Annotated in this window: 56 protein-coding genes and 5 pseudogenes; 21 read left to right on the top strand and 40 right to left on the bottom strand. The window is 70.0% G+C overall.

All coding sequences use genetic code 11. The features are described 5' to 3' along the window. The first annotated feature begins 133 nt into the window (after nucleotides 1-133). A complete protein-coding gene (locus FE633_RS37665; RefSeq protein WP_138049657.1) occupies nucleotides 134-1,927 on the top strand; it encodes a thiamine pyrophosphate-requiring protein in 1,794 nt (597 codons plus the stop codon). 78 nt (nucleotides 1,928-2,005) lie between these two features. On the opposite strand, the pseudogene FE633_RS37660 reads toward FE633_RS37665, so the two are convergent. From FE633_RS37660 to FE633_RS37650, 3 genes and pseudogenes are all read right to left on the bottom strand, one after another. Further along, nucleotides 2,006-2,194 (bottom strand): annotated as a pseudogene (locus tag FE633_RS37660) (cupredoxin domain-containing protein); the annotation flags it as partial. Nucleotides 2,195-2,239: 45 nt separating this feature from the next. Then, a complete protein-coding gene (locus tag FE633_RS37655) occupies nucleotides 2,240-2,491 on the bottom strand; it encodes a DUF2933 domain-containing protein (protein WP_138049655.1) in 252 nt (83 codons plus the stop codon). 51 nt (nucleotides 2,492-2,542) lie between these two features. Further along, a complete protein-coding gene (locus FE633_RS37650; protein ID WP_138049654.1) occupies nucleotides 2,543-2,824 on the bottom strand; it encodes an SHOCT domain-containing protein in 282 nt (93 codons plus the stop codon). A gap of 223 nt (nucleotides 2,825-3,047) precedes the next feature. On the opposite strand from FE633_RS37650, the gene FE633_RS37645 reads away from it, so the two are divergent. After that, nucleotides 3,048-5,864, top strand: coding sequence for a heavy metal translocating P-type ATPase (locus tag FE633_RS37645; RefSeq protein ID WP_138049653.1), 2,817 nt, complete (start codon nucleotides 3,048-3,050; stop codon nucleotides 5,862-5,864). Between the two features lie 145 nt (nucleotides 5,865-6,009). Here the strand turns inward: FE633_RS37645 and pspAA are convergent, their stop codons facing one another. The 3 genes from pspAA to FE633_RS37630 all read right to left on the bottom strand — a co-directional run bounded on the left by pspAA (nucleotide 6,010) and on the right by FE633_RS37630 (nucleotide 8,301). Then, nucleotides 6,010-6,288, bottom strand: a complete 279-nt coding sequence (pspAA, locus tag FE633_RS37640) for a PspA-associated protein PspAA (protein WP_138049652.1) — start codon at nucleotides 6,286-6,288, stop codon at nucleotides 6,010-6,012. Beyond that, the gene (locus FE633_RS37635) at nucleotides 6,285-7,061 is read right to left on the bottom strand and encodes a PspA/IM30 family protein (protein WP_138049651.1); all 777 of its coding nucleotides are present in this window, start codon (nucleotides 7,059-7,061) and stop codon (nucleotides 6,285-6,287) included. The genes pspAA and FE633_RS37635 overlap by 4 nt, the downstream gene beginning before the upstream one ends. 250 nt (nucleotides 7,062-7,311) lie before the next feature. Then, entirely contained in the window at nucleotides 7,312-8,301 is a 990-nt protein-coding gene (locus FE633_RS37630) for an Acg family FMN-binding oxidoreductase (RefSeq protein WP_138049650.1), read from the bottom strand. 248 nt (nucleotides 8,302-8,549) lie between these two features. On the opposite strand from FE633_RS37630, the gene FE633_RS37625 reads away from it, so the two are divergent. The 5 genes from FE633_RS37625 to FE633_RS37605 all read left to right on the top strand — a co-directional run bounded on the left by FE633_RS37625 (nucleotide 8,550) and on the right by FE633_RS37605 (nucleotide 12,592). After that, a complete protein-coding gene (locus tag FE633_RS37625; RefSeq protein ID WP_138049649.1) occupies nucleotides 8,550-9,101 on the top strand; it encodes a hypothetical protein in 552 nt (183 codons plus the stop codon). A gap of 26 nt (nucleotides 9,102-9,127) precedes the next feature. Further along, nucleotides 9,128-9,502, top strand: a complete 375-nt coding sequence (locus FE633_RS37620) for a hypothetical protein (protein WP_138049648.1) — start codon at nucleotides 9,128-9,130, stop codon at nucleotides 9,500-9,502. A 688-nt stretch (nucleotides 9,503-10,190) separates the two neighbouring features. Continuing rightward, nucleotides 10,191-11,636, top strand: a complete 1,446-nt coding sequence (locus FE633_RS37615; protein WP_212747329.1) for a wax ester/triacylglycerol synthase family O-acyltransferase — start codon at nucleotides 10,191-10,193, stop codon at nucleotides 11,634-11,636. A 134-nt stretch (nucleotides 11,637-11,770) separates the two neighbouring features. Further along, a complete protein-coding gene (locus tag FE633_RS37610; RefSeq protein ID WP_138049647.1) occupies nucleotides 11,771-12,214 on the top strand; it encodes a hypothetical protein in 444 nt (147 codons plus the stop codon). A gap of 45 nt (nucleotides 12,215-12,259) precedes the next feature. Beyond that, nucleotides 12,260-12,592 (top strand): hypothetical protein, encoded by a 333-nt coding sequence (locus tag FE633_RS37605; RefSeq protein WP_138049646.1) that lies wholly within the window; start codon nucleotides 12,260-12,262, stop codon nucleotides 12,590-12,592. On the opposite strand, the gene FE633_RS37600 is transcribed toward FE633_RS37605, so the two are convergent. Further along, nucleotides 12,589-13,059: a peptidoglycan-binding domain-containing protein gene (locus tag FE633_RS37600; RefSeq protein WP_246114010.1), complete on the bottom strand. Its 471-nt coding sequence runs from the start codon at nucleotides 13,057-13,059 to the stop codon at nucleotides 12,589-12,591. The two genes, FE633_RS37605 and FE633_RS37600, sit on opposite strands and share 4 nt — an antisense overlap. 324 nt (nucleotides 13,060-13,383) lie before the next feature. Between FE633_RS37600 and FE633_RS37595 the strand changes: the two genes are divergently transcribed. Then, on the top strand, nucleotides 13,384-14,352 hold the full coding sequence (locus FE633_RS37595) for an AraC-like ligand-binding domain-containing protein (RefSeq protein WP_138049644.1): 969 nt from the start codon (nucleotides 13,384-13,386) through the stop codon (nucleotides 14,350-14,352). A gap of 222 nt (nucleotides 14,353-14,574) precedes the next feature. On the opposite strand, the pseudogene FE633_RS37590 reads toward FE633_RS37595, so the two are convergent. The 9 genes and pseudogenes from FE633_RS37590 to FE633_RS37550 all read right to left on the bottom strand — a co-directional run. Further along, nucleotides 14,575-15,602, bottom strand: a pseudogene (locus FE633_RS37590) (IS630 family transposase); the annotation flags it as partial. Nucleotides 15,603-15,616: 14 nt separating this feature from the next. Then, on the bottom strand, nucleotides 15,617-16,252 hold the full coding sequence (locus FE633_RS37585; RefSeq protein WP_138049643.1) for a hypothetical protein: 636 nt from the start codon (nucleotides 16,250-16,252) through the stop codon (nucleotides 15,617-15,619). A gap of 23 nt (nucleotides 16,253-16,275) precedes the next feature. Further along, nucleotides 16,276-16,941, bottom strand: a complete 666-nt coding sequence (locus FE633_RS37580) for a hypothetical protein (protein WP_138049642.1) — start codon at nucleotides 16,939-16,941, stop codon at nucleotides 16,276-16,278. A gap of 28 nt (nucleotides 16,942-16,969) precedes the next feature. Beyond that, nucleotides 16,970-17,717, bottom strand: a pseudogene (locus tag FE633_RS37575) (SDR family oxidoreductase). Nucleotides 17,718-17,843: 126 nt separating this feature from the next. Next, nucleotides 17,844-18,263, bottom strand: coding sequence for a CBS domain-containing protein (locus FE633_RS37570; protein WP_138049641.1), 420 nt, complete (start codon nucleotides 18,261-18,263; stop codon nucleotides 17,844-17,846). Nucleotides 18,264-18,358: 95 nt separating this feature from the next. Then, entirely contained in the window at nucleotides 18,359-21,115 is a 2,757-nt protein-coding gene (locus FE633_RS37565) for a cation-translocating P-type ATPase (RefSeq protein WP_246114009.1), read from the bottom strand. Nucleotides 21,116-21,159: 44 nt separating this feature from the next. Then, a complete protein-coding gene (locus FE633_RS37560; RefSeq protein WP_138049640.1) occupies nucleotides 21,160-22,038 on the bottom strand; it encodes a potassium channel family protein in 879 nt (292 codons plus the stop codon). A 152-nt stretch (nucleotides 22,039-22,190) separates the two neighbouring features. Continuing rightward, the gene (locus FE633_RS37555) at nucleotides 22,191-24,590 is read right to left on the bottom strand and encodes a glycoside hydrolase family 65 protein (RefSeq protein ID WP_138049639.1); all 2,400 of its coding nucleotides are present in this window, start codon (nucleotides 24,588-24,590) and stop codon (nucleotides 22,191-22,193) included. A gap of 41 nt (nucleotides 24,591-24,631) precedes the next feature. Further along, nucleotides 24,632-25,504: a universal stress protein gene (locus FE633_RS37550; RefSeq protein WP_138049638.1), complete on the bottom strand. Its 873-nt coding sequence runs from the start codon at nucleotides 25,502-25,504 to the stop codon at nucleotides 24,632-24,634. A gap of 314 nt (nucleotides 25,505-25,818) precedes the next feature. On the opposite strand from FE633_RS37550, the gene FE633_RS37545 reads away from it, so the two are divergent. Together FE633_RS37545 and FE633_RS37540 are read left to right on the top strand one after the other, a co-directional pair. Further along, nucleotides 25,819-26,274: a Crp/Fnr family transcriptional regulator gene (locus tag FE633_RS37545; protein WP_171060287.1), complete on the top strand. Its 456-nt coding sequence runs from the start codon at nucleotides 25,819-25,821 to the stop codon at nucleotides 26,272-26,274. A 24-nt stretch (nucleotides 26,275-26,298) separates the two neighbouring features. After that, complete coding sequence (locus tag FE633_RS37540) at nucleotides 26,299-26,976, top strand: CBS domain-containing protein (protein ID WP_138049637.1); 678 nt, start codon at nucleotides 26,299-26,301, stop codon at nucleotides 26,974-26,976. 48 nt (nucleotides 26,977-27,024) lie between these two features. Here FE633_RS37540 and FE633_RS37535 read toward each other — a convergent pair whose 3' ends face one another. Beyond that, entirely contained in the window at nucleotides 27,025-27,954 is a 930-nt protein-coding gene (locus FE633_RS37535) for a pyridoxamine 5'-phosphate oxidase family protein (RefSeq protein ID WP_138049636.1), read from the bottom strand. 139 nt (nucleotides 27,955-28,093) lie between these two features. Here FE633_RS37535 and FE633_RS37530 point away from each other — a divergent pair, with 139 nt between their 5' ends. Beyond that, nucleotides 28,094-28,768, top strand: coding sequence for a CBS domain-containing protein (locus FE633_RS37530; protein ID WP_138049635.1), 675 nt, complete (start codon nucleotides 28,094-28,096; stop codon nucleotides 28,766-28,768). Nucleotides 28,769-28,780: 12 nt separating this feature from the next. Here FE633_RS37530 and FE633_RS37525 read toward each other — a convergent pair whose 3' ends face one another. The 5 genes from FE633_RS37525 to FE633_RS37505 form a co-directional block, all read right to left on the bottom strand. Continuing rightward, complete coding sequence (locus FE633_RS37525; protein WP_138049634.1) at nucleotides 28,781-29,239, bottom strand: Hsp20/alpha crystallin family protein; 459 nt, start codon at nucleotides 29,237-29,239, stop codon at nucleotides 28,781-28,783. A gap of 3 nt (nucleotides 29,240-29,242) precedes the next feature. Next, on the bottom strand, nucleotides 29,243-29,554 hold the full coding sequence (locus FE633_RS37520; protein WP_138049633.1) for a DUF1876 domain-containing protein: 312 nt from the start codon (nucleotides 29,552-29,554) through the stop codon (nucleotides 29,243-29,245). 11 nt (nucleotides 29,555-29,565) lie between these two features. Further along, entirely contained in the window at nucleotides 29,566-30,966 is a 1,401-nt protein-coding gene (locus FE633_RS37515; RefSeq protein WP_138049632.1) for a nicotinate phosphoribosyltransferase, read from the bottom strand. Between the two features lie 40 nt (nucleotides 30,967-31,006). Continuing rightward, a complete protein-coding gene (locus FE633_RS37510) occupies nucleotides 31,007-31,624 on the bottom strand; it encodes an Rv1733c family protein (protein ID WP_138049631.1) in 618 nt (205 codons plus the stop codon). 137 nt (nucleotides 31,625-31,761) lie between these two features. After that, nucleotides 31,762-32,580: a universal stress protein gene (locus FE633_RS37505; RefSeq protein WP_138049630.1), complete on the bottom strand. Its 819-nt coding sequence runs from the start codon at nucleotides 32,578-32,580 to the stop codon at nucleotides 31,762-31,764. A gap of 207 nt (nucleotides 32,581-32,787) precedes the next feature. On the opposite strand from FE633_RS37505, the pseudogene FE633_RS37500 reads away from it, so the two are divergent. Together FE633_RS37500 and FE633_RS37495 are read left to right on the top strand one after the other, a co-directional pair. Further along, nucleotides 32,788-33,042 (top strand): annotated as a pseudogene (locus FE633_RS37500) (universal stress protein); the annotation flags it as partial. Between the two features lie 167 nt (nucleotides 33,043-33,209). Continuing rightward, nucleotides 33,210-34,238, top strand: coding sequence for an alcohol dehydrogenase catalytic domain-containing protein (locus FE633_RS37495; protein WP_138049664.1), 1,029 nt, complete (start codon nucleotides 33,210-33,212; stop codon nucleotides 34,236-34,238). A gap of 189 nt (nucleotides 34,239-34,427) precedes the next feature. Here FE633_RS37495 and FE633_RS37490 read toward each other — a convergent pair whose 3' ends face one another. Further along, complete coding sequence (locus tag FE633_RS37490; RefSeq protein ID WP_138049629.1) at nucleotides 34,428-34,706, bottom strand: hypothetical protein; 279 nt, start codon at nucleotides 34,704-34,706, stop codon at nucleotides 34,428-34,430. Between the two features lie 231 nt (nucleotides 34,707-34,937). Further along, nucleotides 34,938-35,069 carry a hypothetical protein gene (locus FE633_RS49365; protein ID WP_281291318.1) on the bottom strand — a complete coding sequence of 44 codons (132 nt, stop codon included), beginning with the start codon at nucleotides 35,067-35,069 and terminating at the stop codon, nucleotides 34,938-34,940. A gap of 134 nt (nucleotides 35,070-35,203) precedes the next feature. Here FE633_RS49365 and FE633_RS37485 point away from each other — a divergent pair, with 134 nt between their 5' ends. The 3 genes from FE633_RS37485 to FE633_RS37475 all read left to right on the top strand — a co-directional run bounded on the left by FE633_RS37485 (nucleotide 35,204) and on the right by FE633_RS37475 (nucleotide 36,754). Next, nucleotides 35,204-35,614: a DUF2795 domain-containing protein gene (locus FE633_RS37485; RefSeq protein ID WP_138049628.1), complete on the top strand. Its 411-nt coding sequence runs from the start codon at nucleotides 35,204-35,206 to the stop codon at nucleotides 35,612-35,614. 117 nt (nucleotides 35,615-35,731) lie between these two features. Beyond that, the gene (locus FE633_RS37480) at nucleotides 35,732-36,172 is read left to right on the top strand and encodes a CBS domain-containing protein (protein ID WP_138049627.1); all 441 of its coding nucleotides are present in this window, start codon (nucleotides 35,732-35,734) and stop codon (nucleotides 36,170-36,172) included. A gap of 39 nt (nucleotides 36,173-36,211) precedes the next feature. After that, on the top strand, nucleotides 36,212-36,754 hold the full coding sequence (locus FE633_RS37475) for a type 1 glutamine amidotransferase domain-containing protein (RefSeq protein WP_138049626.1): 543 nt from the start codon (nucleotides 36,212-36,214) through the stop codon (nucleotides 36,752-36,754). Nucleotides 36,755-36,957: 203 nt separating this feature from the next. Here the strand turns inward: FE633_RS37475 and FE633_RS37470 are convergent, their stop codons facing one another. Continuing rightward, nucleotides 36,958-37,194 (bottom strand): DUF6158 family protein, encoded by a 237-nt coding sequence (locus FE633_RS37470; protein ID WP_246114008.1) that lies wholly within the window; start codon nucleotides 37,192-37,194, stop codon nucleotides 36,958-36,960. Between the two features lie 88 nt (nucleotides 37,195-37,282). Here FE633_RS37470 and FE633_RS37465 point away from each other — a divergent pair, with 88 nt between their 5' ends. Next, nucleotides 37,283-38,392, top strand: coding sequence for a baeRF2 domain-containing protein (locus FE633_RS37465; protein ID WP_138049625.1), 1,110 nt, complete (start codon nucleotides 37,283-37,285; stop codon nucleotides 38,390-38,392). Nucleotides 38,393-38,500: 108 nt separating this feature from the next. Here the strand turns inward: FE633_RS37465 and FE633_RS37460 are convergent, their stop codons facing one another. Continuing rightward, nucleotides 38,501-40,120 carry an ABC-F family ATP-binding cassette domain-containing protein gene (locus FE633_RS37460; RefSeq protein ID WP_138049624.1) on the bottom strand — a complete coding sequence of 540 codons (1,620 nt, stop codon included), beginning with the start codon at nucleotides 40,118-40,120 and terminating at the stop codon, nucleotides 38,501-38,503. 82 nt (nucleotides 40,121-40,202) lie between these two features. Between FE633_RS37460 and FE633_RS37455 the strand changes: the two genes are divergently transcribed. The 3 genes from FE633_RS37455 to FE633_RS37445 all read left to right on the top strand — a co-directional run bounded on the left by FE633_RS37455 (nucleotide 40,203) and on the right by FE633_RS37445 (nucleotide 42,878). Continuing rightward, nucleotides 40,203-41,693 carry a bifunctional phosphatase PAP2/diacylglycerol kinase family protein gene (locus FE633_RS37455; protein ID WP_138049623.1) on the top strand — a complete coding sequence of 497 codons (1,491 nt, stop codon included), beginning with the start codon at nucleotides 40,203-40,205 and terminating at the stop codon, nucleotides 41,691-41,693. Between the two features lie 155 nt (nucleotides 41,694-41,848). Then, nucleotides 41,849-42,664, top strand: coding sequence for a methyltransferase domain-containing protein (locus FE633_RS37450; RefSeq protein ID WP_138049622.1), 816 nt, complete (start codon nucleotides 41,849-41,851; stop codon nucleotides 42,662-42,664). A 43-nt stretch (nucleotides 42,665-42,707) separates the two neighbouring features. Continuing rightward, the gene (locus tag FE633_RS37445) at nucleotides 42,708-42,878 is read left to right on the top strand and encodes a hydrophobic protein (protein ID WP_119104979.1); all 171 of its coding nucleotides are present in this window, start codon (nucleotides 42,708-42,710) and stop codon (nucleotides 42,876-42,878) included. A gap of 57 nt (nucleotides 42,879-42,935) precedes the next feature. Here the strand turns inward: FE633_RS37445 and FE633_RS37440 are convergent, their stop codons facing one another. From FE633_RS37440 to FE633_RS37375, 13 genes are all read right to left on the bottom strand, one after another. Then, the gene (locus FE633_RS37440) at nucleotides 42,936-43,199 is read right to left on the bottom strand and encodes a gas vesicle protein K (protein WP_138049662.1); all 264 of its coding nucleotides are present in this window, start codon (nucleotides 43,197-43,199) and stop codon (nucleotides 42,936-42,938) included. 83 nt (nucleotides 43,200-43,282) lie between these two features. Further along, nucleotides 43,283-43,471: a gas vesicle protein gene (locus tag FE633_RS37430; protein WP_119104977.1), complete on the bottom strand. Its 189-nt coding sequence runs from the start codon at nucleotides 43,469-43,471 to the stop codon at nucleotides 43,283-43,285. Next, on the bottom strand, nucleotides 43,468-44,280 hold the full coding sequence (locus FE633_RS37425; protein ID WP_138049621.1) for a GvpL/GvpF family gas vesicle protein: 813 nt from the start codon (nucleotides 44,278-44,280) through the stop codon (nucleotides 43,468-43,470). Before FE633_RS37425 ends, FE633_RS37430 begins: the two co-directional genes overlap by 4 nt. Next, complete coding sequence (locus tag FE633_RS37420) at nucleotides 44,277-44,648, bottom strand: gas vesicle protein (protein WP_138049620.1); 372 nt, start codon at nucleotides 44,646-44,648, stop codon at nucleotides 44,277-44,279. Before FE633_RS37420 ends, FE633_RS37425 begins: the two co-directional genes overlap by 4 nt. Beyond that, nucleotides 44,645-45,748, bottom strand: a complete 1,104-nt coding sequence (locus FE633_RS37415) for an SRPBCC family protein (protein WP_138049619.1) — start codon at nucleotides 45,746-45,748, stop codon at nucleotides 44,645-44,647. The genes FE633_RS37420 and FE633_RS37415 overlap by 4 nt, the downstream gene beginning before the upstream one ends. Then, on the bottom strand, nucleotides 45,741-46,409 hold the full coding sequence (locus FE633_RS37410) for a DNA primase (RefSeq protein WP_138049661.1): 669 nt from the start codon (nucleotides 46,407-46,409) through the stop codon (nucleotides 45,741-45,743). The genes FE633_RS37415 and FE633_RS37410 overlap by 8 nt, the downstream gene beginning before the upstream one ends. Further along, nucleotides 46,409-46,669, bottom strand: coding sequence for a gas vesicle protein GvpG (locus FE633_RS37405; RefSeq protein ID WP_138049618.1), 261 nt, complete (start codon nucleotides 46,667-46,669; stop codon nucleotides 46,409-46,411). Before FE633_RS37405 ends, FE633_RS37410 begins: the two co-directional genes overlap by 1 nt. A gap of 4 nt (nucleotides 46,670-46,673) precedes the next feature. Further along, the gene (locus tag FE633_RS37400; RefSeq protein WP_138049617.1) at nucleotides 46,674-47,453 is read right to left on the bottom strand and encodes a GvpL/GvpF family gas vesicle protein; all 780 of its coding nucleotides are present in this window, start codon (nucleotides 47,451-47,453) and stop codon (nucleotides 46,674-46,676) included. Beyond that, complete coding sequence (locus FE633_RS37395; RefSeq protein WP_138049616.1) at nucleotides 47,450-47,875, bottom strand: gas vesicle structural protein GvpA; 426 nt, start codon at nucleotides 47,873-47,875, stop codon at nucleotides 47,450-47,452. Before FE633_RS37395 ends, FE633_RS37400 begins: the two co-directional genes overlap by 4 nt. A gap of 75 nt (nucleotides 47,876-47,950) precedes the next feature. Beyond that, on the bottom strand, nucleotides 47,951-48,232 hold the full coding sequence (locus tag FE633_RS37390; RefSeq protein ID WP_138049615.1) for a gas vesicle protein GvpO: 282 nt from the start codon (nucleotides 48,230-48,232) through the stop codon (nucleotides 47,951-47,953). Between the two features lie 61 nt (nucleotides 48,233-48,293). Beyond that, complete coding sequence (gene ligD / locus FE633_RS37385) at nucleotides 48,294-49,229, bottom strand: non-homologous end-joining DNA ligase (protein ID WP_171060286.1); 936 nt, start codon at nucleotides 49,227-49,229, stop codon at nucleotides 48,294-48,296. Nucleotides 49,230-49,266: 37 nt separating this feature from the next. Next, on the bottom strand, nucleotides 49,267-51,114 hold the full coding sequence (locus FE633_RS37380) for a transketolase (protein WP_138049613.1): 1,848 nt from the start codon (nucleotides 51,112-51,114) through the stop codon (nucleotides 49,267-49,269). Further along, complete coding sequence (locus tag FE633_RS37375; RefSeq protein ID WP_138049612.1) at nucleotides 51,111-52,451, bottom strand: NAD(P)/FAD-dependent oxidoreductase; 1,341 nt, start codon at nucleotides 52,449-52,451, stop codon at nucleotides 51,111-51,113. The genes FE633_RS37380 and FE633_RS37375 overlap by 4 nt, the downstream gene beginning before the upstream one ends. A 175-nt stretch (nucleotides 52,452-52,626) precedes the next feature. Here FE633_RS37375 and FE633_RS37370 point away from each other — a divergent pair, with 175 nt between their 5' ends. Next, a complete protein-coding gene (locus tag FE633_RS37370; protein WP_138049611.1) occupies nucleotides 52,627-53,625 on the top strand; it encodes an LLM class F420-dependent oxidoreductase in 999 nt (332 codons plus the stop codon). Nucleotides 53,626-54,097: 472 nt separating this feature from the next. On the opposite strand, the pseudogene FE633_RS47530 reads toward FE633_RS37370, so the two are convergent. Then, nucleotides 54,098-54,356: pseudogene (locus FE633_RS47530) on the bottom strand (phage holin family protein); the annotation flags it as partial.

Here is a 54,356-nt window from a genome sequence, read left to right as displayed (position 1 = left end):
CTCCCACGGACGTGCCTCCTGTCCGAAGCACTGAGGTTCGCTTGCCCGACCACTCGCGCGGCAAACACCCCGCAGGTTTTCCAGGACCGGCGTGGGTGACTCGGCCGGTACAGCCCACCCCGGGAGGAACCGCATGAGCACCAAAGTCGCCGATCATGTCCTGCAGCGCCTGCGCGAATGGGGCGTAGAACAGGTGTTCGGGTATCCAGGGGATGGCATCAACGGCCTCCTGGCCGCATGGGGCCGGGCCGAGGACCGTCCCCGCTTCGTCCAGTCACGCCATGAGGAGATGTCCGCGTTCGAGGCGGTCGGCTACGCGAAGTTCTCGGGCCGGATCGGGGTGTGCGTCGCGACCTCGGGGCCCGGCGCGATCCACCTGCTCAACGGCCTGTACGACGCCAAGCTCGACCATGTGCCGGTGCTGGCGATCGTCGGCCAGACGCACCGCAGCGCGATGGGCGGCTCGTACCAGCAGGAGGTCGACCTGCACACGCTGTTCAAGGACGTCGCCTCCGACTTCGTCGAGACGGTGACCGTTCCCGAGCAGTTGCCGAACGTCCTGGACCGGGCGATCCGCACCGCGTACGCGCGCCGCGCCCCCACCGCCGTGATCATCCCCGGAGACGTACAGGACCTCGACTACTCCGCCCCCACCCACGAGTTCAAGATGGTCCCCTCCAGTCTGGACCGCAGCACTTGGACCTCCCTTCCGTCGGAGGAGGCGCTGGAGCGGGCGGCCGAGGTCCTCAACTCCGGTGACAAGGCGGCGATTCTGATCGGCCAGGGCGCGGCCGGAGCACAGCCCGAGGTGGAGCAGATCGCCGAACTGCTCGGCGCGGGCGTCGCCAAGGCGCTGCTCGGCAAGGACGCGCTGAGCGACGAACTCCCCTACGTCACGGGAGCGATCGGCCTCCTCGGCACCCGGCCCTCGTACGAGCTGATGCGCGATTGCGACACGCTGCTGACCATCGGCTCCTCCTTCCCGTACACACAGTTCCTGCCGGAGTTCGGGAAGGCACGCGGCGTACAGATCGACATCGATCCGCATATGGTCGGGATGCGCTATCCGTACGAGGTGAATCTCGTCGGGGACGCGAAGGCGACGCTGGACCGGCTGATCCCGCTGCTGGACAAGGACCGCGGACGCGAGTGGTACGACACCGTGTGCGCGAACGTGGCGCGCTGGCGGGGTGTGATGGAGCGCCGGGCCGAGCTGTCCGCCGACCCGATCAACCCCGAGTACGTGGCGCGGACCCTCGACCCGCTGCTGCCCGGCAACGCGATCATCACGTCCGACTCGGGGTCGTCGGCGAACTGGTACGCGCGCCACCTCACGCACCGCGCCGGTATGCGCTCCTCGCTGTCGGGGACCCTGGCCACGATGGGGTGCGGGGTGCCGTACGCGATCGGCGCGAAGTTCGCGCATCCGAACCGGCCCGCGATCGCGCTCGTCGGTGACGGGGCGATGCAGATGAACGGGCTCACGGAGCTGATCACGGCGGCCAAGTACTACCACCGGTGGGAGGACCCGCGGCTCGTCGTGGGCGTCTGGAACAACCATGACCTCAACCAGGTGACCTGGGAGATGCGCGCCATGGAGGGCGCCCCGTCCTTCCTGCCCTCGCAGGAGATCCCGGACGTCCCGTACGCCGCCTTCGCCCGCTCGCTCGGGCTGACCGGCATCCGTGTGGAGAAGCCGGGAGACGTCGAGGCGGGCTGGCGCGCGGGGCTGGAGGCCGACCGCCCCGCGGTGATCGAGTTCCTGACCGACCCGGCCGTCCCGCCCGTTCCGCCGCACGCCACCTGGAAGCAGCTGGAGGCCACCGCCGCCTCCGTCCTGAAGGGCGACTTCGACCGCACGTCCATGGTCCGGCAGGGCTTGAAGGCCAAGATCCAGGAGTTCCTGCCGGGGCACGACCGCGACTGACGTACGGCTGTTTTCTCTACGGGCTCACAGCGTCGTGGGTCATGGCCCGGGCTCAGCGCCGGGCGCGCCGCTTGAGTGTCAGCCCACGGTGAGGGTGCCCTCCATGTTCGGGTGGATGGTGCAGATGTAGGAGTAGCTGCCGGATGCGGACGGTGCGGTGAAGGTGGCGGTTGAGTCGCCTGCGATGCTGCCGGTGTCGAACATCTTGTCCCCGGTGGCGGTCACGGTGTGCGGGGCGGAGTCGCGGTTCACGACGGTGATCTTCGTTCCCTGGCGGGCGCGGCCGTGCCGTGGACGCCGGTATCCGGCCGGTCAGCGCCGGCCGGATCCGGGGTGTTGGTGCTGGTCATGCTTGTGCAGCGGGTCGTCGTCCCGGTCGTCACGGCTGTGACCGCCGTGCATGTCCTGACCGTGCATGCCCTTCATCATGAAGAACATCATCAGCGGGCAGGCGGCCACGAGGGCGAGCCAGACGAGGCTCCCCAGCGAGGCGCCCACGACCAAGGCTCCGACGACGACGATCGCGGCGGCGAGCGCGTACATGCCGTAGTTGCGCTGGTTCATCACGAGCCTCCTTCAGCGGAGGACAGAGGCCGCAGCCAGTGCGGCCGGCTTTCAGGGTTTGGTGAGAGGGCCGGCGTGCAGGGCGTTCAGGCGGCGCCGGTACTCCTCCTCGTCGATCTCCCCGCGGGCGAACCGCTCCCCGAGGACCTGCTCGGGTGTCTGCGGTGTCTGCGGGGTCTGCGGCGCGGTGGGGGTGTGGGTGTGCTCGTGAGGCCGGTTCACAGCGCGGAAGAGCAGCACGCCCACTGTGATGATCAGCGCCCAGAACAGGATCATGCTGGCGGACATCGCAAACCAGCCCCATCCGCTGACGTCGTGGCCATACCAGAACATCGCCATTCACCTGCTTCGGATCGTTCGGCGATCGGGTGCGGGCCCGGAGGTCCGGCGCCCTGAAGGAGCCTGTGTCCTCATATGCATCGTGCCTCTCCCGGGGAGCGACGCGCTGGGGCCGGCTGGTCCCGACCGAGTGGGACGTTCAGCCCCTACCACGTAGTGGTAGACGGACGGAGGCTTGAGGGAGCGAGCTGGAAGGGGGCGCGCTGCCATGGGTGCCATGGGTGCCACCGATGTCGTCGTTGTCCTGGCCGCCGCCGGACTGATCGCCGCGCTGGGCTGGTTCTTCTTCGGCCCTCGCCGGGCGGGTGCCGCCCGGCTGGAAGGCGGAGTGCAGCGGGTGGAGGTGACAGTGCGGGGCGGCTACAACCCCAGCCTCATCAAGGTCCGCCAGGGCACGCCCGTGGAGCTGGTCTTCGACCGTCAGGAGTCCGGGGAGTGCACCTCCCGGGTGGTCTTCCCTGAACTCAAGGTCGGCGCGGGACTGCCCGCCCACACGCGCACCACGGTGCGACTCGCCCCGGACCGGCCGGGGGCCTTCGGCTTTGCCTGCGGCATGAACATGATCCGCGGCACGCTCCTCGTCGAACCCGCCGGCGGCCCCGCGGCAGCCCCTCCGACCTCCCCCGACGGCTATGACACCACCGCCGCGCCCCCGACTCCGGCGGGCAGCGGGGAAACGGGGTCCGCCGAGGCCGAGGCCGCGGACGCCGCCGAGCGGCAGGCCGAGATCAAGGACCTGACCCTCCGGGTGGCTGTGGGCGCGATGCTCACCGCCCCGGTGCTGTTCGCCGTGATGGCGCACGAACTCTTCGGCGCCGACTGGGTGCCCGATTGGATGCTCAACCACTGGCTGCAGCTGGCGCTGATCACCCCGGTGATGCTTTACACCGGCCGGCCGATCCACGTGACGGGCTGGCTGACCCTGCGCCACCGCGCCGCCGACATGAACAGCCTCATCACCCTCGGCACTTCTGCCGCCTACGGCTACAGTCTCCTGGTCACCCTCGCCCCCGGTCTACTGCCGGAAGACGTACGCGAGGTCTACTACGAAGCCGTCGGCGTCATCCTCACCCTGATCCTGCTCGGCCGGCTGCTGGAAGCCCGAGCGAAGGCCGGCACCGGCGAGGCCATCCGCGCCCTGCTGGGCCTGCAGGCCCGCACCGCCCGCGTCGTGCGTGACGGAACCGAGACCGAGATCCCCGTCGAGGACGTGGCCGTCGGCGACGAGGTAGTCATCCGGCCCGGTGAGAAGATCCCCGTCGACGCCGAGGTACTCTCCGGCTCCTCCGCGGTGGACGAGTCGATGGTCACCGGCGAACCCATGCAGGTCACCAAACACACCGGGGACACGGTCATCGGGGCCACTGTCAACGGCACCGGATCCCTGCGCGTGCGGGCGTCCAAGGTCGGCGCCGACACCATGCTCGCCCAGATCATCCGCCTCGTTCAGCAGGCCCAGGCGTCCAAGGCCCCCATCCAGCGGCTCGCCGACGCGGTCTCCGCGTACTTCGTGCCCGCGGTGATCGCCATCGCCATCGGCACCTTCGCCGTCTGGTTCACCCTCGGCCCCTCCCCCGCACTGACCCTCGCCCTGGTCTCCGCCGTCGCGGTCCTGATCATCGCCTGCCCGTGCGCGCTCGGACTGGCCACCCCCCTGTCGGTGATGGTCGGCACCGGCAAGGGCGCCCAGGCCGGCATCCTGATCCGCTCCGCCGAGGCCCTGGAGACCGCGCACAAGCTGGACACCGTGGTGCTGGACAAGACCGGCACTGTCACCGAAGGCAAACCTGTCCTGACCGACGTGCACCCGGTCGGCGGCATCGACGAAACGCAGCTGCTGCGGCTGGTGGCGGCGGCTGAGGCCGACAGTGAACACCCCTTGGCGCAGGCCATCGTCACCGGCACCCGCGACCGCGGCCTGTCGTGGCATGCCGCGACAGGCTTCGACTCGGTCACCGGCAAAGGCGTCCAGGCCACCGTGGACGGGCACGCCGTCCTGGTCGGCACCGCCCGGCTCCTGGGTGACGTCGGCATCGACACCACCACGCTGGCGTCCGTCGCCTCCGACCTGTCGGCCCAGGGCAAGACCCCTGTCCTGGCCGCCATCGACGGGCGGCCCGCCGGGGTGCTCGCGGTCGCCGACACCGTCAAGGACGACTCCGCCGCAGCCATCACCGCCCTCAAGCGCCTGGGCGTCGAGGTTGTCATCATCACCGGCGACAACGCCCGTACCGCCGCCGCGATCGCCGCCCAGGTCGGCGTCACCCAGGTGCTGGCCGAGGTGCTCCCGGAACACAAGGCGGACGAGATCCGCCGCCTGCAGGGCGAGGGCCGCACCGTGGGCATGGTCGGCGACGGCATCAACGACGCCCCGGCTCTGGCCGCCGCCGATGTCGGCCTGGCGATCGGCACCGGCACCGACGTGGCCATCGAGGCCGCCGACATCACCCTCATCTCCGGTTCCCTGACCGGCGTCGTCACCGCCATCCGGCTGTCGCGGGCCACGATGCGCAACATCCGTCAGAACCTGTTCTTCGCCCTGGTCTACAACGCCGTCGGCGTCCCTCTCGCCGCGGGCGCCCTGTACCCGCTGTGGGGTATCCGTCTCAGCCCGATCATCGCCGCCGCCGCGATGGCACTGTCCTCCCTGTCCGTCGTGACCAACGCCTCCCGCCTGCGCCGCTGGCACACCAGCCCGCTGCCACCCGCCACTCCGGAATCCGTCACACCCCGGGTGGAGTCCGCAGCCAACCGGGTAACGGCCCAGCCCGCTGCGGCCGACGTCGGGCGACTGCCGCGCCACTCGTCTGGGTCCGGCACCGGTCACGAGCACCCGCCAGGCTCGGAAGCGATGGCTGTGGACCCGGTGTGCGGCATGCATCTGGACCGGGCAACAGCCGCCGAACGACGCGACACCGAAACCGGCAGCTTCTTCTTCTGCTCCGCGCACTGCGCGGCCGCCTTCGACGCCGACCCGGGCCGCTACCCCGCATCGGCAGCAGACGGGACAAACGACGGAGGGCAGAACCGATGACCGCCATCCCCGACCACGCCCTCACCGCGGATCCGGTAGCGAACGCCGCCCCTCGCGGCCACGCCGACCACAAGACCGAACACCTGTCCCGGTTGCACCCGGGCAGTGAGCTGCCGGTCGGGCTCGAATCGGCTGCGCATCGCCATCAGCCCGGGATCAGGCCCTCGTCGGAGAGCAGGTCCCGCACCTGCGTGAGGGTGGTGTCCTCGTCGGGCAGGACCAGGTCGGACGGCGTGATCGCCTCGGCCGGCAGAGGTGTGCCGAGACTACGCACCGCGTCCAGCAGGGCCGACAGGGCGGTTGCGAACGCCGTCTCGTCGCCGGCGTCGGCTGCCGACTGCAGGGCGGCGTCCAACTCGTTGAGCCGGTCGAGGTGTTGGTCGGTGATCTCGTACTGGCCCTCGCCGAGAATCCGCATGATCATGAGGTCGCCTCCGGGTCCGGCGGGCCCTGCTCGGCGCTCCTGCCTTCTACGGCGGGCGGGGTGGCGGCCGCGGGGAGCTGGGCTTTCATCCGGGCCAGTTCCTTGTCCACGTCCTGGCCCGCGGTGACGCGCTCGAGTTCGGCCTGGATGTCGTCGCGGCCGGCCGGGAGGGTGGCGTCCTCCAGAGCGCCGGAGGCGAGCAGTTCGTCCAGTGCTCCGGCGCGGGCCTGCAATTGTTCGGTCTTGTCCTCGGCGCGCTGCACGGCCATGCCGACATCGCCCATCTCCTCGCCGATGCCGGTGACGGCCTCGGTGATGCGGGTCTGGGCCTCGGCCGCGGTGTAGCGGGCCTTGATGGTCTCCTTGCTGGTGCGGAAGGTATCCACCTTGGCCTGCAGGCGCTGTGAGGCGAGGGTAAGTTTCTCCTCCTCGGCCTGCAGCGACGCCTGCTGGGGCTGGAGGTCGGTGATCTGGGAGGCCACGGCGGTGCGCCGACTCAGGGCTTCGCGGGCGAGGTCCTCGCGTCCGGCGGCGAGCGCCTGCTGGGCCTGTCCCTCCAGCTTGCCGCTGGACTGCCGCAACTGGTTGATCTGCAGCTCGACGCGCTTGCGGCTGGTGGCGACGTCCGCCACACCACGTCGTACCTTCTGCAGCATTTCCTGCTGCTGGGTATAGGAGTAGTCCAGTACCTCGCGCGGGTCTTCGGCCCGGTCCAGGGCCTTGTTCGCTTTGGTCCGGAACAGGGTGGCTATGCGGTGGGCGATGGTGGTCATAGCGGCCTGCCTCCTCTCGATCGGTGAGGAATCAGCCAGTCCATGCCTCGTCTGCGGGACACCTCCAGGCTCCGGCGGCATGGTCTGGGCCGCAACCTCGCTCCTGGCGTCCCGGTCATTGGCCGCGGCCGGTGACGGCGCGGAACCGCACGCGGGCTCGTGGACAACGACGACCTTGGAGAACCACAGGTCAGGCGTCGGCGTACTGTCCAAGCAGTCGGCAAGTGTGACCCAACCTCCTGCCTCCGCTTCACTCGATGTCGAGCACCTCGTGCACGGGGCGGCGCGGCGTCTCGGGGCCCGAGGGGCCGTAACCGAGCCTGAGCACGATCTGCACGAATCCCATCGCCGAGAGCGGGTCGCGGACGGCCCAGCGAAGTTCTGGCCACTCGAGGGCATGGGAGGTGAGTGAGGTGGACAGCCCGTCCAGCGTGGCCTGAAGCAGGACGCGCTCCAGCGCCTGGCCCGCCTGCAGCCAGTCCCTCGGCCGGTCATCGGCGGTGCCCAGGAGGGCCAGCTGGGGCGCGTTCTCAAACGTGGCAGCGTCACGGCCGGGCACGCGGCGCCTTCCGGCGAAGTCGCGCACCGGGGCCTTGCCGCCACGCTTGCGTGGGCCGAAGGCGTAGTCCGGGATCCCCTCGGTCGCAGTTTCCGCGACATCGGCGCCGACACGGGTCCAGCGCCTGAGCTCCTCGGAGGCGGTGGGGTCCAGGGCGTCGCGCCCCTCCGCGTCGTAGACCAGGTCCAGCAGCGTCTGAACATGCCATGCGTCAGGGAAGATCAGCCGGGCCCCCTCCAGGAGGGCGGCAGCACTCAGGGCGTCCTTGATGGCTTGAGGTATTTCGTCGCCCGTGAACGGGTGACGACTGGTGCGGCGCCGGTGGATCGTCGGGTACAGCGGGACGAGGTCGCTCTCGGGAGATACAGGGGTGGTCAGCCGCACCGTTGCGAGCAGCTGCGGGTCCGCGGCGTCGGGGAGCAGTTCGGTGGCCGGCTCCCAGCCCGCATGAGCCGCGGCGACGCGCAGATTGAACAGGGCGGCGGCACAGCCCAGGTGGAGGGCACGGGTGGTGGGGTCGGCACGCGGCATGGCGCGTTCGAGGTCGGAGCGCACTTGGACGGTGCTGCTGTCGCGGACGAAGCGGAACGTCCACGGCTGCGCGTTGTGCATGGACGGAGCGGCGGTGGCGTCTCGGACGAGCCCCGTCACGGTGTTCGCGTCGATCGCTTCTGCCGCCACGGCCACCCTCCCGGTGGACCCGACCGACCTCCTGCACCGCCTGCGTCGGCGGTCTGCCTCTCACGGTAGCCCCAGCACGCGGCTGCCGCCGCTCAGGCCGTCGGCAGCGGTGTGCCCCGCTCCGGCAGTGACGCGCTGCAGAGCGGAAGCTGCACGGGTGTGCGGTCCGTTGCCGATAGAGTCATTTTGCACCTTTTTCACCTTATTACCGCTTCGTCGAAGCACGGTCGCCTTCGGAGGGCAGGCCCATGGCAGCACTGATCCCGGGCAGTGAACAGACGCTTGCCCTGAGCTTCACCGACCGCGAATGGTGGACCGTCATCCACGGCATGGGACTCGGCGCCGCGTTCCTCCTCGCCTTCGCAGGCGGGCTCGCCGAGTTGTACAGCCTCAAACCCGCGCTGATGACACGCGAAGGCGTGGTGAAGCGGATGCGGCGGGTCAGGATCGGCGTCACCGCGATGGCGGTGGCGGCGTGGGCGACGGTGATCACCGGGACCTGGGTCGTCTACCCCTGGTACCGGGAGAAGATCCCGAGCAGCCCCAGGTCGGAGTTGCTCGCCGACCCCGGCACAGCGGACTGGCACGAGTTCGGCATGGAGTGGAAGGAGCACATCGCCTGGCTCAGCCCGATCCTGGCGACCGCCGTCGTCTTCATCGTCTGGTACTACGGACCGGGCCTGATCCGGCACAACCGGGTCCGGCACACCACCATCGCCCTGTTCGTCCTCGCCTTCGTCTTTGCCGCGATCGCCGGGGCACTCGGCGCGTTCATCACCAAGGTCGCGCCGGTCCAGTAACAACAGGCACGAAGGGAGGCCGAAGAATGGAACCCAGTAACGGAGAGACCCCCTCCGCAGGGAGAGGGCAGGACGAATTCCCCCTCAGCGAAAAGGTGGAGGGACCGATCTCGGCGGCGATCATCGCCGCGGGCATCGGCGCCACCGCGCTCGGTCTGTTGACCACCCTTGCCGAGGCCGACACGAGTGTGCAAGACGCTCTGGAGTGGAGCGCCTCGGTCGGTCCGCTCTCCGGCAAGACCACGCTGACCGTGGTGGTCTGGCTGCTGGCGTGGGCGGTACTGCACATGACGCTGCGCAACAAGCCGTACGAAACCGTGCGTGCCCTCATCATCAGCTCGGTGCTCATCGCCCTGGGGGTACTTGGCACCTTCCCGGAATTCTTCCAGCTCTTCAGCTGAGGCGCGCATATCGGCCGTCCCTCATGGCGCCAAGCCGGCCCTGCGGCTGACCGTTACAGGGGAAACTCGTGATAACGCGTGACGCAGGCCGCGCTCTGGCGTGCCATGCCCTTGTGGTCGGCGGCGCCATCGTCACAGCCCTGCCGCCGGTGTACGCCTGCCGCGCCGCGGTCCGCAGGCCGATCGGGCTGCGCTTCCGGCGCAGGGTGCCGGAGGCCGGGGCGGGGACGACTCCCACCCGGACGTCACCTCGACCGGGACCTGTGCATCGCCTGCGGCCGGTGCTGGGAATGTGCTCTGAGGTACAGGGCACCTTCGCCCCCCACCCTGGTTGGCAGAGGCAGCGACACAGTCGTGGCCCCTCAGCACGCGCCCCCTTGGCCGGGTCGGACGGCGTGGCCTGCGGCGGCGACATCTACCCCACAGGGGCGATCAGCCCGGACCACTCCGCGGGCTCACCTCCGCGTTCCACCCCGCGGCGGCCCGGACGCGCGCACCGCGGTCCAGGGCGTCGCGCAGCGGATCGTCACGTACGGTGGCGCGGGTGGCGTCCCCACTGAGAGGCCGGCTCGTCGCAGGCCGTGGTGCGGTGGACATCAGCGCCCGCCATGTCCGCAGAGCTCTGCGTCTTTCACCGCGAGTTGGGTGAGCGAGACCATTGAAGTGTGCAAGCTTCCTGATCTTCGTCGTGGGCGGCGGTGGGATCATGAACAAGTCAGGCGTTGCGCCAAGATCTGCCCAGCCCGGCCCCCGGATCCCGGTCTTGGAACGGTTGGGCCCGGCGGATCTCATGATGCTGTGGCCGGATGATCTCGGCTGGCCCGAGGTGATCGGCGCCCTCGCCATCCTCGATGGCACCGGGCTGTTCGATCCGGATGGTCGCTTTCGGATCGGGGCGGTGCGGGAGGTGATCGGAAGCCGTCTGCCTCAGGTCCCTCGGTTCCGTCAGCTGCTCCATACACCTCGGCGGGGGCTCGGCCGGCCGCTGTGGGTCGATACTCGATTCTTCGATCTCACCGAGCACGTCCGCGTCCTCCCCTTCGCTGCTCCCCCTGATGAGACAGGCCTTCTTCGCGCTGCTGAGCACGTGCGCGCTCTCCCCCTGAGCCGGTCACGGCCGCTGTGGGAGATGTGGTTCCTGCCCGGCCTGGCCAGCGACGCGGTGGCCATGTTCATCAAGGTGCACCACACCATCGCCGACGGCCCGGCGGGGGTGGCCCTGCTCGGTACGTTCCTCGATCCGAGTGCCGATGCGCCCACGACGCCCGCCCTTCCTTGGACCCCGGCGCCGATGCCGTCGGGCCGCGACCTGTTCGAGGACAACCTTCGTCGGCGCGTCCAGGCGGCCGAAGGCACGCTGTCGAAGCTCCGTCGGCCCGCCACCACGCTGCATCAGGCCCGGGAGAAGTGGCCCGCGGTACGCGAGAACTATCTCAAGGAGCGAGCGCCACGGACCAGCTTCAACATCCCGATCGGTCGGCACCGCAGACTGACGGTCATCCGCAGCAGCCTCGACGCTGCCAAGCAGATCGCTCACAGCCACGGCGTAAAACTGAACGACGTCCTGATGTCGGCAACCGCCGGCGGCCTTCGAGAGCTGCTGCGCAGCCGTGGGGAACACGTCGAGGATCTGGTCCTGCGGGCCTTCGTGCCCGTCTCGCTCCACCAGGAGGAACCCGGCAGGGCACGCGGCAATCAGGACGGGATGATGTTCGTGCCGCTCCCGGTCGGCGAGCCCTATCCGATCCGGAGGTTGCGGCTGATCGCCGAGGCGAGCGTCCGACGGAAGAAGCACGTAATTGGCGCTCCCGAAGGAATCGTCGGCGGTAACCGCGTCCTCCAGCGGGCCATGACACGCGGCCTCGCCCGTCAACGTTGGGCGAACGTGTACATCGCCAACATCTTCGGTCCTCCGATGCCCCTCTACCTCGCCGGAGCGCGGATCACCGAAATCTTCCCGGTGGTACCGCTTATCGGGAACTTCACCCTTGCGGTCGCTGCGCTCTCCTACGCCGAGCAGTTGAACATCACCGTCGTAGCCGACGCGAACGCCTGTCCCGACGTCGAGATCCTCGCTCAGGGCATGCGGGACTCTCTTCAGGCGCTGAGCCCTTTCAAGCCCGTCCTGACGTGAGGTAAGGAGCGAGACGCCCCACCGTCTCGTCCTTCACACAGTCTGCCCAGGGCCGAGATGGCGCGCGCTACCGTCCCCGAACAGCACACCTAGTGCTGTGACCGCATAGGTTCGCCGAGTTGACGATTGGAGCGATGGGACGCCGACCGGCCGCAGTGGAACTGCCTGCAGCGGTACAGGAGTCGGTGACCGTGTTCGGGGAGGAGGTGGCCGCTTTGGAGTTCGATGCCAATGGCTCTGACGCCACCTTCGCTGCCCTGAAGGAGTACCGGGCGGCGTTGGCGGCGTACGACCGGGCCAGTGGGGCGCGTACGAAACCCGACGCGCTGACCGCCCTGCGCGACGGCCGCGCCGCCATGATCCGTCTCGACGCCCGGCGCCATGGCCGACCAGTCCCGATCGACGCCCTCCCGCCGGCCGCCGACCCCGGTCGCCCGCGACCGCTCACCGGCACCGGCGAACGTCATCTGTCCATCGGTTACGGCGACGCCAAGACCGAGGTGCTCATCGACGATCCCGAGCCCGGCCGTCCTGCCCTGGTGGAGGCCGATGCCACCAGCGAGGGCAACTTCCACTGAGGGGCATGACACACACTGCGGATTGCCCCATACCAGGATCTGGTCGTGATCATCGGGAAGTACCACGGCCGTCGCTACCTGGCTGCGGACGGCACCCACCTGCTCGTTACCACTGCCAACAGCAGGGACGACCGCAGTTGGTCGACCCGCGTCGCCCCGTTGTCGGCCACGACCAGGCTCGCCCCCGAACACTGCGGCCACAGTGACGAGGTGCTTCGCCACAACGGCGGCCCCGCGTTGCTCACCGTCCAGTTCCAGTCCGACACCAACTGGCAGGTCCGTTACGTGTGCCAGGGCCTACGGTATTGGCCTGCAAGGCAGACGTCGACGCCGACCTCAGGCACAGAGGTCGGCGTCGACAGACGTTGTGGTGACTAGAACGAATGAGTGTCGCAGTACGGGTAAACGCCCCCGTTGACGGCGTCCTGCCAATATCCCAGCCACTTGATCGCATTACGGGTTGCCGGCCCGTAGACGCCGTCGGCGCTCAGGCCGAGCATTGATTGGAGCCACCGAACGGCATCCACCGTGCCGGTGCCGTAGATCCCGTCTGCCCCTCCGGTGGCGCGGATCCGATCGGCGGCATAGGTGCCGCTGTAGCAGCGAAGGATAGCCGTCTGCAGCGTCTTCACAGCGTTTGAGCTGCCCGTGTGATATTGCATGTAACAGCTCGTACCATTATCGGTGCGCGCGGGAACTGTGTAGCTTGCCAAGTACCCATCGGCGCGCTTCACCGTCGTGTTGCACGGACCGTAGGCGGCGTGGGCGGGCGCAGTCATCATCGGGCTGGCCGTCAGGCCGGCGGCGAAGAGGAGAGCCAAAGCCCCCAACACTCCGATCCGCATGCGGAGCGTCGTTGATACTCGTTGCACGATGCAATCCTTCCGGTCGGTGATGTCGTCTCAGGGACGGCCTCGCCCACGGACCGTAGGGTCATCGTGACCTTCGGACTTTGTCATCCGTGCAGGGAACTTTGTCAGCAGTGCACAGCCTCAAGTTGACGCCACATCAGGCGAGGGCCCTGCGTGCCCGTCGAAGCCGTTGCGCAGCAAGAGAGAATCCCGCCAAACTGAGGGCGGGAACCGTCCGTGTCTAGGGGGACTTGTGGGGGAACGGGCCGAGGTACTGTCAGGCTGGCTCTATGACCGACGCAGACGAAGGTCTGCCTCATGAGCCCGGTCCTGGACACCGCGTTCATACCGCCGCGGGACCGGGAGGAAGTGATCCGGAATGCGGTGTGGGAATCCATGGTGGCGGTCGATATCGACCACCGTCCTCCGGCTGAGGACATCTCCGTTCGCATCGGGCTCGGCGCCGTGGGGCCCATCAAGATCTGTTCGGCGCGGGCGACCGCAGTCACTCTCCGTCGGACGGCGCGGCTCGCCCGGGAGGACGAGGAGCCGGCCGTCACTCTCGGTGTTCAGATGACGGGCAGCAGCCTGGTGGTGCAGAACGGCCGCGAGTGCCTGCTGAGGCCGGGAGACTGCGCCGTCTACGAATCGATCGCTCCCTACACACTTCTCTTCGACGAGGGAGTCGACCACCGCTTCATCCGGTTCCCCCGCGCGGCACTCGCGCTCCCCGACCGGTTGCTACGAGACATCACCGCGGTCCCCCTGGGATCCGACAACCCCATTGCGCGCCTCGCCTTCACCTACTTCTCCCAACTGGCCGTCAGCGACGAATTGCACCAGGGCGTGTACGCCGATGCCGTGGTGGAACCCAGCATCGAACTGCTCCGTGCCGCGTTGGCGTCCCAGCACGGTAACTCCAGCGTGGCCAAGGGCCCGTTGGAGGCGACACTCAGCCTGCGGATCACTCATTACATGCGGGCGCACCTGGCTGATCCCGATCTGTCGGCGGCACGGATAGCCGCTGCACACAGCATCTCCGTACGTCACCTCTACGCGGTGCTGTCCCGGTCAGGCATCATTCTCGGAGACTGGATCCGTAACCGCCGCCTGGCCGAATGCAGGCGAGAGCTGGCCGGCCCGACCGGCCGACTGCGGACCATCGCAGCAGTAGGACGGAGTTGGGGCTTCGTGGACGCGACCCACTTCAGCAAGGTGTTCAAACAGGCATACGGACTCTCGCCTCGGACCTGGCGCGACCAGAACCACCCCCGCTCCTCCGCGTAATGGTCTCCGCGCGGCCGCGTTTCGCATGGCCGACCTTGGACGCTCAGTCTGGGCCCGGGGTCAGACCTAGCGGACCATCAAACTCATGCCCGACGGAACCGTCTTCGACCGGACGGCAAGAAGGTCAGCCTCCAGGAGCAGGGCCACGAGTATGCAGAAGCCCAGCTCATCGCGCTCGGAGCGCCGGTGCCGTGGGCTGGCTGCACAGGTTCGCCAAGTTCTTCAGGCCGCGGCGGCGACGGGACGTCCGCCCCAGCGGATGCCTCTCTCGCTGCGGATCCGGGCGCGTTCCTTGCGTTCGGCGGCCAAGACGTCGCGGTGACGGGCATTGGCGTTGCGCCACCGCAAGTAGGCGTGCAGAGCCCGGGTCTGCACGGTGTGGTTGGGGTGATGGGAGTTGGCGATGGTGAACTGCCGCAGCGGTCCGAAGTGGGCCTCGATCGGGTTGGCCCACGAGGCGTAGGTCTGGGTGAAGCACAGTTCGACCTTGTGCTTCTTCGCCCAGCGGCGGATGTCGGCGCCCTTGTGGGCGGACAGGTTGTCCAGGATCAGGTAGATCGGGGCGTCGTCGGGCCGGGCGGGATCGACTTCAGCGCGGCCAGCGTGTTCCCGGCGCCTTTCTTGCGACGGTTGACGCCTCACAGGGTGTCGTCGCCGATCGAGTAGCAGCCGTGCAGGTACCGCACCCCGTGGGTGCGGTGGTAGATGGCCGGTACTCGGTCGGGCTTGGTCTGCTCGGCCCAGCAGTTGCCGCCGGTGGGCCGGATTCCCAGCGGGCCGAACTCGTCGAAGGCGAAGGCCCGGTCCGGGAAGCGGTCCAGGACGTGTTCGATGCGGTCGAGCTTGGCGTCGCGCTCGGGGTCGGGTGATTCCTTCCACGTCTTGGTGCGCTGGAAGGTGATGGCGCGGCGGGCGAGCACGCAGCGTAATGCCTCGCGGCCGATGCGTATGACCCGGCCGTGGACCTTCCGCAGGTAGGCGACGAGCTTGCGCAGTGACCAGTGGGTGAAGGGCTGGCCGAGCTTGACCGGTCGGGTGGTGGCCGTCGCCACGACGAAGTCCTCGTCGTCAGTGCTGAGCAGGCGGGGACGGCCTCCCGCCCATCGAGGGTCCAGACAGGCCAGGCCGATCTCGTTGAAGCGATGGATCACGCCGCGGACGGTGTCTTCGTCGGCCTGAACCAGCTGGGCGATCACCGGCACGCGGTTCCCGCCGGCCGAGGCCAGCAGCATCATTGCCCGCCGGTACCTATGCGGTCACAGCACTAGCTGGGCTGTCTGGACACCTGCTCCGCCGCCGCCCTGACCGCTCGGAGGGTCCCGCGCAGAACGACGCCGATGCCGGGGGAGACGAGCGTCCAGTAGCGGCCGAAGCGGGCGGTGGATGCCGGGTCCGTGCAGGCGGTACGCGCCTCGTAGGTGAGCAGGGATCGCCGGGTGCCGTACGGATGAACCACGAAGGCGGCCGCCATCTTCGCCCAGCCGGCCTCGTCGAACGACGTGAAGTGCTCCGGTTCGACGCGCCGCCACTCGATGGAGGCCCGCCACGGCTTCCCGACCGCCCCGAAGACGAGCTCACGTCCCGGATCCTCGCCCAGCGCCACCCAGGGCTGACCTTCCCAGGCTTCACCGGCGGTGTCGAACAGGTCGGCCACCCGCAGCGACGGCGGGGTCGGCATGGACCGGCCGCGGAACCGTTCAGGCAGTCCGCGCGCCCACACGGCCGCGTTGAGCAGCGGCGAGTGGATGGTGAGGAGGTCCAGCCCGCGCGCGGCCTCGTAGGCGACGGGCGGTGCCGCGGCGAGTGCCACGCATTCGAGTCGGGAGAACGCGAACTCGGGCAGCGCACCGTCCAGCAGCAGCGGTTCACCGGCGGGATCGACGGTCGAGTCGGCACTCATCGCAGCCTCCCGGGAGCATGTGGTCACGCGGCCCGGGCGAGCCGCGCGCGCAGGTTGTGGAACTGGCGGGTCTGCATGATGAAGTGGGCGGGTTCCCAGAACAACACGTCCATCGGCCTCGTGAGCACGCGCGGGCGGCTTCGACCGTGCGTGCGGACGACAAGGCGGGTGTCCGCGCCGGCCGGTTCGAGGTGGAAGCCCCACACCGAACTGACGAACGCGACAGGCGGCGGGCCATGGAACGCGTCGATCGGGCTGCCGGACGGCAGTCGCGTGTCGGCCCGCAGCACCAGGGTCCGTTCCGGTACGAGTACCGCGACGGTGAACCAGGCGCGGCCGCTGGGCACCGACGCAAGCCGCTGTCCCGGCTCCAGGCCCTGCCACTCGCCGACGATCCGATCAGCGCTCGGTCGTCCACCGTTGTCCAGCCGGTCCCAGCTGTACCAGCCGCCGCGGTCACACCCCATCTGCGCCAGCCACGGCCAGACCTCCGAAGGCGGCGCGGGCAGGGTCGTGGCCATGGTCGAGCTGCTGTCGGCACCGGGGATGAGCTCATCCCCGGGATAGGAACGCGCAGCCTCTTCGCGAGTCGCGCCCCAGGTCAGCATCATCGGCCGCAGGACCAAGCCGTGCAGCGCCAAGGCGACCGCTGCGGAAGCGGCGGCCCGGGCCTTGGACACGGGAGTCACGGGGTGGCACACCTCGCCAGGTGTCCGGTCAGCGGGCTGGAGTCAGGACGGTCGGTGGGCCGGCGGTGACCCCGCCGTCCAGGACGAACTCCACGCCGGTCGAGAAGGTGGCGTCGGTGACGATGAAGAGCACCATACGGGCGACCTCCTCGGGCTCCCCGAACCGTGGGAGGGGCTGTCCGGCCGTGAACGAGTCGTCGAAGTCGGCCGTCATCGCGGTGCGCACCGCACCGGGGTGGACCGAGCAGACACGGATCCCGTCCGGCGCCAGTTCCAGTGCCGCGGCCTTGGTCAGCCCGCGCAGCGCCCAATTGCTGGCCACATACGATCCGATGCCGGCGTAGCCGGTGATGCCGGCGATGGAGGAGATGTTCACGATCACGCCTCCGTCGACCCGGCGAAGAGAGGGTGCAGTCATACGCATGCCCAGCCAGGTGCCCTGGAGGTTGACGTCGATGACCCGCCGGAAGGATTCGAGGCTCTGTTCCTCGATGGTTCCCCACGCGAGGATGCCGGCGTTGTTGACCAGCACCGAGACGGGCCAGTTCCCGCTCCGTCTCCGCCACCACCGTCTGCCGGCCGTCCTCGGTGCTGACGTCCAGGTGCGCGTAGGGGGCCGGGCCACCGAGTTCCGCCGCCAGCTTCTCCCCCTCGGCATCGAGGACGTCGGCGACCACCACGGCCGCGCCCTCGGCCGCGAGCAGACGTACCACAGCGGCGCCGATCCCTCTGGCTCCACCGGTGACGATCGCCACGCGCTCATCGAGACGTCCCATCATGACCTCCTGAACCCATGGCTCGACGAAGATCCGCAAGAGCAGCATCGACCGCGACCGACTCGCCATGACGGTATGAGACCTCCGGTCTCAAGGGCCGCAGGCCGACGACCGATGAGTCGTCGGTCAGGGAGCCGCGGAGATGGCCTCGACGAAATGGCCCACCTGGTCCTCGGGCAGGTGACGGGCGAGGTCCGCCTCGCTGATCAGGCCGACGAGGCGGTGATTGTCGATGACCGGCAGCCGGCGGATCTTGTGCTCCTCCATGGTCTGAAGGACCTGGGCGGCATCGGCTTGGGCGTCGATCGTGATCGGCTTGCCCTGCTCCAGCTGGCCCGCGGTCACGGTCCTGGGGTCCTTGCCCTTGGCGAGACACTTCACCACGATGTCGCGGTCGGTGATGATCCCGTGGAGCCGGTCGTCGGGTCCGCAGATCGGGAGGGCTCCGACGTCCAGTTCCTTCATCTTGCGCGCCGCGTCCTGAAGCGTCTCGTCCTCCTGGATGCAGGTGGCGCCGGCGTGCATGATCTCCCGGGCAGTGGTCATGATCGTCTCCTTCGAGCGTCGCTGTCCACGCGGGAAGAGCCACGGAGCCTGGCCCACCCGGGCCGGTACTCCTCCTCCAGACCAGTGTGGATTCCTCACCTCCCGTGCGCATGCCGGGAACAGGCGCCCACGTCACTCAAGGTCCCTGGGGCTGCCCCGGTAGGCACCGACTTCGGCGGGCGTTCCGGTCTCAGCCGCGCCTGGAGACGCATCACGACATGCCCGAAGCCGGACAGCACTGCGGCGATCGCCAGATCGGTGGGCCGAACCGGCTCCGTACCCAACAGGTCCCGCAGGGGCGGCAGATAGACGCCGGCGACCTGGAGGCTCAGTGCCGCGCCCACGGCGACCAGCAGGAATGGGTTGGCCAGGCTGCCCGGGCGGGCCCGGGAGCCGAGGGCCACGCCGAGCTGGGTCGCCCCGAGCACCAGGAAGATCATGGACTGCCAGGGGCGTCCGGTCTCCCGGGCCCAGACGCCGACCACGAGGGTCACGGTGGCGACGAAGGCCCCCATGAACAGGATCCGTGGCCACAGGCCGGCGCCCAGCACGCTCTCCTCCGGGGGCCGGGGCGGGTGGCGCATCGTGTGCGGGTCGACGGGTTCCGCGCCGAGAGCGACGCCTGGCACGCCGTGCGTGAGCAGGTTGATCCACAGGATCTGCGCGGGCAGCAGCGGCAGCGGCATCCCCAGGAAGGGGCCGAGGAGCATGACCAGAATCTCCGCGGTGCCCCCGGCGAGCGCGTAGAGCAGGAACCGGCGTACGTTCGCGTAGACCCGGCGTCCCTCCTCGACGGCGGACACGATCGTGGCCGGGTTGTCGTCGGCGAGCACCAGATCGGCCGCCTGGCGGGCTACCTCGGTGCCGCGCCGGCCCATGGCGACGCCGATGTCGGCCTGACGCAGGGCCGGGCCGTCGTTGACGCCGTCTCCAGTCATCGCCACCACGTGCCTGGCCCCGCGCCACGCCTGGACGATGTCCAGCTTCTGCTCGGGCGTGGTCCGGGCGTAGACCCGTACGCCCGTCAGATCACCCGCTGTTCCTTCCCTGATCCGATCGCCGGTGGTGACCTCCTCGTCGCTGGAGGCGATGCCGAGGCGGTCGGCCACGGCCCGTGCGGTCAGCGGATGGTCGCCAGTGATGAGTACGGGGACGACGCCGGCCCGTTTGCAGGCGGTGATCGTCGGTTCGGACGCGCTGCGGGGCGGGTCCAGGATGCCGACGAGGCCGAGGAGCGACAGGCCCGACTCCCAGGTCGGGGGCCGTTGCGCCGTGTCCTCGTGGTCGGCCGAGGCGACGGCGAGCACCCGGTACCCGCGGCGTGCGAGCGCCTCCGCCTGTGCGGCCGCTCGGGCGACTACCTCAGGACCGTCGGACAGGGTCTCCGGCCGGAGCATGGATTCCGGCGCTCCTTTGCACGCGACCCGCACTCCGCCCTCCGGGCGGCGGTGCACGGTGGTCATGCGCTTGCGGTCGCTGTCGAACGGGATCTCCTCCAGGCGCGGCAGTTCGCGGTCCAGCGCCGCCCGGTCCAGCCCGAGGCGGGCTCCGGCCACCAGCAGGGCGGCCTCGGTGGGATCGCCGAGAGCGCTCCAGTCCGGGGAGTGGTCCGACGGGGGCTCCAGCGCCGCGTCGTTGCACAGCATCGCGGCCCGCAGGAGCGCCGCCAGGTCGGGTGCGTTGCCCGGGGTCACCGTCTCGCCGTCGCGGACGATCCGGCCCTCGGGGTCGTAGCCGGTCCCCACGACCGCTGCCTCGCCGAGTGACGTCCACAGTTGCTCGGCGGCCATCCGGCCCTCGGTCAGAGTGCCGGTCTTGTCGGTGGCGATCACGGTCACCGAGCCCAGGGTCTCCACCGCGGGCAGTCTGCGGACGATGGCGTGGCGGTCCGCCATGCGCCGTGCTCCCAGAGCGAGAGCGAGCGTCACCACGGCGGGAAGGGACTCCGGAACGGCGGCGACAGCGAGGCTGATCGCCGCCACGATCATCAGCTCCACGGGCTGTCCGCGCACCAGCCCGAGAGCGAGCACCACCGCGCACAGCGCCACGGTGACAGCCGCCAGCGTCCGGCCGAACCTCGCCAGGCGGTGTTGCAGCGGAGTCAGGCCGGGCGCGGCGCCCATCAGGGAAGCGATCCGGCCGAGCGCGCTGTCGGCCCCGGTGGCGGTGACCACGGCGCGGCCACGGCCGCGGACAATGACCGTGCCCGCCGACACCGCACCGCGCGCCGGGTCGCTGTCGGGCGCCTTCTCCGCCGGGACGGACTCGCCCGTCAGCGAGGACTCGTCCGCCAGGAGCAACGCCGCGGCCTGCACGTCTGCATCCGCGGGGACGATCTCCCCCTCGGCCAGCAGGACCAGGTCGCCCGGCACCACCTCGGTTGCCGGGACGGAACGTTCCTCACCGTCCCGCACCACCCTGGCGGCGGGGGCACTCATGGCGGACAGGGCCGTGACCGCCTGTTCCGCGCGTACTTCCTGTACGACGCCGACCACGGTGTTAACGGTGATCACGAGCAGGATCACTGCGGCGTCGGAGAGATCGCCGGTGGCGATCGTCAGGGCGGCGGCCACGAGCAGCACGAGGATCAGTGGGTCGCGCAGCTGCTGCAGCACCCGCCGCCACACCGGGGCCCGCGGCTCTGCGGGGACTTCGTTGGGCCCGTGGAGCGCGAGCCGCCGCGCGGCCTCGTACGACGACAGCCCCGTGGCAGGAGTCGTACCCGGGAGCCGGTTGGCCTCCCCAGCGGACCTCCGGCTGCTTCCGTGCGGGTTCACGCCCGTGGCGGAGCCGCGTCCGGACAGCTCCGAGCGTTGGGTGGCATCAGCCGCTCCTGTCGTGTACCCGGCCACCGCCCCGAGCGACGGCGCTCTGCCCTCTCAGAGTGCCCCCTTGCTCAGGGCTGCGCGCGGCTGCGGCCGTGGTCGGCGGCATACGCGGCGAGCACTTCCGTCGGTGTTCCGCCCGTATGGAGGAAACGCTGGTCGAGGATGGCGGCAAGGTCTTTCAACGCACCGGCGAGCAGGTCACCGGCCAGTCGCGCCTCCGGCCGCCGCCCTGCCTGTCCGCGCTGGGCAAGGGCGTCGGCGTAGCCGACCATGGCCGCCAGCGACGAGTGGTCCTCCCCGTCGTGGAAGTAGTACGCCTCGGCGTACTGGGTGAAGTCGATACGAACGCGTACGACCTCGGTGGCCAGGCTGTCCAGCAGCAACGCCCCCGCAGTGCAGTCGATCTGCTCGGTCGACGGGTCCGCGTCGCGCAGCAGCGCCAGCCGGATGGCCAGGACCCTCCGGCGGGTCAGCGCCGGGTAGATCTCCAGTACCCAGGAGACCGTGGCCGTGAGGAGGGCGAAGCCGACGAGGGCCTCCAACGGTGAGACCAGCCGGAGCCAGCCCTCGCCGGGTGCGATGTCCCCCAGCCCCAAGGTGGCCACCGTGACGAGCGACAGGTACACGGAGTCGAGCAGCGCCGGCTCCTGCGCCGCCTTGGAACCGGGCGAGAAGGTGAACGCCCCGGGCATGTGGGGCCAGTAGACGATGGCCCAGCCGAGGATGACGGTGGCGGCCCACATGCCCACCACCGTCACCATGGCGAGCGGCCCGACGAGCCCGACCACACGCCTGCGCCCACGGAAGCGCCGGGCCAGTCGCCACAGCGCCGTCATGACGAGACGACTCAAACCACCGTGGCGGGTGGGGTGCCAGAGCGTGTGGAACAGGTCCCGCAGGGTGACCATGACCAGCCCGGCGCCGACCAGCGAGACCACCCACTTCATCCACGTCTCCCACGACCCTGTCGCCTGCGGCGCGCCTGTAGCGGAACCCCGCTTCCGGAGCCTAGGCCGACGGCGCCGCCGCGAGGCTCCGAACCGCCGCGCTCCCGGAATTCCTGACCAGCCGTCACGTTTCTTCCGGTCCGCCACGCGGATCAGCTCGCCGGCAGCACAAGCGTGCAGGTCTCCCCCGGTGCGACGGTCACGGCCCGGTCGGGCAGGACCACACGGATCGGTGACTCCTCCGAGTCGGGCACACCGATCCCCAACTGTCCGCTCCGCAGCCGTACGCTGACGCCCCAGTGGCCGCGGTAGCGCAGTGAAAACCCGTACTCCGACAGTGCCGGAAGCGGCACCGGGTCCAGCCGGAGGGCGTCCTCGCGGGTCTCCAGGCCGGTCAGGCCACGCTGCACCAGGTCCAGGGTGCCGGCCATGGCACCGAGGTGGATGCCTTCACCGGTCGTGCCGCCCTGGAGGTCGGCGACATCCGCTTTCAGGGCTTCCTGGCAGTACGTCCACGCCTCGGTCTGTCTGACCCGCGCGAGGACCCAGGCGTGGACGAGGCCGCTGAGGGTGGAGCCGTGGCTGGTGCGCTTGAGGTAGTAGTCGACGGTCCTGCGCCAGAGCTCGTCGTCCATGTCATAGCCGAGGCGGTGGAAGAGGTCCCGCAGCTCGGCAGGTGAGAAGAGGTAGCCGAGCATCAGAACGTCGGCCTGCTTGGAGGCTTGGTAGCGGTTGACCGTGTCGCCCTCCGCCTCGAGAATCCGGTCCAGCCGCCGGATGCTGTCGTAGCGGGCGCGGTAGGCGTCCCAGTCCAGTTCGGCGAGGTCACCGTAGCCGTCGAACTGGCTGATGACGCCCTGATGGAACGGCACCCGCAACCGCCGGGAGGTCTCCTCCCACTTCGGGAGTTCGCCGCTGTCCAGCTCAATACGCTCGAACAGCTCCTGCCGCCGCCACACGGGCAGGCGCCGCACCAGGTCCAGGGCGCGAGTGAGCACCCATGCGGCAGTCACGTTGGTGTACGCGTTGTCGTCGAGGCCCGGGCCGACGGCATCCGGATAGCTGTCGTGGTATTCGTCGGGGCCGACCACACCGCGGATGCGGTAGCGGCCGAGGTCAGCAGCGAACTCCGCGGTGTCCGCCCAGAAGCGGGCGATCTGCAGCAGCATCTCCGCGCCCTTGGTGTGCAGGTACTCGGTGTCGCCGGTCGCTTCGCAGTACTGCCACACGTTGTAGGCGATGGCGGAGCCGACGTGGTGCTGGAGCCGGGAGTTGTCCAGCAGCCAGCGGCCCGAGCGGGGATTGAGATGCAGCTGCTGGGTCTCCTCGCGCCCGTCACTGCCGGACTGCCACGGGTACATGGCCCCTGCCCTGCCCGCCGCGTGGGCCGCGCGGCACGCCGGCGGCAGGCGCCGGTGGCGGTAGTTCAGCAGCGCCCGCGAGACCTCCGGGAAGTGCAGGTTGAGATACGGCAGCACGAACAGCTCGTCCCAGAAGACATGGCCCCGGTACGCCTCGCCGTGCAGCCCACGGGCCGGCACCCCAACATCCAGCTCCGTGGTGTGAGGCGACAACGTCTGCAGCACATGGAACAGATGCAGGCGCAGAACGCGGCCCGCCTCCCCGGGCACCTGCACGTCCGCGCGCCGCCACAACCGCGCCCACGCCGCCACGTGGGAGTCCAGCAGCGCCGAGAAGCCGGGAGCCGCGGTCACCCGGTCGAGCGCCGCCCCGAGCGGGTCGCTGATCGCCACATCACGTGAGGTGTGCAGGGCCACGGTTTTCTCGACAACGGCGGGCCGGCGCGGAGCGATCGGTATCACCAGCCGATGCGCGGCTCGGCGGCGAGAGGGACGCAGGTCCGACGATGTCGGCGACTGCCCCATGGCGACTGTACGGGCCGCCATACCGACACCGACGTAGGAGGCGCTGGTGCGGCACTGCAGCCACGTAGTGGCGTCCCCCGCCGTCCCGGTGCGCACATGGGCCAGGTGGTTGCGGCTGAGGGACCGGTAGCGGTGCACGTTGCTGTTGGTCACGTCGCCGTCCAGGACGGACTCGACCTCGATCTCCCCCGACCAACCCTCGGTGGTGAACACGGTCCGCAACGCGGCCAGGTGAGGATCCGCCATGTGCACCAGGCGGACCTGTTCCACCTTCACCACGCCCGCCTCGCCGTCCCGGAACCAGAACGTGCGCGTCAGCGTGGCACGGCGCAGGTCCAAGGTGTGCCGGCAGTCGAACGGCTGCCGCACGTCGGGAGAGAACCACGGACCGGCCGATCCGTCGGCGGAGCGGATACGGAACCGCAGCAGCAGCCAGTTCGGGAGGTTCACCAGGTCCTCGTTCACCACCTGGCGCCCTGCCACGGTCGACTCCAGGCGATTGTACACCCCGGCCGCGTAGGTGGCCGGACAGTGCACCAGGCCCGCTCTGCATTCGGGCACGGCGCCACGCGTGGCGAAGTAGCCGTTGCCGAGGGTGCACAACGATTCGCGCAGCCGCTCGGCATCGGGGTCGTACCCGTCGTACTCCCAGGTCCACTCCGACATCTGTCGGCCTCCCCCTCTCCCATCACCACACGTGCGGGAGTTCAGGCTCGCTGCGGGACAACGGCCACCGGGCACTCGGCGTGATGCAGCAGCGCGTGGGCGACCCTGCCGAGTTGCAGACCGAAGTGGCCGTGCCGCCGCAGTGCACCCACAACGATCAGGTCGGCGTCGCCCGACGCATGCAGGAGGACCTTGTGAGCGGGACCCTCGACCGATTGGCGGCGTACGTCGACCTGCGGGTGATCCCGGGCGGCGTCGCGCAGTTGGTCGGTGAGGAGGGTGGAGGCCCGTTCCTCGTGGACACTTGCGGCGACCTCGAGTAGCGGTTGGTCCACGTACTCATGGGCGGGGTAGCGCCAGACCCGTACGGCATCCAGAGCGCCGCCGCGCACCTCGGCCTCGTGAAAGGCGAACCGTACGGCGGTCGAGCCCTCGGTGGAATCGCCGACTCCGAGCACCACCCGGCCGAAGGAGCCCTGCCGGTTCCGTTCCCCGCCGCGGACCACGATGACCGGGCACACGGCACGGGCGGCCACGGCGAGGCTGACCGACCCCAGCAGCATCCCGGCGAGTTCGCTGCGGCCGCGAGAGCCCGTGACCAGGGCAAAGGACTCATGGCCCGCGTTCAGCAACACGGACACCGCGTCGTCGGGCAGCACCTCACTCGACACCTTCAGATCCGGGTTGCGGAGCTGGGCGCGTTCCGCGCAGGACGCGGCGATGTGCTCCGCCATGATCTCTTCGGACGGACGGTCAGTGGTGAAGGACGGGCGGCCTCCTTCGTACCGCTCCCACAGGGAGGCGTGGACGAGCCGCAACGGCAACCCGTGGCGTGCCGCCTCGTCCGCCGCCCAGTCCACGGCCTGCAGGCTGGAATCCGATCCGTCGACACCCACGACGAGCGGGAGCTCCATCAATTGCCACCGCCTTCCTGACCGGCAACCGCGGGACCTCCTGTGAATACCGTCGCACCGGCCTGGGCCCATCGCGACACGTGGACCGACTTCGTGACACGCGGATCGGCTGGAGAGCAGACCTCGGTCCCGGTTGCACCGCGCCGGTTTGCGGCGATGGTGGAGTCATACGGCCGGGAAGAGCACAGCGCTGGGTATGCCCCCGGTCGCCGACACGACCACGAAGACCACGGCCCCGCACGGTGAGACGTCCGTGACCGGATACGAAACCCGCCCTCCACCTTCGAGGCCATGGAGAAGGGAAGGCCATAGTGGTGACGAGGCCCGGCGTTTTCGGCGCCCTGACCGAGGAGCATCGCGAGCAGCTCATGTCGCTCGCTCGTGAGGTGTCGTTCGCGACGGGCGAGCGCATCTTCAACGAGGGCGGAAAGGCCGACCGCTTCTGGATCATTCATACGGGCACGGTCGCTCTCGACCTTCACGTGCCCGGCCGGCAAGCAGCGGTCATCGAGACCCTCGGTGCCGGAAGACTGCTGGGCTGGTCCTGGCTGGTCCCTCCCTATCACTGGCATCTGGGGGCCGAGGCCGGCAGCCCGGTGCGTGCCTACGAGTTCGACGCGGCGGCGGTCCGCGAGATGTGCGCGAAGGACTCGGGGCTGGACCACGAGCTGTGCACCTACGTCGCCGGCGTGCTCGCACGCCGGCTCAGGTCCGCCCGGGTGCGCCTGCTCGACCTGTACGCACCCCACGGCGCGGGCGAGGTGCCCTGACGAGGCGAGACGAGGTGGCTGGAAATGCCTGAGACCCCACACATCGTGAGCGATGTGATGACCCAGACGGTCGTGGCTGTCGGACGCGACGCGCCCTTCAAGGAGATCGTCCGGACCATGGAGCAGTGGAAAGTCAGTGCCATGCCGGTCCTGGAAGGTGAAGGGCGCGTCATCGGCGTCGTCTCCGAAGCCGACCTGCTGCCCAAGGAGGAGTTCCGCGACACCGACCCGAGCCTCTACGAGCAACGCGGGCGTCTGTCCGACGTCGCCAAGGCGGGAGCGGTGACGGCGGAGGACCTCATGAGTACCCCCGCGATCACGGTCCACGCTGACGTGACCTTGGCCCAGGCGGCCAGGATCATGGCCGTCCGGCGGGTCAAGCGGCTGCCTGTGATCGACGACGAGGGCATGCTCCAGGGCATTGTCAGCCGTGCCGATCTGCTGAAGGTCTTCCTGCGGTCGGACGAGGACATCGAGGAGGAGGTCCGCCGCACTGTGGTGGCCTACCTCTTCCCGGCCTTCAGCCACGCCATCCACGTGAACGTGCACGAGGGAGTCGTCACCCTCCGCGGGCACATCCGCGACACCTCACTCATCTCGGTCGCCGTGCGCCTGGTGCGCGCCGTGGAGGGTGTCGTGGACGTCGAGCCCCATCTCACCGGCGAGTCCGCCACTCCGGCCCGACCGGAGGGCGCGCAGTGAGCCACGGGCCACCCTTGCCCCAGAGGGAACCGTGTCCAGGCCTCTCGCCTACTTCTCGGCCGGACTGATGCGGCGTCCTGTCAGGCGCGTTGGCTCAATCGACACCCACATCTCGCGTGCACCCCCCGGCCATGGCGTGGTGTGGGCGCGATCGACCAGCCTCCGCACCGCGTCGGGCTCGGTGACCACCCGCGCGGGTCCGACAACGAGCACGCTCCATCCCTGGCTCATGGCCTCGTCCACATGGTCGACCTCAAAGGCGACTTCCGATCCCACGGCCCTCGCCGGGACCGAGTCCGGCGCAGTCCGGAACGCGATCGCGTCATCGACGACCTCGTAGTTGACCGGAACCACCGCCGGGCCGTCCGGTGTCGATACCGCGACGCGTCCCACGCCGTGCGTGGAGAGCAGGGCGCGGCATTCATCAGGGCCGAGGTCCCGCAGCCGAGGGCGCAGGAGCGCCTGGCCCCGGCCGGGTGGCAGATCGATGCCGCCCCCGCGCAGGGCTGCGACGCTGGTTCCCAGCACGCCGGCCAGGTTGATGAGACTGGCGACGGTCGGGTCGGCCGGTTGTTCTTCGAGGTACGCCAGGTACTCCGGCGCCATTCCGGCGCGGCTGGCCGTCTCGGCCCGGGTAAGTCCCTGGCGTGCGCGCTCGGCAGCGACGCGGCGGCCGATGTCACCGGGGTTGGGCACCCTTCCCGACCGAGTCCCTCCAGACCTGGTACTCCGCTGCCCGCCGGTCCCGTGCGTCGTCGGCCGGGAAAGGGCCTGCGGGCTCCCGGGCCCTTGCTCAATGTGACGGATGTGCGCGTCGGGCCCGGGGAAGACGAGCGTCACCTCGTCCGTGTCCGACCAGCGCACGTCGTAGGGCGGCGTGCCATCCGCATGGTGGAGTCCCACAATCTCGCCATCGCGCCTGGTGGCGCCGGTGGCAGGGCTTTCGACAACGAGTTGATCGCCGAGTTGAGCTCGCATGATCGCCACCGTTTTCTGAGAATGCTGCTGTATCCCAACGTGCCACGCACGGCGTGCCTACGCATGGGATGAGACATCCGGTGGTCCGGACAGCCGGACGGACATCACTGGTTGTCTCCACCAGAAACGGAGAGGCGACATGCACCACCGTACGGTCGCAGAGCTCATGACCCGAGACGTCGTGCGCGCACGGCGCGACATGCCGTTCAAGGAGATCGTCAAGCTTCTCGCGGATAACGATGTCACCGCCGTGCCCGTGGTCGACGAACTCGACCGCCCCATCGGCGTGGTCTCCGAGGCCGACCTGCTACGCAAGTCCTCCGCCCAGACCGACCCCTCCGGCCTGACACCGATCCCTCATCTTGAGGCATGGGAGCGCGCCAAGGCCGAAGGGGCCAGAGCCGAGGAGCTGATGTCCGCTCCCGCCGTGTGCGCGCGTCCGGAGTGGACCGTGATCGAGGCGGCTCGCCTCATGGCGGCCCACAACGTCAAGCGGCTGCCCGTGGTGGACGAGGCCGACCGGCTGCAGGGCATCGTGAGCCGCAGTGACCTGTTGAGGATCTTCTTGCGCCGTGACGACGCCATCCGCGACGAGATCACCGGAGACATACTGCGCGGGACGCTGGGCCCTGCTGCCTCGGAGGTGACAGTCGAGGTGCGCAAGGGGCAGGTCACCTTGAGTGGATCCGTCGGGGTCAAGATCCTGATCCCGGTGATCGAGCGGCTGTGCCGGAGTGTGGACGGCGTGGTCTCGGTCTCCGAGCACATCGCGTACCGGGAAGACGACTCCCGTGGTTCCCGCGGCGGCACGTGACCCTTGTGTTACTCAGCCAGAGATCTCGATGCGATGCGGTTTGGCCTTCTCGGCCTTCGGGACGCGCACGCTGAGCACTCCGTTGGTCAGCTCGGCGCTGACGTGTTCGGTGTCCGAGTTGGGCGGCAGACTTGTGCGGTAGTCGAACTGCCCGATGCGGCGGGTCTGCCGCCGAACCACGCCGGTGTGTTCCTTCTCCTTGATCTCGCCGTGGACGTCGAGCTCGGACTCCGTGACCTCGACGGTGATCTGGTCCTTGTCCACGCCGGGAAGCTCCAGCTCCACCACGTACGCGTCCTCGGTGTCCTCGATGTCGGCCAGCGGCGCCCACGCCCCGGCCGTACCCGGTTCACCGCCACCGGGGAAGGCGGACTGCATCAGACGGTCCATGCGGGTGTGCAGTTCCTCGAGTTCGCGGAAGGGGTCCCATACCGGGAGAGCACCCCTGCTACGACGGACAGGCAGCGTCATCGGTCATCCTCCTTGTGTCTCATCCGGCAGCGGCCAGCCGGTCTCCGGCCGAGCACTCCGCCCAGCCACGGGCGCGGCCACGCCCTCGATGTCGCGCTCCGCGACATCCACCAGCTGCCGACCGAGGTCCTGCATCGCTCTGCCCGCCGCCAGCTCGTCACCGATCTCCGGCACATCCATGTCTGTGGGGTTGCGATGTGCGGCACCGTGCCCGGTCAACTCGGCGGTTCCGGTGTTCAGCACCGCACGCGCCTTGGTCGTTCCCTCTTCCTCGAAGAGGTAGAGGCGGACCTTCCATTCCACGGTATGCGGCATCACGGTCCTCCTCATCCCGGTACGGATCGCTGTGATCCGGATGCGCTCCGCTCACGGCTTCGCAGGTCCGCGGCCGAGGCCAGGACCTCGTCTTCGATACGGCGCCGGACCTGTTCGGTGAGCGAGGTCAGTCGCCCGGAGGTCACCGCCCGTGGCGCGACGGGCGCCCGGATCCTACGCGCCGCCGGCGGAAGCCCGGCCAGGTCGGCAGCGAACCTCTCCCCGCGCTCCCCCAAAGTGGGGCGCTCGACGGTGCGCCTCCCCCTCTCCATCACCGTCACCAGCAGAGGCACGCCCTGCCCGGGCGGCTGCTCATCACGCAGCCCGATCACATCGCCGTATCCGGGGCAACGGAACACTTGCTTCTGCCCAGGAGCGGTCACCTTGGCCGAGGAGAGCTTCATCACCGGCCGTCCGTCGTACTCGACCAGCTTGTAGGCGGAGTCCAGGAACGGGGCGTCGGCCGAGACCCCGACACGGGTGCCCACGGCGTAGACGTCGATCGGCACTCCGGAGCGAACCAGTTCGTCCACGGAGTACTCGTCGAGACCGCCGCTGGCGACTATCCGTACGTCCGGCAACCCTGCGGAGTCGAGGATGGCGCGCGCCCGTACGGCGAGGGCGCCGAGGTCGCCGCTGTCCAGCCGCACTGCCGAGCCGGGCCCACGGGCCGCGTGGTCGAGGTCTCGCAGCACACGCGCCGCGACACGGACGCCCTCCTCGGTGTCGTAGGTGTCCACCAGGAGCGTCAGCGGGCCGGGGTGCGAGCGGGCGAAGGCACGGAACGCTTCCTCCTCCGATCCGAACGCCTCGATGTAGGAGTGGGCCATCGTGCCGATGGCGGGCAGCCCTTCGGCGGTGGCCGCGGCGACGTTGCTCGTTCCGGCGAAGCCGACCATGCCGCTCAGTCGTGCGGCCTGGAAACCGGCCTGGGGGCCGTGGGTGCGTCGAAGGGAGAAGTCCACGACCGGGTGTCCCGCCGCGGCAAGGACGCATCGGGCGGCCTTCGAGGCGATCGTCGTCTGGTGGCTGACCTGGTTGAGTACGTACGTTTCGACCAGCTGTGCCTGTGGAAGCGGAGCGGTCACCTCCAGCAGCGGTTCTCCCGCGAGAACGATCCGCCCTTCCGGCACCGCCCGGACCTGGCCGGTGAACTCCATGCCGAGCAGTGGCTCCAGATCGCGGGGAGGCCGGTGCAGCGCCGAGGCGAAGGTGTCGACGTCCTCAGGGGTGATCCGATAGCCGGAGAGGAAGTCAAGCGACGACTCCAGACCGGCAGCCACCAGAAACCCCCGGTCGGGCGGCATGGCACGGACGAAGAGACTGAACGTCACCGGGCCGGTCAATCCCTCCTTCAGGTACGACATCGCCATCGTGACCTCGTACAGATCAGTGGTCGTCGCATCGGACATCAGCGTCACCTCCTGGACGCCACCCCAGGACCCCGGCCTGTCACCCGTGGAACCGCGCGGACCACAGGGGCTCCACCAGGTCCCATTCGGCGTCCCACTGCGCGTACCTTCTGCGGTTCAGCGCCAGACGCACACCTTTTCGCCCAGCGACGAAGCCGGCGTACACGCCAACCGCTGTCAGGCCGCCCGTCAGCCAGCCGGTGGCCGTCGCTTTGCTCGCGGGCATCGGCGGGTCCTGAACGGTTCCTTCCCGGTCCACCCAGATCCGCACGGTCGGACCCGCGATCTTGTCCAGCGGTACGCGGGCGGTTCCGGTCCGCTGCCGGCCGTCCTTCCCGGTCCAGCTCACCCGCACCGTCTGCTTCTCGTCCGCCGCGCTGCCCGGTGCTGCCTGCGGGGCAGAGGTCACTCGTGCGGTGGTCAGGTGCCGTTCCGCGGACTGGGCTTGGACGGTGCGCATCGTGGACTCGTAGGCAGCCAGCCCCGCGCTCACCGAAGCCACCGGCAGTCCGAGGGCGAGCACCAGGAGCAGCAGTCCGGAGCACCAGGCTTCGACACGGTCGGACGTACGCCTCAGTGGGTTCGCGCCCTTGGGCGGGTGTTGCTCCTGGTGCGGTCGGTCAGGACCGGATGCGTGCGGAGAATCCTGTGTGCTCATGGTCTGGCCTCCAGCTGTCGCTGGTGCGTCCCCAACCGCGTCTGCCTCCTTCACCACCTTCCACGGGCGGCAGGATCCGGTCACGGGGCCGAAGGTCTCTGCTGACCAGCACTCGGCCCACCCCGCCCGTCACCCGGTCATATCTGCGGAACGACCGCGATCGGACACGGCGCGTGATGCAGCAGCGCGTGGTTGACCAGGCCCAGCTGCAGACCGATGTGCCCATGCCTCCTGCGAGCCCCGACGACGAGCAGATCAGCGCTGGACGCGCTTTCCAGGAGCGCACGTCGTGCCGGGCCCTCCACCACCTCGCTGCTCACCGGCACGTCCTGATACCGGTCCGCGGGGTCGCGCAGCGCCTCAGCGAGCACTTGCGCCGGCGGGCGCCGCACGGCTTGGAGGGCGTATCCGGGCAGGCCCGGAGGCCCGGGGCTCCCGACCGGGGCACTCCAGGCGTGTACCGCCACCAGCCGACAGCGCCGCACGTGGGCCTCGCGGAACGCGAACTGCAGGGCCGTACCGCTGCCCTCCCCGTCCTCGACACCGACGACGATGTTCCCGAACCGGCTGTCTCGGTGCTCCACCCCACCGCGCACGACGACGACCGGGCAGTCGGCGTGGGCGGCCACGGCCAGGCTGACCGAGCCCAGGAGCATCCCGGCGAGGTCTCCGAGCCCCTTGGACCCGAGCACCAGTGCGAAGGCGTTGCGCCCCTTTTCGACCAGGGCGGAGGCCGCGTCCTCATGCAGCATCTCGCTCGACAGCCGCACCGTGGGAGCACCTTGCCTGGCACGTTCCGAGGCCGCGCCGATCACGTCGGACGCCTCGCGGTCCCCAGCCGCCGCGTGCAGGAGGTGGAGCGGCACGCCGTGTCGGACCGCCTCGTCGGCGGCCCAGTGCACCGCATCCAGGCTCGCCTCGGACCCGTCGATGCCGACCACCAGGGGAATCGTCACCGCCCCTGTCTCCTCTCGTGCCGGATTCCGCACCTCCGGCCCTCTCCTCCACAGGTCCACATGCGCCGAGGAGGGGATTGGGGTACTTCTCGAATGGGAGAACGCACCACTCGGCATGTCGGCGACGTCCGGACCATCCACGCCATCGGACTCGTTCACCGTCATCCACCGTCATTTCCAGCTTCTTACGGGACGGAGGCCGCCGCCATGCAACCAGCCCTCAGCGTGGGCCTCGACGGCTCACCCGAGAGCCTTGCCGCTGCCCGCTGGGCCGCCGACGAGGCGGAGAAGCGCAAGCTCACCCTGCGCCTGCTGCACGCATGGCCGCTCCTGGCGCCGGAACCGACCCGCGTCCCGTCGGAAGTCGATCAGAACTACTGGGCGAAGCGTCTCGTCCGCACCGCGCGGGCGGAGCTCCAAACACGTCACCCGGGGCTGTCCGTCATCGGCAACCTGGTCGCCTCTCACTGATCGGCGCAGCGCCATCTCCACCCATCCGGCCATGAACACCAAGCAACGAAGCCCGATGGTCCTGAGCAGTCCAACGCACTGATGGGCCCGGTTGCCCGGGCGTCCTTCCAGGGCGACGGTGGAGAGAGCCGGCCGAGTCAGCCAGGGAGTGGGTGACCATGCGAGCCCTCGTCTACCACGGGCCCGGACAGATCTCCTGGGACACGGTCACGGATCCGGCGATCGAGGACCCTGGCGACGCCGTCGTACGCGTCGACGCCACCACCATCTGCGGCACTGATCTGCACATCCTGCGCGGAGACCTGCCCGAGGTGAAGCCGGGAACAGTCCTTGGCCACGAGGCGGTCGGCGAGGTGCTGAACGTCGGCAGCGAGGTCCACTCCATCACTCCGGGCGATCAGGTGATCGTGTCGTCCGTCTCGGCCTGCGGCCGCTGTCAGTTCTGCCGGGACAGCATGTTCGGACAGTGTGGGGGCGGCGGGGGCTGGGTCCTCGGGAATCTGATCAACGGAACACAGGCCGAGTTCGTACGGGTCCCGTTCGCCGACTACTCCACGCGCCGACGGCCCGGCGCTCTGGCGCTCGAGGACGCCGTCCTGCTCGCCGAAGTCCTCCCCACCGCCTACGAGGTCGGGGTGCGGAACGGACACGTGGGCCCGGGAGACACCGTCGTGGTCGTGGGCGCCGGTCCTGTCGGACTCGCCGTGGTCATCATCGCCCGGATCTACTCACCGCGGAGAATCATCGCGGTGGACTTGTCCTCCCCCCGGCTGGAAGCCGCCCACCGACTGGGTGCCGACTCCGCCGAAGTGCCCGGACGGCTGATCGCCGATCTCGCCGACGGGCCCGGCGCCGATGTGGTCATCGAGGCCGCCGGAGATCCGGAGGGCTTCGCCCTGTGTACACGGGTCGTACGTCCGGGTGGACACATCGCCAACATCGGCACGCACGGCAAGCCGGCCACGCTTCATCTCGAAGCACTGTGGCGCAAGAACGTGACGATCAGCACCGGCCAGGTGGACACCTCCTCCACACCGTGGCTGCTGGAGCTGGTGAGGTACGGACGCCTGCCTGTTTCCCAGCTGGTCACCCACACCTTTGGCCTCGACCGGATGGAGGACGCCTATGAGGTGTTCGCACGCGGCACCACCACGGGCGCCCTCAAAGTGGTGCTGCACCGCGAGTGAAACCGCCCGGCCGACAGGAGCCGAGGGCCACAAGAAGACATGGCGAAGCGGAGCGAAACCGCGCACCGTGCAATTCGGGCCCGCAAGAAGCGGGCGGCCCCGGCTCCATGAACGTCAGCAGTATGCGCGCTGGGCACACTGCGCGAGGCGGTGGACCGGGAGGGGCTCGACGACGAACGGCAGGCCGCACTACGACGTGTCCTCTACGGCCTGTACACCCTGGTCAAGGTCTACCGATGCGAGCAGTTCGGGGACAAGCGCCTTGTCCAGTCTTCCCGCCATGGTCACCACGCCGTTCTCCACGGTGACCTCGACAGCGCGCGGATCCAGCAGGTGCTGACCGACCAGGGACTCGACCTCGGCCCGGATCTCGGCATGGTCACGGATCAGGGCCCCCAGCAGATCGCGTCGGCTCACCACACCGACCAGCCGACCAGGGGCGATCCACCTCGGGCTCCAGCTAGTCACCGGGGGAACCTTCGCGCCACGCTCTTTGCGACACTCGTGAACCGAGGGCTGATACGCGACAGCCTCCACGGCTAAAGCGTTGGCGGCAGCAGGGATGCGCAGAAAAGAGTTCCGGGCTACTGCGGCTGACGTGACCTGCGGCAGGACGTACAGCTCTGCGTTCCGCCGCATGGGAGGCCCCCGGCGCATTCCGCGGCGTCGGGGGCCGGTTCCGTCCGGTCCTGTTCAGTTTCAGTGGCTCAGAGCCACGGGTTCGGTGTCGTCGGAGTGTTCGGCCGATGGGAGGAGCCACTCCTCGTAACGGCCGAGTGCCACGACGACTCCGAGCATCAGGACCGGGATCATCACAGCGAACACCGCCATGGTCCCGTCCTTCCCCAGAGGAATCTTGATGGGGGGTGGCGATCGAGTCTCCAGACCGCTGCGGCGCAAACCCTCCGTGTCGATGTCGGAGGCGCGGGTACACGGGGGTCCACCCCGATCATCTGGAGGGAGTCATGCAGCGAGGCAGTGACCGGCTCAGCGTCCACAAGGACGAGGAGATGAAGCATGAACTGCAGGGTCTGCTCAGGTCGGGCCACCCGACCCGGACGGAGGAGTGGCACGATCCGGAGCCGACCGCCGACGACGACCCGCTGGTTGCGGGCGGGCCGGTCACGCCGGGGGGCGCCCCGGGCACCCCGGGCTCCGTGGCGGACTTGCGCCTGGAACTGGCGCGGCACCTGGGCCGCACCTCCTTCCCCGCGAGCCCCCGCGAACTGAGCGGCATCCTGCGGAGCCGGCATGCGCCCGACGGGCTGGTGGAACCGGTGGAGCGGCTGCCGAGGAGGACGCGCTACACCAACGCTCAGGAACTGGCCGAAGCGCTCCTGCGCAACGCGACCGCCGAGCGCGCACCGCGCGAATAACGGTGGCGGACGCATGGGCCGCCGCGTCGGGGGTACTGCGGGCGACACCCCGCCGAGGTGTCCCAGAACGGCATGACCGGGAAACGCAGGGAACGCAGGACAGGAAAGGCCCAGAGCATGGCTGATTTCGTCAGGGAAGTCATGACGCCGGACGTCGTCGCGGTCCGCCCCGACGCCTCGCTCGTCGAAGCGGCACAACTCATGCGCGCTCAGGACATCGGCGATGTTCTGGTCGCCGGCGACCAGATCGTCTTCGGGGTCCTGACGGACCGCGACATCACGCTGCGTGCGGTCGCGGACGGCGTGGACCCGCTCACGGTGAGCGCTCAGACCGTGTGCACGCCGAACCTCGTGGTGATCGGGCCGAACGACCCGGTCTCGACCGCCGTGGAGCTGATGCGCGAGCACGCCATCCGCCGTCTGCCGGTCGTCGAGAATGGCAACCCGGTCGGCATGGTCAGCCTGGGGGATCTCGCGGTGTCCCAGGACCCGGACTCCGCCCTGGCCGAGATCACCCGCGCCGCTCCGGACGACTGGCCGCACAACCTCACCGCCTGAGTGCGGCGCGGGACGCGCCGGGAAAGGACGTGGAAAGTGATGCGGATCGCGTTTCTGATGGCGCCGGAGGGCGTCGAGCAGGTCGAACTCACCGAGCCCTGGTCGGCGGTCCACGACTCGGGCGCCGAGCCCCTCCTGCTGTCGACGAAACCCGGTCGGATCCAGGCGTACCACCATCTCGACAAGGCCGACGTGTTCCCCGTACAGCAGGTCGTTCGCGACGCTTCGGTGGACTCCTTCGCCGGTCTGGTGCTCCCGGGCGGCGTGGCCAACCCGGACGCGCTGCGCATGGACGAGACGGCTGTGTCGTTCGTACGTGAGTTCTTCGAGCAGGGCCGGCCGGTCGCGGCGATCTGCCACGCGCCGTGGACGCTCGTCGAGGCGGACGTGGTCCGCGGTCGCACCCTCACGTCGTGGCCGAGTCTGCGCACGGACATCCGCAACGCGGGCGGCACATGGGTCGACGAGACGGTCCACGTCTGCGAAGCCGCACCCGGAACGCTCATCACGAGCCGTAAGCCCGCCGACCTCAAGGCGTTCTGCGACGCGCTCCTGCCCGAGTTCTGGAAGCGCCGCCACTGACCGCCGGCACACCGGCCCGTTCATCGACGTCACCAGTACGCGGCGTTCAGATGGCCGGGCCGGTTACGCCTGTTCAGACGGGCTGCGCGGACCGCCCATACGCACGGGTCAGGTACGCACGGGTCAGGCGGCGGAGCCGATGGGCGTCTGTCAGAGGGCCGAGCCGAAACGCGAGGTCGGCCGGCGGAGCCGAAAGGTGACGGTCAGGCCTCGCAGCCCGGCTGGCGCTCTCGGGCGCCAGAGCGGGTCCTGCCCACGGCCACCGGGCGGCGCGGGTGACGGCGCAGATACTCCCCCTCCAGTTGCGCCATCCGCACGTTGTGCGTGCGCAGCGCGTCGTTCGAGCCGTACAGCAGCGTGTCGTGGCGCGTGCGGTGGATCGTCTCCAGCTCTTTCATCAGTTGCTGGTCGTCCAAAAGGCCCGGGTCGACTCCGGTCATCGTGGTACCCCGATCATCGGTTCCTTCGGTACGGGTCCGGGTACCCGCCCGGCGCAAGCACATCCCGAGCGGCACCCGGGAGGGAGCCATGGATCTCGCCTTTCTCCACCCACTGTACGAACATCCGGGACCCTGGGCCTCCGTATACGTCGACACCTCCCGGCACACGGAGGCCACCCCACACGAGCGGACACTGACGGCACAGGCGGCAGCCGACCGGCTGGCCGAGCAGGGCGCGGACGAGCCCACCTGCCGGGCCGTGCGCGACGCGCTGAGCGAGCTGCGGCACTCCGGCGATCCACACGGCAGGGCCCTGTTCGCGACCGGCGGCGAGGTCCTCCTCGATCCTCCGCTGGCCGCGTCCCCGCCGGGCGCCCTGTCCACCGACTGGTCGGCGCTCCCGCACACCGCGCCACTGCTCGACCTGGCCGGTGAGGACCCGGTGTGCGTAGTGGCGTACATCGACCGGCGTGGCGCCGACTTCGAGCTCCGCAGCGCGCTGGGCAGCCGGGGCGCGGGCTCGGTGGCGGGGCGGCAGTGGCCCATACACCGTACGAGCACGGCCGACTGGTCGGAGCGGCACTTCCAGCTCAGGGTGGAGAACACCTGGGAGCACAACGCCGCCGAGATCGCCGACGCGCTCGCCGTCTGCCAGGAGGAGACCCGGGCGGACCTGCTGATCCTCGTCGGCGACGACCGCGAACGCCGGTCCGTGCACGAACGGCTGCCGCAGCGGCTGCACGACCGCACGGTGGAGACCCGGTCCGGGACCGGCAGCCGGCTCCTGGACGAGGAGGTGGAACGGGCCCGTGCGGAGCACGTACACCGCAGGGCGGCCGAGGAACTGCGGCGGTTCAAGGCGGCCCGGGCACCGGACGCGGACGGACACATCGGCGCCGTCGAGGGCGTACCCGCGCTGATCGAGGCGGCCCGGGAGCACCGGATCGACGAGCTGCTGATCCGCCCGGAGGGGTCCGAAACGCACCGGGAGGTGTGGGTCGGCGAGAACCCGGACCAGCTGGGACTGCGGCGCACGGAGACGAAGCCGCTGGGCGAGCCGCGCCCCTGGTCGGCGCGGGCGGACGACGCGCTGCTGCGGTCCGTGGTGGCGACGGGCGCACCCGCCCTTTCGGTGACGGCCGCCGGGCCCGAGGACGCTCCGGTGGGGGGCCTGGGAGCCCTGCTGCGCTGGTCCTAGCGGCTCCAGCTCCTGGCGGCTTCAGCGGTCCTGGCGGTCCCAGGCCGAGCCGTCTCGCTCCCCGGTAGCCCGGCAGCCCAGTGGCTGCCGGGCTACCGGACTACCCGGCTACCGGGCGCGCTCCACGCGCCGCTCGTCCCACACCGGCTCCGCCGTCTCCCGCACCCTGCCGTCGCTGCCGAACACCAGGTACCGGTCGAAGGAGCGCGCGAACCAGCGGTCGTGGGTGACGGCGAGGACGGTGCCCTCATACGCCTCGAGGCCCTCCTGGAGTGCCTCGGCCGACTCCAGGTCGAGGTTGTCGGTTGGCTCGTCGAGGAGCAGGGCCGTGGCCCCCTCCAGTTCCAGCAGGAGAATCTGGAAACGGGCCTGCTGACCGCCGGAGAGCCGGTCGAAGCGCTGCTCGGCCTGGGCGGTCAGCTCGTAGCGCCGCAGCCGGGACATCGCGGCGCCGCGGTCCTGGGAATGTTCGGTCCACAGGATGTCGAGCAGCGTGCGCCCCTCCAGTTCGGGGTGGGAGTGCGTCTGCGCGAAGTGGCCGGGCACCACGCGCGCGCCGAGCTTCCACGCTCCCGTGTGCGCCACCTCGCCGCCCGCGAGCAGGCGCAGGAAGTGTGACTTGCCGGAGCCGTTGGATCCCAGTACGGCGACGCGCTCGCCGTAGAAGACCTCCAGGTCGAAGGGTTTCATCAGCCCGGTGAGCTCAAGTCCCTGGCAGGTGACGGCCCTTACGCCGGTACGGCCGCCCTTGAGCCGCATCCTGATGTCCTGCTCGCGGGGCGGCTCCGGCGGCGGGCCGGCCTCCTCGAACTTCCGCAGCCGGGTCTGCGCGGCCTGGTACCGCGAGGCCAGCTCGTGGCTGATCGTGGCCGCCTGCCGCAGATTCAGCACCAGCTTCTTCAACTGGGCATGCTTCTCGTCCCAGCGCCGCCGCAGCTCCTCGAAGCGCGCGAAGCGTTCGCGCCTTGCCTCGTGGTACGTGGCGAACCCGCCGCCGTGCACCCACGCGTCGGCGCCCGCCGGTCCCGGCTCCACGCTCACAATCTTCTCGGCGGCGCGGGAGAGGAGTTCGCGGTCGTGGGACACGAACAGGACGGTCTTGCGCGTCTCCCGCAGCCGCTCCTCCAGCCAGCGCTTGCCGGGCACGTCGAGGTAGTTGTCCGGCTCGTCGAGCAGCAGCACCTCGTCGGTGCCGCGCAGCAGCGCCTCCAGCACGAGCCGCTTCTGCTCGCCGCCGGACAGCGTCCGCACCTGACGCCACTGCGCCTTCTCGTACGGCACGCCGAGCGCGGCCATGGTGCAGATGTCCCACAGCGTCTCGGACTCGTAGCCCCGCGCTTCGGCCCAGTCGGCGAGCGCCTGCGCGTACTGGAGCTGGGCGGCCTCGTCGTCGACGGTCATGATGGTGTGTTCGGCGGCGTCCACGGCGCGGGCCGCCTCGCGGATCCGGGGCGGCGCGACCGACACGAGCAGCTCGCGCACGGTCGTCTCGTCGCGTACGGATCCCACGAACTGGCGCATCACCCCGAGCCCGCCGCTTACCGTGACGGTGCCTCCGTGCGGCTTCAGCTCCCCCGCGATCAGCCGCAGCAGGGTCGTCTTCCCGGCGCCGTTGGGGCCCACCAGCGCGACCGCTGCCCCTTCGCCCACCCGGAAGGACACATCGCCGAGCAGCGCCCTCCCGTCGGGGAGGTAGTACTCGAGGTGCGCCGCTTCCAGATGTCCCATGGTTGCGCATTGTCCGGGTGAGCCGGGGTGAGCGGCAAACGGTTATGCGCGATGCGGGGCCCGCCGGGGTACTCGCAGTTCCATGACCGCAGATGTAGACCTCACCGTGCCCGAATCCGGCCATGCCCTGCGTGACCGGCTGCTGGCCGTGGACTGCCGCCTCTTCGACTCCGTCGCGACCCGGCACTGGCCGGGCGCCGATCACCTCCTGCCGCGGCTGAGCCGCAGCGCCAACCACGGAGTGCTGTGGTTCGCCACGGCGACGGCCCTCGCGGCGACGCGTTCGCCGAAGGCCCGCCGCGCCGCCGCCCGGGGCGTCGCCTCGCTCGCCCTGGCTTCGGCGACCATCAACACGCTCGGCAAGCGCTCGGTGCGGCGCCCGCGCCCGCTGCTCGACGCGGTGCCGATGATCCGTCAGCTGAAGCGGCAGCCGATCACCACCTCGTTCCCGTCGGGGCACTCCGCGTCGGCCGCGGCCTTCGCGGCGGGCGTCGCCCTGGAGTCCCGGCCGCTGGGCGCGGCGGTCGCCCCGGTCGCCGCCGCGGTCGCCCTGTCCCGGGTCTACACCGGCGTCCACTACCCCAGTGACGTCCTCGTCGGCGCGGCACTCGGCGTGGGCGCCGCCTACGCCGTACGCGGCGTCGTGCCGACCCGCGACCAGCTGCCGTCCCCGGGCCGCCCGCATGTGGACGCGCCCGCACTCCCGGACGGGCAGGGCCTGGTCCTCGTAGCCAACAAGGAGGCGGGCACCCCGGAGGCGGTCCGCGCCCTGAACGCGGCGCTGCCGCACGCCGAGATCGTGGAGTGCGAGGCGGCCGATCTTCGCGCCGAGTTCGAGAAGGCGGCAAGCCGGGCCGAGGTACTGGGCGTGTGCGGCGGCGACGGCACGGTGAACGCGGCGGCCGAGGTCGCCCTGCGCCACGGCCTCCCGCTCGCGGTGCTGCCCGGCGGCACGCTCAACCACTTCGCGCACGACGTGGGCGTGGAGGACGTGGGTGACCTGTGCCGGGCCCTCCAGGAGGGCGACGCCGTACGGGTGGACGTGGGCCACTTCTCCTCCGGCACCGTCGAGGGCCTGTTCCTCAACACCTGCAGCCTGGGCGTCTACCCCGAGCTGGTCCACGAGCGGGAGCGCTGGTCGCGGCGGATCGGCGGCTGGCCCGCCGGGGTGCTCGCGGCCCTGCGTGTGCTGCGCGCGGACCGGCATCCGTTGCGTACCGAATTCCGCGGCAGCGAGCGCCCGTTGTGGCTGCTGTTCGCCGGCAACGGCACGTACCACCGCATGGGGCTGGCGCCCGGCCGCCGCTTCGACCTCGCGGACGGCCGGCTGGACGTACGGGTCGTGCACGGGGGCCGCAAACCCGCCGCCCGGCTCCTCGCCGCGGCCGTCGCGGGACCGCTGACCCGCTCCCCCGTGCACGCGGCGGTACGAGTCGGCAGGCTCCATGTGGACGGCATCTCGCCCGGCACCCTCCTGGCGTACGACGGCGAAGTCACCACGGTGGAAGGCGAGTTGACACTCAAGAAACTCCCCGAGGCGCTGACCGTCTACCGGCCGCTTCCCTCTCGCTGATCATCACTGGCCCCTCTCCGATCACCAGTTCAGTTCAGCCAGCCAGCCAGCCAGTCCGTCCGTCCTGCCGTCCGCATTGCAAGACGCGTATCTCATTATTCGACACGGCGGCGTACGGTGATTCCACGGGTATCGCCACAACGGAAGGGGACGCCGTGTCGAAGAAGACCGCCGTCTACACGCACGGCCACCACGAGTCCGTGCTGCGCTCGCACACCTGGCGCACGGCCGCCAATTCGGCGGCGTACCTCCTCGGTTCGCTGAAGCCCCACATGACGGTTCTGGACATCGGCTGCGGGCCCGGCACCATCACCGCCGACCTGGCGGAACTGGTCCCCGACGGACGGGTCACCGGGGTCGACCAGGCGCCGGACATCCTGGACCGGGCCCGGGCCACGGCCGCCGAACGAGGCCTGGAGAACGTCGAGTTCGCGGTCGCGGACGTGCACGCGCTGGACTACCCGGACGACTCCTTCTGTGTCGTCCACGCGCATCAGGTCCTGCAACACGTGGGTGGCCCGGTGCGGGCGCTGCGCGAGATGTACCGGGTCACCAAGCCGGGCGGATACGTCGCCGTGCGCGACTCGGACTACTCGGCGATGACCTGGTACCCGCGCCCGTCCGGCATGGACGACTGGCTGGACCTGTATCTGCGCGTCGCCCGCGACAACGGCGGTGAGCCGGACGCCGGGCGGCGGCTCAAGTCCTGGGCGCTGGAGGCCGGTTTCACCGACATCACCGCCTCGTCGAGCACCTGGTGCTTCGCCACCGCCGAGGAGCTCGCGTGGTGGAGCGGCCTGTGGGCCGACCGCACGCTCGCCTCCGCGTACGCGGACCGTGCGACGGCGGGCGGCCACGCGACGCCCGAGCAACTGCGCGCCGTGTCGCAGGCCTGGCGGGAATGGGGACGGCAGGAGGAAGCCTGGTTCTCCGTCCTGCACGGAGAAATTCTCTGCCGAAAGCCTGCCTGATTCCCGCACTCCGGGAAACCCGTACAGCAGGAGGTTTCACATTATGGTTCCCATCCTGCTGGTACTGCTTCTGGCGCTGCTGCTGTTCGGCGCCGGATTCGCGGTGAAACTGCTCTGGTGGATCGCCCTGGTGGTTCTTGTCGTATGGCTGCTGGGATTCCTGGTACGCGGAACGACCGCAACCGGGACCAGGTCACGGTGGTATCGCTGGTAGTCGGCATTCCACGGTATTCGAGGCTTCTTCGAAGCCTGTTCCCGGTGTAGCGGAAGCCTACTCCCGGGGTAACAGTGGTCCGAGCGGCCCGAGGTCCAGATTGAGGTCCTCGGGCCGCAGGCCGTAGCGGTCGCGCAGTTCGGCCATGCGGTCGTCGAGAAGCATCAGGGTCAGCCCGATCCGCTCCTCCTGGTCCTCCGACAATTCCCCGGTGTCGAAGCGGCGCACCGCCTGCCGCTCCATCAACTGCCGCAGCAGCTCGACGACGGTCAGCACGAGCTTGACGAGATCGCGTTCCACCGTGTCCGGGTCGAGGTCCAGACGGTTCCGACGGCTCTGACGGCTCTGACGGCTCTGACGGTCCTGACCGTCCCGACCGTCCTGACGGCTCTTTCGGGGCGTGGTCACGGCACCTCCTGCCAGGGCGAGCGGACCTGCTCGTTCACCGAGCTGATGAGCGCGTTCAGGTCGATGCGTACGAGATCGACGTCCGCGATCCGCAGAGTGAGGTCTCCGGTGATGACGACCCCGCCCGCGAGCAGCCGGTCGAGCAGGTCCACGAGGGCGATCTCACGGCGTTCGACGACGGTCACGGGCCGGCCTCCTCCTCGGGGGCGCCGAAGGAGCCACTGAACGAGTACGCGGCCCAGGGGCCGGTGAGTTCCACCCGCAGGCCCGGCTCCTCGTCCTTCGTGCGGTCCACCAGTTCCACGAATTCCTCTGAATCAGAACGCGGTACGAGATAGGCAGCATTGAGCACATTGTGACCGGAGGCACGGGAAAGCGCCGCTTTCTGCGGCGCGTGAATCCGGGTGTCCTCCGCGAACCGGGAAAGGGCGCCATGCAGTCTGCGGGCGAATTCCTCGGCACGCTCCCATTTCTCCTCATGGGCTCGACGTTGCCGACGACGCTGCCGCAGATAGTCGCGTCCACTTCCGCTTTTCACGGGATGCGGCCGTTCCTCGGAAACGGGCGTTTCCGAGGAAGTGTCTTCGGGCGTCTCTTCGGATTCCGCGTAGACCTTCACGCCCCATTCCACCCGCCCGTCGAGCCGGTCGAGCGTCCGCAGGAAGGCCTCCTCATGGGCCTCCATCATCGTGCGTACGCCGCTGTCGTCCCGGAACACGGTGGCGAGCCGGAGCGGCAGGGGCGAGGTGACCACGGTGAGCGCGTCGATCACGCTGTGGTGAGCCCGCGCGGTCTCGGTGAGCCAGTCCAGGTCCTCCAGGTGGGCGCGCAGCGGCTCCTCGGCGAAGTCCTCCTCCGGTACGGCGCTGACGATGGCGATCAGGCCGTGGTGGGTCAGCTGCTTGGGCGGCACGCCCGCGACGCCCGTCAACTGGGCGGGAAGGGTGCTGCCGAAGGGGCGGCAGATGGCGTAGACATAGCGCAGACCGCTCATGAGGCCTCCTCTTCCGCGCGTGGTTCCGTGGCGGCTTCCACGCGTGGTTCCGTGCGTGGTGCGCGCCCGCCCTCCAATTCGGCGACGTGCGCGCGCAACTCGGCGTTCTCGCGGGCCAGTTCGTCCCGGCGCGCACTGGAGGACAGCGCGGGGTCGGACTCCCACCAGTCGATGCCCATCTCCTTCGCCTTGTCGACGGAGGCGACGATGAGTCGCAGCTTGATGGTGAGCAGTTCGATGTCGAGCAGGTTGATGCGGATGTCGCCCGCGATCACGATGCCCTTGTCCAGCACCCGCTCCAGGATGTCGGCAAGGTTGGCGCTGCTGTCCCGCCCGTAGGGCTCGGGGTACCGTCCGGGGGTCGTCATCGGGAGCTCCCGTGCTCGGCGGGCTCGTATTCGTCCTCGGGCTCGTATTCGTCCTCCGGCTCGTCACCTTCCGCCTCTTCAGGCTCTTCCTCTTCTTCCCTTTCCTCCTCTTCGGCGTACTCCTCATCCTCATCTTCGGGGTACGGGCCCTCTTCCGCCTCCTCGGCCTCGTACGCGTACGCGTCTTCCCCCTCGTCGGCTTCCTCGGCGACCGCGTCCTCATGGGTGCGCAGCACCTCGCCGTCGCGGATCTCGCCGCGCCAGCCGTCGCCGGCCTCGCCGCGGAGGGTGACGTAGCGGGCGAAGTGCTTGAGGTCGAGGCGCGTCCTGCGGCCCTGTGCGCGCCACAGGTTGCCCGTCTTCTCGAACAGGCCCGTGGGGTAGTACTCGATGATCAGCAGGACTCGGGTGAGGTTCTCGGCGAGCGGGTGGAAGGAGACGACGCCCTTCGTCGTGCCCTTCGCGCCCTCCGATGTCCAGGAGATGCGGTCGTCGGGCACTTGCTCGGTGGTGTGGGCCTTCCAGCTACGGCTGGACCAGAAGACCTTGAGCTGCCAGTCCGAGGTGGTGTCGTCGGCGCGGTTCGCGTTCTTCACACCCTTCGCGAAGGTGCTGAACTCCTGGTACTGGGTCCACTGGTCGTACGCGGTGCGCAGCGGCACCCCGACGTCGACGTACTCCATGATGACGGTGGGCTTCCTGCCCGCACCGCCTTTGCTCCTGCCCTTGCCCTTGCCCTTGCCCTTGCCCTTGCCCTTGCTTCCGCGCAGGTTCTCGAGCGTGTCGCGTACCTGCTCCTTGGCGCGGGAGGCGCCCACTTCGAGGGCGCTGCGCAACGGCCCCTTGCCCTCGGTGAGTTTGCGTCCACCGTCCAGGGCGAGGCGTGCGAAGCCGGGGCTGTTGCCCTCGGCGATGTCGTTGAGCTTGACGGTCGACTCGCCCAGCCTGCGACCGAAGCCGATCAGCAGGCGCTGGGCCTGGGCCGCGGCATACTCCTGGAGCTCCGCCTTGAGGCGGTCGGCGGCCTCGCTCTGAGCGACGCCGCCCAGGCCGCTGCCTTTCGTCGTCTGTTCCGTCGCGGTCTTGAGGGTGTCAGTCATCGTCGCGACCTCCCTCGGCGGCCCGGCGGCGCGTGGTACGGCGCGCAGAGTCCTGTGCGGCGGCCGTCTTCTTCCCGGGCGCCTTCTTGGCGGTCTTCGCCGCCACCTTCTTGCTCGCCGCCTTCTTGGCGGGGGCCGTCGCCGCCATCTTCTTGACGGGCTTCTTGCTCTGCGCCTTCTTCGCCGCGACCTTCTTGGCGGGGGCTTTCTTGGCGGGGGCCTCGTCCGGCGAAGCCTGATCAGGTTCTTCGCGTTCTTCGCTTTCTTCGCGGTCTTCCGGTTCCTCGAAGTCTCCGAAGCCTTCGAAGACCTCCTCGTCCTCGAACCCCGGCACGTCCGGTGCGACGCCGGCGATGCGCTCGCGGACCTCCGCGGTCCGGCCGTGCAGCCGGTCCGCCAGGGCCCCGATCTGCCGCTCGACCAGCGCTCCGGACGCCGCCTTGCCCACTCCGCGCAGTTCCTCGCGCAGCTGGTCGCCGACCTCCTTGAACTGCGGATTGTTCCGCAGTTGCTGATCCACCACGTCCACAAGCATCCGCGGGCTGAGCCGCATCCGCCGGCCGGCCACGAGGGTGCCGACGGCGAACGCCAGCTTCATCTTCTTCGTACGTCCGAGGACGTATCCGGCCCCTACCGCGAGGCCCAGTCCCACTCGGTTCATCATGTCGTCCCGTTGCCTCGTCCCGCGCTCCTGCCCAGACCTGTCTCCAGCCGGTCGAGGAGCTCGTCCTCCCGGCGGTCGAACTCCGCGTCGTCGATCTCGCCCGCCTCGAGCCGTTGCTCGAGAAGGGCGAGTTCGGCGCGGATGGCGGCCGGGTCGTAGTACTGGCGCTCGGCCTCGGCCAGCACCTGTCTGATGGTCCAGAAGCTGCCGCGCACGGGTGCGAACGGCAGCAGCAGTACCTCTCCGATCAGTCCCATGCGCTCAGTGCCCCGTCTCGGCGGGCCCCGCCTGGATGGCCCCCGTCTCGGCGGGCTCGGACGGTCCGGGTTCGACGAAGCTGTAGGGCGGCAGCGGCCCGTTGACACGGACGTCGAGATGCGGATGCCCCTTGCGGACCTGTTCGACGGCGGTGAGGAACACCTCGGCCGACTCGCGCTCCACCAGGAACGACAGGTTGGCCAGCCAGCCGGTGGACTCGGGTCCCACGCTCACGGCGTCGGCGGCCGGTTCCAGGGTGTGCTGCAGATCGACGGCGTCCTCCGCCTCGCGGGCCTTCAGTGCGGACGCCACCATCTCGCCGAGGCGCAGCCGCTGCTCGTAACTGCCGCCGCCCGCCTGACGATTGGCCTCGGCGAGCGCCCTGATCTCCGGGTTCTGGGACATCACGCGGTGCAGCGCGGCCTCTTCGTTGTGGCTGGCCTTGACGTTGTACTCGACCTTGCCCGCGAGCGCGTCGAGGCGCTCCTTGTAGTGTTCCGCGCGTTCGCCGAGCACCCCCGTGACGGCCGCGTCGTCCAGTGCGACGCTGCCGAACCGCATGGGCAGCAGCGCGCCGCCCGCGCCCGCCTCGGCCAGCACGTTCTGGTGGGCGAGCAGCTCTTTGCGCTTGGGGCGCAGCCCTTCGGGGGCGTCGCTGACGATCGCGGCGAGGCCGGCCTCCTTGACGATGCGCACCGGGCGGGCCGGATCGCCGACGCCGCCCATGCCGTCGGGGAGCGCGGGATGCGTGTCGGCGGCGATGCCGTAGACGTACGTGCTCACTCCTGCTCCTCCTTCTTGCGCGCGGTGGCCTTACGGGCACGCGGCCGGGGCTCGGCCTGGCCCTCCTCCCTGGCCTGCTTGAAGGCGTCGGAGACGGTCTCGGCGGCGCCGGACAGCGCCCCCTTCGACTTGCCGTGCGCGCCGGACTCGGTGATCTGGCCGACCACGTCGGGTAAGCCGGGGCTCTTGCGCGGCCCGGCCTCCAGGTCGAGCCGGTTGCACGCCTCGGCGAACCGCAGATAGGTGTCGACACTGGCGACGACCACGCGGACGTCGATCTTCAGGATCTCGATGCCGACCAGGGAAACCCGAACGAACGCGTCGATGACGAGCCCCCGGTCGAGGATGAGCTCCAGAACGTCGTAGAGGCCGCTGCTGCCGCCTCCGCCGCCGGTCTGCTGCTGTGCTGGGACGACGGTCATGACGACCGGTCCTCCTTCTCTGGCTTGTCTGGCCTGTCTGGCTTGTCTGGTGTTGAGGCCTCGCGGGACGGCGGCCTAGCGGCCGCCGGGCCTGTGTGCGTCGGACCTCCCGCGTTCGTAGCGGCGGACGCGCCGATAGCCGGTGAGATCGCCCTGCGGGTCGAGAGTCACCTGATAGCTGGCGAGGAGACTCATCGTGTCGGGAACCCTGGGGAGTTCCAGGACCTCGATCTCCAACGTCCAGCCGTCCTCGGTGCGTTCGAAGGACGACACAGACTCGGCTGCCATGCCGGTGAGTTCGGCGAGCTGGGCGCGTGCCTCCTGCAACACCTCTTGCGGTTTGGGTAAGTTCGTCATAGGCCCCCTCCAACTCCGGGTGGCCTGAGGAGAGTTGCCCAAACCTGAGAAAGCTCGCGGCTCAGCCAGGCAGCGCGTCGAGCCTGCGCCGGGCAGGGCCGAGCGCCCGCCCGCGGCGCAGCAGCCCGGACCACGGGTCGGTACGGGCCTGGTCGACGGCGTCGTCGATGGTCCAGCGGCGAGGGCCCAGCTCCGGGTCGTCCAGCTGTCCCCAGCTGATGGGCGTGGCCACCGGGGCGCCGGGCCTGGCCCGGACGGTGAAGGGAACGACCGCGGTCTGCGCGTACGCGTTGCGCTGCACATCCACGTAGAGCCGGTTCCCGCGGTCCTTCTTGCGGGCGGCCGTGGTGAGTGCGTCGGGGTGCTCGGCGGTGAGCGTCCCGGCCACGTCCCTCGCGAACTCGCGTGCCTCGTCGAAGTCGTGGTGTCCATTGAGCGCCACGACGACGTGCAGGCCGCGTGAGCCGGTGGTCATCAGCGCGGACGGCAGCTCGATCCGGTCGAGGAGCTCGCCGAGCCACCGGGCCGCCCGGCGCACGGAGTCGAAGTCGTCGCCGGCCGGGTCGAGGTCGAAGACCATGCGGTCGGGCCGGTCGATCCCGTCGACGCGGGACAGCCAGCGGTGCAGCGTCACACAGGCCTGGTCCGCGAGGTAGACGAGGGTCGCGGTGTCGTCGCACACCGGGTGGCAGACGGTGCCACCCTCCTTGGGCACCTCGATGCGGCTGATCCAGTCCGGATCGTGGTCCTGGAGGTTCTTCTGCATGAACCGGGGCCCGTCGAGCCCGTCCGGGTGCCGCTCCAGCATCAGCGGCCGCCCCCGCAGATGCGGCAGCATGAACGGTGCCACGGTCCGGTAGTAGGCGACGAGGTCCTCCTTGGTGTACTCCTTGTTGCGCCCGTCGCCCGGGAAGAGCACCTTGCCGGGGCGGTGCAGCTCCACGGTGCGCCGGCCGGCCCGCACAGTCGTCGTGCCCCCGGTTGTCGTGCCGCCCATGGTCATTCCCTCCGTACGCGTACGCCGATGGCCGCTCTTATCGCACGACCGCCTGATCCACCAGCAGCTTCGCCGAGACCGCGATCGACTCCCGGTCGATGCCCGCGGCGTGCAGCTGCTCCTCGGGCGAGGCCGAGCCGGGCATGGTGCGCACGGCGAGGCGGACGAGACGGGGGGTCGGGCGGCCGTCGAGGAAGGCGTCGAGGACCGCGTCGCCGAGGCCGCCCTCCTCGCGGTGGTCCTCGACGGTGAGCAGGCAGCCGGTGTGTTCGGCGGCGTCGCGCAGGGTGCCGCGGTCGACGGGTTTGACGGAGTAGAGGTCGATGACCTGGACGGGGATGCCTTCCCTGTCGAGCAGGTCCGCGGCGGCCAGGGCCTCGTTCACCGTCACCCCGGCGGCGACGATGGTCAGCCGGTCCTGGGCGGAGACGCGCAGCACCTTGCTGCCCCCGATGGGGAAGTCCTCGTTCGGCCCGTAGATGACCGGTGACGCTCCGCGCGAGGTCCGCAGATAGCGGATCCCCTCGCAGCCCGCCATCGCGGCGACGAGGTGGGCCGTCTGGTTGGCGTCGCACGGGTAGAGGACGGTCGAGTCCTGCAGGGCGCGGAACATCGCCAGGTCCTCCAGGCCCATCTGCGAGGGCCCGTCCTGGCCGATCGCGACGCCCGCGTGCGAGCCGACGAGGTTGATGCCGCTGCCGCTGATGGACGCCATGCGGATGAAGTCATGGGCCCGGGTGAAGAACGCGGCGAAGGTCGAGGCGTACGGCACCCAGCCGCGTGCGGCGAGCCCCACGGCGGCGGCGACGAGTTGCTGCTCGGCGATGTAGCACTCGAAGAACCGGTCGGGGTGTTCCTTCGCGAAGAACTCGGAGCGCGTCGAGTCGCTCACCTCGCCGTCGAGGGCGACGACATCGCCGCGCGCCGCGCCGAGCGCGGCGAGTGCCTGGCCGAAGGCGTCGCGGGTGGCGACCCGGTCACCGAGCTCGAAGCGCGGCAGCTCCAGATGGCCGGCCCGTACGGCGTGCAACATCCGTGCGGCGGGCGGAGGTTGGACCTCGACGCGGATGTCGCGTATGCCGCCGAGTTCCGCGATCGCCTCGTCGGGGTCGGGCAGCGGTTTGCCGTGCAGCCCCTCGCGGTCCTGGGCGGCCTCGACTCCCTTGCCCTTCAAGGTGCGGGCGATGATCGCGGTCGGCTGTCCGATCGTGGAGACGGCCTCGCCGTACGCGCGGTCGACGGCGTCCACGTCATGGCCGTCGACCTCGATCGTGTGCCAGCCGAAGGCCTGGAAGCGGCGCGCGTACGCGTCGAGGGAGTGGCCGTGCCGGGTCGGGCCACGCTGCCCGAGCCGGTTGACGTCCACGATCGCCGTGAGATTGTCGAGGTGCTCGTGCCCGGCGTGCTCGGCCGCCTCCCACACGGAGCCCTCGGCCATCTCGCTGTCGCCGCACAGCACCCACACCCGGTAGCCGACCCGGTCGAGCCGCTTGCCGGACAGCGCGATGCCGACGCCCACGGGCAGCCCCTGCCCGAGCGAGCCGGTGGCCGTCTCGACCCACGGCAGTCGGCGGGGGGTCGGATGCCCTTCGAGCCGGCTGCCGAGTTTACGGAAGGTCATCAGCTCGGTCTCGTTGATCGCCCCCGCCGCCTTGTACGTGGCGTACAGCAGGGGCGAGGCATGCCCCTTGGAGAGGACGAAACGGTCGTTGCCGGGATGGGCGGGCCGGTCGAAGTCGTAGCGGAGATGGTGGGCGAGGAGGACCGCCATGAGGTCGGCGGCGGACATCGAGGAGGTGGGGTGCCCAGAGCCCGCAGCGGCCGCCGCGCGGACGCTGTCGACACGCAGCTGCTGGCCCAGGTCGGTGAGTTGACGGCTTTTCATGACTTTCCTTCCGCAGGGCTCGGACGTTCGGACCTCCCCGGGACATGCGCCAGCTCGGGAGACGAGGTGTCCAGCGGCACGGACCAGGAGCGGACCAGGCCCAACTGCACGCCCTGGCGCGGCAGTACCGCATCCAGGAGCCAGTCGGCGGCCACCCGGATCCGGTTGCCGGGCATCGCGGCCAGGTGGTAGCCGCGGGTGACGGCGCCCGCGAGCGGCCCGGACAGCGGAACGCCGAGCGGGTTGGCGGCGGCCTTCACCCCGCCGAGGTCGACGGTGAAGCCCATGTCGCGGTGGCGGTAGGCGCGACGGCTGCCGCCGCCGAGTGAGGCGGCGACGTTGTGACCCGCGACCTTTCCCTGCCGCCAGGCGTGCTGTGCGGTCATCGGCGTGTACTGGCCGGGGTTCTCCAGGTCCGGCACCGCTGCCGCGTCGCCGCACGCGAACACCTCGGGGTGGCCCGGCACCTGAAGGTGGGGGTCGACGAGCAGGCGGCCGCGTTCCATGGGCAGCCCGAGCGTCTCCGCCAGTGGATCGGGACGTACGCCGACGCACCACACCAGGGTCCGGGTGTCGATGAACTCCCCGTCGCTGAGCTGTACTCCGGTCGGGGTCGCCTCCTTGACGGAGGTTTCGGTGCGGACGTCGACGCCGCGCGCCCGCAGCACGCTGTCGGCGGTGCGCGAGAGCCGCTCGTCCAGTTCCGGCAGGACACGTGAGGCGATGTCGAGCAGCAGCCAGCGCGGGCGCATGCCCTGGCGCAGGGGCTGTTTGCGTACCAGCGCATCGGTGAACAGCTGCCCGTGCGCGGCGACTTCGGTGCCGGTGTAGCCGGCGCCGACCACCACGAAGGTGCACCGCGAGGAGGAGGCCTTCGGGTCGTCGTCGGCCGCCGCGAGCTCCACCTGACGGGTGACGTGGTCGCGCAGGTACAGCGCCTCGGGCAGGCCACGGAAGCCATGCGCGTGCTCGGCGACACCGGGGATGGGCAACAGCTTGTTGACGCTGCCGGCGGCGAGCACGAGACGGTCGTACGACAGCGTGCCCACGCCGCCCTCGGCGTCGCTGTAGTGCACGGTCTGTGCGTCGAGGTCGATGCCGTCGGCCTCGCCGAGCACCAGCCGTACGTCCTTGAGAGTGCCGGTCAGCGAGACGGTGACACGGCGCGGTTCGAGCACCCCGGCGGCCACCTGGGGCAGCAGGGGCAGATACAGAAAGTAGTCCGTCGGGTTCAGCAGGATGATGTCGGCCCTGCCCCGGGCCAGCCGGGACAGGGTGCGTGCCGTTCGGTAACCGGCGAATCCGGCACCGACGATCACGACGCGGGGTCGACTCATAGTGCTCCTCCGGCGGGGTCGCTCGTACGGGCTTTCCGCGTCCCCCTGGCCCAGGCACCCAAACGTCGGCCGTCCTCGACAGTGGCGCCCGTACGCCGGGGCGGTGGCGTTTCGCGCGGGGGCCCGGGGATACCCGGACGAGGACCCCGACCCGGCCCGTCGCGGAGGTGCCCCCATGGTCGAATACGGCTACTTCCTGTCGACCGAGGAGTTCGGTCCCGCCGACCTCGTCGAGCAGGCGAGGATGGTCGAGCAGGCAGGTTTCCAGTCGCTGTGGATCTCGGACCACTACCACCCGTGGAACGACGCGCAGGGCCAGAGCCCCTTCGTGTGGTCCGTGATCGGGGCACTCTCCGAGGCCGTGTCTTTGCCGATCGAGACGGCGGTCACCTGCCCGACCGTGCGGACCCACCCGGCGGTGGTGGCGCAGGCCGCGGCGACCAGCGCGGTGATGACGAACGGCCGCTTCCGGCTCGGCGTCGGCAGCGGCGAGGCCCTGAACGAGCACATCCTCGGTGACGCCTGGCCGCCCGCGCACGTCCGCCTGGACATGCTGGAGGAGGCGATCCAGGTGATACGCCACCTGTTCAGCGGCGAGGAGGTCAACCACTCCGGCGCCCACTACACGGTCGAGAACGCCCGCCTCTACACGGTCCCGGACGAGCCCGTCCCGATCGACATCTCGGGCTTCGGACCGCAGGCGACCGCGCTCGCGGCCCGGGTCGGCGACGGCTACATCACGATGATGCCGGACGAGTCGATGGTGGAGCAGTTCCTCCCCCACTGCCTTAAGGGCGTGGGGGGACCCCCATCGGGCGGCGGGGGCGCCGAGCCGGTCAGCGGCGGTACGAAGGTCTGTTACGGCCAGGACCGGGACGAGGCCGTACGCACGGTCCACCGACTCTGGTTCAACCACCTGCTGCCCGGCGAGATGGGCCAGGTGCTGCCCTCGCCGAGCCATTTCGAGCAGCTGAAGCCGCTGATCACCGAGGACATGGTGAGCCGGAACGTGGTGTGCGGGGACGACGTCGACCAGCACGTGGCCGCCCTCTCCGCGTTCGTGGACGCCGGGTTCGACCGGGTCTACGTCAATCAGATCGGCCCCGACCAGCGCGGCTTCTTCGACTTCTACCGCACCAAGGTGCTGCCGCAGCTGGCGGACGGGGTCCGCTGACGCCCGCGCACCGGTCGGCGGACCGGTCGAGAGCTCTCGGCTCAGACGGTGTCTCCTCTCCCGACCGTCTGGGCCGAGCACATCGGCCGCGGCGAGCCGCCGCGGCCGCATGGCAAGTGCCCCGAGGGAGGGAGACCGACGCCACGCTCACTTCGCCCGGTCCCCACACCGGCCGGCCGGGCGTGGGGCTGCGGCGAACGGCGGCTACACGCGCAGCCGCAGGCACGCATCGGCGGCGCGCCCTTCGGAACGTGCCTTCGGCTGGTTCGAAGGGGTGTCGTCGGACGACCTGGCGGCTCGGCACCTCGCCCCCGACGCGCTGACCTGCGACGTCGCGGCACCGGCCGCCGTTGCTTCGACGGCGCACCGGATCTCACGGGCGACAAGCCCCGTCCGGACAGAAAAGGGCCGTCGCCACGGGCGGCAAATGGCCCGGGCGACGGCGACGGTTCTGTGTGTGGCGCGATGCGGCTCACTGGGCCCGGTGGTGCGGAGATTCGGGGTCCGGCGGAAAGGTCCCGCGCGGCTTCTCGGGCGGTGTCGTGGGCGGGGGCGTGGGCGCGGCCTCACCGGGCGCACCGGTTGCCCCGGTCGCTCCACCCATGCCGCCCGGCGCGACGGGCGGCACCGGCGGATACGCGGACGAGCCCGGCCCGGGCGGCGTACCGGCGGCGAGACGGTCGCCCTGGCCCGCGGCGACCCGTTCCGGCGTGGGCCGGGACGTCGCGGGC

The sequence above is a fragment of the Streptomyces montanus genome (assembly GCF_005786655.1).
Taxonomy (GTDB): Bacteria; Actinomycetota; Actinomycetes; order Streptomycetales; family Streptomycetaceae; genus Streptomyces; species Streptomyces sporangiiformans.
This window is presented reverse-complemented; position numbering and strand designations above follow the sequence as displayed.

What these genes read in the sequence shown, in the direction of transcription:
- FE633_RS37540 (WP_138049637.1), top strand. Translation starts at nt 26,299, where the DNA reads ATGCCTGAGACCCCACACATCGTGAGCGATGTGATGACCCAGACGGTC.
- FE633_RS37515 (WP_138049632.1), bottom strand. Translation starts at nt 30,966, where the DNA reads ATGTCCGATGCGACGACCACTGATCTGTACGAGGTCACGATGGCGATG.
- FE633_RS37420 (WP_138049620.1), bottom strand. Translation starts at nt 44,648, where the DNA reads ATGACGACCCCCGGACGGTACCCCGAGCCCTACGGGCGGGACAGCAGC.
- FE633_RS37625 (WP_138049649.1), top strand. Translation starts at nt 8,550, where the DNA reads ATGGCAGCACTGATCCCGGGCAGTGAACAGACGCTTGCCCTGAGCTTC.
- FE633_RS37550 (WP_138049638.1), bottom strand. Translation starts at nt 25,504, where the DNA reads ATGGAGCTCCCGCTCGTCGTGGGTGTCGACGGATCGGATTCCAGCCTG.
- FE633_RS37470 (WP_246114008.1), bottom strand. Translation starts at nt 37,194, where the DNA reads ATGACCGGAGTCGACCCGGGCCTTTTGGACGACCAGCAACTGATGAAA.
- FE633_RS37655 (WP_138049655.1), bottom strand. Translation starts at nt 2,491, where the DNA reads ATGAACCAGCGCAACTACGGCATGTACGCGCTCGCCGCCGCGATCGTC.
- FE633_RS37375 (WP_138049612.1), bottom strand. Translation starts at nt 52,451, where the DNA reads ATGAGTCGACCCCGCGTCGTGATCGTCGGTGCCGGATTCGCCGGTTAC.
- FE633_RS37595 (WP_138049644.1), top strand. Translation starts at nt 13,384, where the DNA reads ATGAGCCCGGTCCTGGACACCGCGTTCATACCGCCGCGGGACCGGGAG.
- FE633_RS37645 (WP_138049653.1), top strand. Translation starts at nt 3,048, where the DNA reads ATGGGTGCCACCGATGTCGTCGTTGTCCTGGCCGCCGCCGGACTGATC.
- FE633_RS37555 (WP_138049639.1), bottom strand. Translation starts at nt 24,590, where the DNA reads ATGTCGGAGTGGACCTGGGAGTACGACGGGTACGACCCCGATGCCGAG.
- FE633_RS37480 (WP_138049627.1), top strand. Translation starts at nt 35,732, where the DNA reads ATGGCTGATTTCGTCAGGGAAGTCATGACGCCGGACGTCGTCGCGGTC.
- FE633_RS37465 (WP_138049625.1), top strand. Translation starts at nt 37,283, where the DNA reads ATGGATCTCGCCTTTCTCCACCCACTGTACGAACATCCGGGACCCTGG.
- pspAA (WP_138049652.1), bottom strand. Translation starts at nt 6,288, where the DNA reads ATGATCATGCGGATTCTCGGCGAGGGCCAGTACGAGATCACCGACCAA.
- FE633_RS37570 (WP_138049641.1), bottom strand. Translation starts at nt 18,263, where the DNA reads ATGACCACTGCCCGGGAGATCATGCACGCCGGCGCCACCTGCATCCAG.
- FE633_RS37650 (WP_138049654.1), bottom strand. Translation starts at nt 2,824, where the DNA reads ATGTTCTGGTATGGCCACGACGTCAGCGGATGGGGCTGGTTTGCGATG.
- FE633_RS37635 (WP_138049651.1), bottom strand. Translation starts at nt 7,061, where the DNA reads ATGACCACCATCGCCCACCGCATAGCCACCCTGTTCCGGACCAAAGCG.
- FE633_RS37520 (WP_138049633.1), bottom strand. Translation starts at nt 29,554, where the DNA reads ATGCCGCATACCGTGGAATGGAAGGTCCGCCTCTACCTCTTCGAGGAA.
- FE633_RS37510 (WP_138049631.1), bottom strand. Translation starts at nt 31,624, where the DNA reads ATGAGCACACAGGATTCTCCGCACGCATCCGGTCCTGACCGACCGCAC.
- FE633_RS37530 (WP_138049635.1), top strand. Translation starts at nt 28,094, where the DNA reads ATGCACCACCGTACGGTCGCAGAGCTCATGACCCGAGACGTCGTGCGC.
- FE633_RS37475 (WP_138049626.1), top strand. Translation starts at nt 36,212, where the DNA reads ATGCGGATCGCGTTTCTGATGGCGCCGGAGGGCGTCGAGCAGGTCGAA.
- FE633_RS37370 (WP_138049611.1), top strand. Translation starts at nt 52,627, where the DNA reads ATGGTCGAATACGGCTACTTCCTGTCGACCGAGGAGTTCGGTCCCGCC.
- FE633_RS37620 (WP_138049648.1), top strand. Translation starts at nt 9,128, where the DNA reads ATGGAACCCAGTAACGGAGAGACCCCCTCCGCAGGGAGAGGGCAGGAC.
- FE633_RS37405 (WP_138049618.1), bottom strand. Translation starts at nt 46,669, where the DNA reads ATGGGACTGATCGGAGAGGTACTGCTGCTGCCGTTCGCACCCGTGCGC.
- FE633_RS37425 (WP_138049621.1), bottom strand. Translation starts at nt 44,280, where the DNA reads ATGAGCGGTCTGCGCTATGTCTACGCCATCTGCCGCCCCTTCGGCAGC.
- FE633_RS37390 (WP_138049615.1), bottom strand. Translation starts at nt 48,232, where the DNA reads ATGACGAACTTACCCAAACCGCAAGAGGTGTTGCAGGAGGCACGCGCC.
- FE633_RS37460 (WP_138049624.1), bottom strand. Translation starts at nt 40,120, where the DNA reads ATGGGACATCTGGAAGCGGCGCACCTCGAGTACTACCTCCCCGACGGG.
- FE633_RS37380 (WP_138049613.1), bottom strand. Translation starts at nt 51,114, where the DNA reads ATGAAAAGCCGTCAACTCACCGACCTGGGCCAGCAGCTGCGTGTCGAC.
- FE633_RS37415 (WP_138049619.1), bottom strand. Translation starts at nt 45,748, where the DNA reads ATGACTGACACCCTCAAGACCGCGACGGAACAGACGACGAAAGGCAGC.
- FE633_RS37610 (WP_138049647.1), top strand. Translation starts at nt 11,771, where the DNA reads ATGGGACGCCGACCGGCCGCAGTGGAACTGCCTGCAGCGGTACAGGAG.
- FE633_RS37585 (WP_138049643.1), bottom strand. Translation starts at nt 16,252, where the DNA reads ATGAGTGCCGACTCGACCGTCGATCCCGCCGGTGAACCGCTGCTGCTG.
- FE633_RS49365 (WP_281291318.1), bottom strand. Translation starts at nt 35,069, where the DNA reads ATGGCGGTGTTCGCTGTGATGATCCCGGTCCTGATGCTCGGAGTCGTC.
- FE633_RS37535 (WP_138049636.1), bottom strand. Translation starts at nt 27,954, where the DNA reads ATGCGAGCTCAACTCGGCGATCAACTCGTTGTCGAAAGCCCTGCCACC.
- FE633_RS37455 (WP_138049623.1), top strand. Translation starts at nt 40,203, where the DNA reads ATGACCGCAGATGTAGACCTCACCGTGCCCGAATCCGGCCATGCCCTG.
- FE633_RS37600 (WP_246114010.1), bottom strand. Translation starts at nt 13,059, where the DNA reads ATGCGGATCGGAGTGTTGGGGGCTTTGGCTCTCCTCTTCGCCGCCGGC.
- FE633_RS37445 (WP_119104979.1), top strand. Translation starts at nt 42,708, where the DNA reads ATGGTTCCCATCCTGCTGGTACTGCTTCTGGCGCTGCTGCTGTTCGGC.
- FE633_RS37495 (WP_138049664.1), top strand. Translation starts at nt 33,210, where the DNA reads ATGCGAGCCCTCGTCTACCACGGGCCCGGACAGATCTCCTGGGACACG.
- FE633_RS37665 (WP_138049657.1), top strand. Translation starts at nt 134, where the DNA reads ATGAGCACCAAAGTCGCCGATCATGTCCTGCAGCGCCTGCGCGAATGG.
- FE633_RS37560 (WP_138049640.1), bottom strand. Translation starts at nt 22,038, where the DNA reads ATGAAGTGGGTGGTCTCGCTGGTCGGCGCCGGGCTGGTCATGGTCACC.
- ligD (WP_171060286.1), bottom strand. Translation starts at nt 49,229, where the DNA reads ATGGGCGGCACGACAACCGGGGGCACGACGACTGTGCGGGCCGGCCGG.
- FE633_RS37525 (WP_138049634.1), bottom strand. Translation starts at nt 29,239, where the DNA reads ATGACGCTGCCTGTCCGTCGTAGCAGGGGTGCTCTCCCGGTATGGGAC.
- FE633_RS37485 (WP_138049628.1), top strand. Translation starts at nt 35,204, where the DNA reads ATGCAGCGAGGCAGTGACCGGCTCAGCGTCCACAAGGACGAGGAGATG.
- FE633_RS37410 (WP_138049661.1), bottom strand. Translation starts at nt 46,409, where the DNA reads ATGAACCGAGTGGGACTGGGCCTCGCGGTAGGGGCCGGATACGTCCTC.
- FE633_RS37395 (WP_138049616.1), bottom strand. Translation starts at nt 47,875, where the DNA reads ATGACCGTCGTCCCAGCACAGCAGCAGACCGGCGGCGGAGGCGGCAGC.